Source organism: Planococcus citreus, assembly GCF_003664125.1.
Classification (GTDB): domain Bacteria; phylum Bacillota; class Bacilli; order Bacillales_A; family Planococcaceae; genus Planococcus; species Planococcus citreus.
This window is the reverse complement of sequence record NZ_RCCP01000001.1, coordinates 1377777-1435169: the sequence shown is the minus strand read 5'-3', so window position 1 is coordinate 1435169 and position 57393 is coordinate 1377777. Positions and strand designations below refer to the sequence as shown.

The window sequence follows — 57393 nt, the reverse complement described above, 5'->3', positions numbered from 1 at the left end:
GGTAGTGAAGCTCGAGCGGCCGGAGCAATTGGACGTGAAGGCAGGCAATCTTAAGTCTAAACCGAAACAGAAAACCAAAAATAAATAGTAAAAACCCCGAACGGGCTGCTGGTGAAAGCGGCTGCCGTTCGGGGTTCTTTTTGTATTCTTATTGTTCTTTTGTGGTCGTTTTTTTCCAGCTGTCGTCCATGACCATTTTGCCCGGCCATGTGTAAGCGGTGAGGCCGCCGTCGACAACGATGTCTTGGCCCGTCAGGTAAGAGCTGTCGCTCGAGACGAGGAACAATACCGTCGTAGCGATTTCCTTCGGTAAGCCAAGGCGTCCTAGAGGAGCGAGCCATCTATTGCTTTCTCTGAACTCACGTCCCGCTTCTTCCTCTTTAGAGCCAGCTAATTCATCGATCAGCGGTGTTTCAATCGTGCCAGGGGATACGGAATTTGCGCGGATGCCGGATCTTCCGTATTCGATGGCGATGGATTTCGTGAAGTTGATGATGCCGCCTTTTGCTGCGTTATAGCCGGAGCGGTCCAAATCGGCAAAGCTGCCGGACATGGAAGCGTTGTTGACGATCGCTCCGCCATTGTCCATCATGAGCGGGATGAAATATTTGCTCATCAAGAAAGTGCCGCGCAAGTCAGTAGCAGTGATGTCGTCGAACAAATCGACCGGATACTCATGCACTTTGCCGCCTTCCTGGTCGATGCCGGCGTTATTGAACAACGCATAAACCGTTCCGTATTGTTCTTTTACTTGATTGGCGAAAGATGTGACGTCCTCTTCCTTGGCGATATTCACCTGGAAGCTTTTCGCCGTGCCGCCGTTTTCGTTAATCTTGGCGACTGTTTCCTGCAATTCTTCTTCTTTAATATCCGCAAGCAGGACAATCGCGCCTTCTTGTGCAAACAGTTCTGCCGTCGCTTTCCCGATGCCTGTCGCTGCGCCTGTAACGACGGTTACTTTATCTTGTAATTTACCCATGTTCTGTTCCTCCTCTATATAGTCTGTTCTTGAAAATCCTATTATCTAACCGGCCATATCTTGTGCCGGGGCTTTCGTATTTAAATGACGATACTTTATCTTAACTACCACCTGAAATGGGCGCTAAACCGGCTTTTCCAATGTAACCGCTTAACCGGTGCGAACTTTTTTTGAGAAATTGTGATCTAATTTCAAACCCGCTCCGTTGAGCTTATAGGAAAACAAAACAGAGGAGTGGTTAGATGAAAATGAAAAAGCTTTTACTACCAGTAGTAGGCGCGTCGCTTTTGGTTCCGGGAATCGGTTCTACCGTGTTGGCAGCTGAAGAAGCACCGCCGACGGAAACAACAGGCGTCGAACTTCGCGCAACATTGGATTCGTTATTGTCCGAGCATTATGCGCTCGCAGTGGATTCCATGATGAAAATTTATGATGGCGACGAAGCAGCAGAAGAAGCCATGGCAGCACTCGATGAGAACGCAGCCGATATGGAACCGGTCATCGCTTCCGTTTACGGAGAAGATGGCGGAGCGGCTTTTGTTGAAATCTTCGATAAGCACAATATGGGAACAGATGATTACGCAGCGGCCGTGAAAGCGGATGACGAAGCGATGCAACAAGAAGCATTGGATCAAATCCAATCATTCGTCGATGAAATGGGCGAGTTCCTCGGTACGGCTACGGAAGGAAATCTTCCAGAAGACGGTGCGACAGCCGCACTTCGTGAACACGAAGATTACGTGCAAAATACGTTTGATCTTTATGTAGAAGGCGATTACGAAGCTGCTTACACGATGTACCTTGAAGGCTTCACGCAAATTTTCGGTGCAGGCAGCGCCATCAGCGGAGCGATTTCGGCGCAATTCCCAGATCAGTTCTCTGATCCGAACACACCAGCCGGCGACTTCCGTTCGACAGTGAACCGCATTGCAGCAGAGCATTTTGCTCTCGCGCAATTGAGCATGGCAAAAGGCTATAACGGTTCGGCTGACTTCGATTTCGTCAACTGGGCACAAGACCAAAACACTGAAGAGTTCCGTTCGGCTCTAGCTTCTGTTTACGGTGAAGAAGCGAGCAACCAGTTTGTGGAACTATGGAATAACGAACACATCGCTGTCCAAGGCGACTTGGCGAACGCGACAGCTTCAGAAGACGAGCAAGCGAAAGAGCAAGCCGTTTCGACTTTGACAAGCACATTTGCAACAGACCTTGGCACATTCTTGAACAAAGCAACAGAAGACCGCATGCCGTTGGATGAAACGATTGCAGGCGTGGAAGCGCATGAACAATCCGTTGTAGATACTTTCCAACAGTACGTGAACGGTGACTATGCCGCGTCATATGACACATACCGCACAGGTTATGCGATCATGTTCGATATCGGGAAAGGATTGAGCGGCGCAATCGTCGACCAATTCCCAGAGAACTTCGAGAACACAGCTCCTGACAAGATGCCTTCAACTGGATTCGGCGGCATGTCTGGCCAATCCAATACAATGATCTTGTGGGTAGCACTCAGCACATTGATCTTCATGGCAGCTGGAACACTGACGTATCGTCAAACTAAAAAACAGTAACTTACGATTGAAAAAGAAAGGGCCCAAGCCCTTTCTTTTTTTTGATTGGGGCTGTGTTCTCTCTTGTTGTATAAGTTCTAAAACGGTGTATATAGTGCTTAACGTCCAGGCTGGAAGGTATACGAAAGAATAACAGCAGAAAAGTACAGGGTAATGGTATAATTTAATAGAAAGAAAGCTGTTTTTCTCGATTCTCCAGTTTGTCGAGTGTTGAACTTCTTTTTTGGTTGAAATTACGTGGAGAAAGAAGGTAGATCGCTTGAGAACTAAAATGAATCAATTGCTTGAAAGCCAGCGCAGTGTTCATGTGCTATATGCTTTCGATGGAACTGAAAATTATGTGAGACAGCTATTGAATTACATAGACGAGGGAATTCACGCTGGTGATCATATTTTGATTGTTGAAAATGAGCGAGTGACGTTCAAAATCAAACAAGAGATGGGCAAACTATATAGTGAACAACAAATAAAGAACGTACATTTCGTCAATAGCCTTCATTTCTATTGGTCGAGTGGAAGTTACCATCCACCCGCCATCCATGAGTATTTCACCAAAACCGTGGCCCCTTATATTGAAAACAAATTGAGCTTCCGGTCATGGGCGCATGTGGAATGGGAAAGTGTGAAAGAACCATTATTCCTTATAGAAGATTTCGAAAAGATTGCGGATCGCGCAGTGAATGAATTTGACTTCCCGCTGGTTTGCGCTTACGAAAAAAAGAAAATGCCTGTTCATTTAACGGAAAGCTTGATGAAAACCCATCCATATGTCTTGATGGAAGACGAATTGATTGCTTCGCCTCAGTACCAATCTGTGTCGAACCAGGCCTAAGCCTGGTTTTTCATTTAGCCAAAACTCTGTACAGCACGGGTTCCGTTGAATTCATCGGTGCCAGAAAGCCTGCACATTGCAATCGAAGAAGCGCTTATAGTATCGTTAGGAAAAGTGCGCCAATTTTCGCTTTGGACACTCCCCATAGAGGAGGGATCACATGCACCACCAGACAATCAGCCCTTCCAGAAAATTTCAGAACTTCAATGATGCAGCTAATCAGATCTTGAACATGCTGAGCAAGCAAATGGATATCAACACGCTCTTCATTGCTGAAAATGACGGAAAAACCAATACCATCAAGAAAGCGTTCAATAGACACGAAGAACTGGTAGTGGAAGACAGCCAGTCGCCGCTTGACCAGACCTTTTGCAGCTTAGCGATCAATTATGGGCAGGAGCCGCTATTGATCGAAGACATCTCAAAAGACGACAATGCCGGCAAGCTTGAGATTTCGGCACAATTCGGCAACGGCGCGTTCATCGGCATCCCGATCTATTACGAAAGCGGGGAAGTGTACGGCACGATTTGCGGCTTGGACAAGCATCCGGTTTCGTTCACGGAAGAGCAGCAGGAGATGTTCGAGATGATGTCTTCTTTGCTGAGCTATATTTTGGAACTCGACAAAGCCCAAAAGGAAATCCAGACCTTGTCGTCGCCGCTCGTGCCCTTATCGGATGAGATTTCGATCTTGCCGATTATCGGCCACATTACCCTTGAACGCGCTTATCAATTAATCGAAGACGTGGTGATGAAAGCAAGCGAAGGCATCGATTTCCTGATTTTGGATTTCTCGGGCATTACGCAAATCGACCCGCGCATCGAAGAGCCTTTACTGGATTTGATCAAAGCCTTGAAAATCATGGGGATCACCCCAATCATCACCGGCATTTTGCCGACGATGGCAATGAACGTCCCCCATTTCGCCCATTCCCTGAAAGGCGAACGAATGGAAGCGACGCTGAAAATTGCCATTGAACAGCTTGGTTTTGAGTTAACGAAGAAAAATGAATTCGCTAACTCCCGTTGGAAATAAATTAACGGGAATTCTGGCCCCGTCTGGAGATGCTTTAAAAGCTTCTCTAGACGGGGCCGTTTTATTGCTTTTATTCAATTGGAAAAACGAAGCTATACAAACCAATTCGATGTGTTGGCCGCTGGCAGAAAGGGTAAAGTGTTAACACAAGAAAAATGGGTTCAAAGCTTAAAAGTGAAAGGAGGGTTTTCGAATGGTTCAATCCAAATGGGTAAAGCTAGGGTCGGCGGCATTTCTGTCAATTGGCATGCTGGCGGCTTGTGGAGATGCAGAAGATGAGCAGCCTGTAGATGAAGATGTGGATGTGACGCCGGAAGAGGGAGAAGAAGAACTAGTCCCTGAAGAACCGATCGCGGATGAAGAAGATGAAGAGTAAGGGCAAAACATAGGCCAAACGCACAGCGTATTGGCTTTTTGCCTTTTTATAACTTCTCCTATCGGAGGATGCCTTTATCATCAGCTAGGTATGGGACGGGGATAAGTACTAGTGGTTCTTTGAATCGAAACTGCACAATAAAGCCGGAGCTTAAGGAGGGATTAAGATTTCATTTGAGTGGTTCAGTGCTATAAGCAACCTTTTCATAATTGTAAATATTGTGCTGGCGTTTTTCATTTTATTTTTTGAGCGGAAAACGGCTTCTTCGGCATGGGCATGGATTTTAATCCTGTTCTTTATCCCGATCCTCGGCTTTGTGCTGTACTTATTGTTCGGAAAACCTTTGAGGCGCAGCCGGCTGAATCGGCCAGTTGCTTATGAGAACCGTGATTTCATGGATCTGAAGGATCGCCAGCTTGCGGAAATGAAATCAAGAAGCTTCCAGCCGCCATCTGCCCTAGAAGGAAAATGGATGGATATTGTCCAAATGAATGCTGCGCGGACCGATGCGCCTTTGTCGACAGCCGCTGATATTCAAATCTTCAATGATGGCAAACGGAAGTTCGATGCCTTGTTCGACGATATCCGCGCCGCCTCAAAACATATCCACCTCCAGTATTTCATCCTTAATGACGACGATCTGGGACGCTCACTCATGTCGCTTCTCACTGAGAAAGCAGAAGAAGGTGTCAAAGTGCTATTCCTATACGATGATTTGGGGTCGAGCAGCCTGCCGAAGCATTTCTTTGATGCGTTCCACGGGGCAGGGGGCAAATCGGCTGCGTTTTTGCCGGCCATGCTGACGAGCATCAACCCACGGCTCAATCACCGAAATCACCGGAAATTGGCGGTCATCGATGGACGTATCGGCTATACTGGCGGCTTTAATGTCGGCGGTGAATACATCGGCAAGAAAAAAGAGTTCGGCTATTGGCGCGATACGCATCTGCGCATTGAAGGGCACGCGGTGCATTCCCTGCAAAACCGGTTCTTCATCGACTGGAACCAAGCTGCTGAAAAATATCCGATGAAGTATGCGGAAACTTATTTTCCGGAAATGGATCATCCGTCCGGCGTTCCGATGCAAATGGTGGCAAGCGGGCCACTGGAAACGCATGAAGACATCAAGAACGGCTATTTGAAGATGATTCATCATGCCCGGGAGTCGATTTATTTGCAGACGCCTTATTTCATTCCGGATAAATCCATCATGGATGCACTAAGAACGGCGGCTCTCGGCGGAGTGGACGTGCAGTTGATGATTCCTCATTTGGCGGATCACCTCTTCGTCCATTCGGCGACGCTTTCCTTTGCTCGTGCATTGATCGAAGACGGCGTCAAAGTCTATAGCTACCAGAACGGGTTTCTGCATGCCAAAACACTCGTTGTTGATAGGGAGGCGTTCTCGGTCGGCTCGGCCAATATGGATGTCCGCAGCTTCGCGTTGAATTTCGAATTGAATGCCTTCGTCTATGATGGCGAATCGGCACAGGAAATGGCGGACTTGTTCCTGCAGGACCGCAAACTCGCTGTCGAATTAACAGAAGCGGACTTCAAGGAACAGCACTGGATTGAAAAAGCCAAACAGGACATTGCCAAACTGGTGTCGCCTATCTTATAACTTATAACGCCCGCTATCGTTTTTGCGGGAAAATCATTCAAGCTCGGGGCTTTCGTTGCCTCGAGCTTTTTTTGCTGTTTTGATGGAGGGTCTTTAAGGAAGTGACGCTTGAAAAAAAGATTCTATAAATACGCAAAATCATATACTATGACAAGAGAAGAAATTTTACAATGAAGGTTAAATTTTGAAAATTTTTTACTGTTATATAAAACCAATGAAGAACGGGGGGCGGGGCATCATGCATAAATCATCGGAAAAAGGCATCAGGCACAAATATCTTCGATTAACCTTATCTTCATTGCTTATTTGTTCATTATTGATTGCGGGCATTTATTTCTATATGAACAAACAGCAACAAGACAGGCAGGCGGAATACGATTTGCTCGCTGAAAAGCAGGAGACGCTGCAAGGGCTTTCCGAAGCCTTAAATCAGCTTTTTTTCCGCACAAGAGGGTATTATGCTTTTCAAAATCAGGAAGAGCTGAGACTAGCGTATGTAGAGCTGGAAATCTTGAAGAGCGCGATTGAAAGGCTGGAAAGTTTGTCGATTACGAATGAAGAACAACAGGAAATTTCGGATTTGTCTACATTTATAGCGACATTCGAGCAACAAGTATTTCCCAATGCGCTTGAAGCGGTACAAAACGATGATTATCAAGCGTTGAGGAACCTGTCCAATGATGGCACCAATGCTGCAGTAAATGAATTTGTCGCTTTTGCCGATGAATACAAAACCGCATCCGAAGCAGAATTGGAACAATTGAACGAAGACATGATCAGGCAGTCGGAGAATTTTTCATTCGCGTTGATTTTATTGTTCATCCTGCTATTCATTACCACGGCCTTGATCATCTATCGGGCCATGAATGATATCGTCAAGCCGTTGGAAGGCATGCGCGAATCCATCGAAGGGTTCGGCAATGGCGAGCAAATGTCTTACGCTCCTATTGAACGGAAAGATGAGATCGGCTTATTGTCGATGACTTTTTACCGGATGATGAATACCATCCGCGAAAATCAGGAAGACCTCACTGCCCAAAACCAGGCATTACTGGTGAACAAGGGCCAACTGCAGGAAAAGCAGGCAGAACTTCAAGAGGCACTGGAAGAAACCGGGAAGACGAAAGACCGCTTGATTCGCTTCAACGATTTGAACCATATCCTGTCGTTTACCTTGGATAAACAGAAATTGATCAATGCCACGCTCAAGTACTTTACCGATACCTACGAGATCGATACGGGCGTGCTCTGGCTGCCGGGTTCTGGCGAATACGCGCTCAAGGGCTTCACGGAGAACATGTTCGAGCAATTCCAGGAGCAGCAAATCCCTTATCTATCGGCCCGTTTGAAAGAAGATGAATCCTTTACGGTCACAAGGGAAGCGCTGGAGCAAAAAGGCTTTGTGGACGGGCCGGTCTATATTCATGATTTATACGCATCTGTAAAAAATGAGCAAAACGAAGGCATCGCGCTGATTGGTTTGTCGCGCGTCGGCAGAGCCTTTTCAAAAGAGGAAGAAGCCGATATCGACGGATTGTTGAAACGCATCCATTTGGCAATCGACCGGATCCAATTGTACGACGCGGCAATCCATGAACGGACATTGAACGAACGCATCGTCAATAATATCAATGAAGGCATCCAGTTCATTGCAAAAAATGGCAGCATGGTGCAGCGCAATGAAACGATGTGCACGATGCTGAGCTGCGGCAATGCGCCGCTGGACGCGGTCATCACACAAGACGTGTGGATTCACCGGATGGCCGAACAAACGACCGATCCACAAGCGATGGTCGATTTCCTCAGCGCCTGCATCCATGAAAAAGGAAGCGAAGCAAAGACCTTCCAATATACGGTCAAAGCCCCGTATGAACGGGTCATCGATGTTTATAGCACGCCAGTCATTGTCGACGGGGAGCGCACAGGGACGATCTTTGTTCACCGCGACATTACTAGAGAACACGAAGTCGACAAGATGAAATCCGAATTGGTCAGCACTGTCAGCCATGAACTGCGGACGCCGCTTTCGAGCGTACTTGGCTTTACGGAGCTGCTGCTCAATAAGGAATTGAAACCAGACAAGCAAGTGCGCTACTTGAAGACGATTTATAAAGAAGCGATGCGCTTGACCAACTTGATCAACGACTTTCTGGATTTGCAGCGGATGGAATCCGGGGATCAGGTATACCGGATGGATAAGCTGTCGATGAATGAACTGGTCATTGAAGCGGCCGAAAAATTCAGGACGCAATCGACGCATTCCATTGTCTTGGTTGATGATGCATCGGACGTTAAAGTGGAAGGCGACCGTGAGCGCTTGGCACAAGTATTGATGAATTTAATCGGCAATGCCATCAAGTTTTCCCCGGAAGGCGGCAATGTGACCATCTGCATGAAAAACCATGCCAATAGTTTGCGCGTGTCGATCCAGGACGAAGGAATCGGCATTCCGGCTGAAGACATTCCGAAGCTGTTCTCCAAATTCCAGCGCATCGACAATAGTTCGCGCCGAAAAATCGGCGGAACCGGTCTTGGACTCGCGATTTGCCAGGAAATCATCGTCAAGCACGACGGCAAGATTTGGATCGAATCACAGGAAGGGCAAGGCACGACCATCCACTTTGAATTGCCGCTTGTCTCCGGCATGCAGGAGTATGTCCCGCAAGATGGCGCAGAAGAAAACCCGCCTGTGATGATTGTGGAAGACGATATGAGCCTTGCATTGTTGTTATCGGAAGAGCTGAAACTTAACGGTTTTAAAGTGATTTACCACACCTCACCGAGGGAAGCCTTCAAAGAAGCGAAGCGCACGCCTTTGGTCGGCGCAGTCGTCGACATTATGCTCGGCGAGGAATTGAGCGGCTGGGACTTGGTCGATATGATGAAAGAAGATCCGGCAACGCAGAATATTCCGATCGTCATTTCTTCCGCACTCGATCCATCAACCGATGCCAATAAAATTAGCAAGATTAACCATTACCTGACCAAACCGTATGCGCCGGTGAATTTGTCGAAAGTGATGAAGAACCTGCAAAACGGGCAAGAGCAAAACGGCGTCATCTTCTATGCCACATACGGCCTGGACGACGAGCCGGAGAGCTAAAAAATAGTAGAGGGAATTGAAAACGACCAGCTCCTAAGATAGGGGCTGGTCGTTTTTTGTAGTGTTAAATATTTTTCTATTTCAGATAGATATAGTGTGCGGAAGCTCTTCTCATCTCAATGAAGCAGTGGGCTATCCAAGCTTCGGAAAACACAGTTTATCAGGACACCAATATATCTTCCACAAGCGCCAAGAGTTCCATCGGGCTGAACGGCTTGGACATAAAATAATCCGCCCCGTTCAAGATGGCTTTTTCGCGGTCCGCGTCTTGCGCTTTCGCGGTCAGCATCAACACTTTCGTGTCGTTTTGGTCTTTCCTGACCTCCTCGAGCACTTCCATGCCAGTGAGGTAAGGCATCATATAATCCAGCACGACCAAATCGTAGTCATTAGCCCGGATCTTCTCCAGGGCTTCTTTGCCGTCTTCAGCCTCTTCAATCAGGAAGTCATCTTCCAATGTATCCGCGATCAGGATGCGCAAAATATCTTCATCATCTGCGACTAATATTTTCTTCATAAGTATCCTCCTTGCAATTAAGTCGAAATTCCTTTGCGTTTCATATCGCCCCAATGCGCTTTCTTTTGGAAAGTGGCAATAATTCCTCTGACTCGCCACAATACCATAAGCGGGCGGTACCAAAAGGCTTCAGTCAATGCCCAGAAATACAGGCGCATCAAATGGGAAACCTTCGGATATTTGTGGAGTGTCAATTCTTCCAGCAACACGGCGAGTGCCGAAATGAGCGACCCGTAGAACACCGTCACCAAGAACATGACGCCGGCGACTTGCGGATCGACCAGCGAGAAGAAAAAGCCGCCGAAAATGATGAAATAACCGATAAATTCGAATACGGCGCCGAGCAATTCGACAAACAAGAAATAAGGCATCGAAAACAAACCGATCGAACCGTATTTCGGATTGAGCATCATTTTTCTGTGATTCCATAAAGTTTCAAGCAGCCCGCGCTGCCAGCGAATCCGCTGAGACCTGAGCACTTCCAGCGATTCAGGGGCTTCTGTCCAGCAGACGGGGTCTGGGATGTATTCAATGCGCTGCTTGGATTTTTCTTCCCGCAGCAAGCGGTGCAGCCGGACGACCAATTCCATATCCTCGCCGACGGTGTTCTTATTGTAGCCACCGGCTTGGATGACGCGTTCTTTGTTAAAGACGCCGAAAGCCCCGGAAACGATCAGCAAAATATTCAAATGGCTTAATGCTAGGCGGCCGATCAAGAAGGCGCGGAAATACTCGACGATCTGCATGAGGACGATCGGGCTTTTCGGCAAGCCGACAATTTCCACTTTGCTTCTGGAGATGGTCGAGCCGTTGGCGATTCGGACAGATCCGCCGGTGACGATGATTTGGCCGTCTGATTCGATAATCGGTTTCATGCATTTTAACAAGCCGTCGTTTTCCAAAATGGAATCTCCATCAATCGCACAGAAGTACGGGAAAGAAGAGAGATTGACCCCGGCGTTCAACGCATCTGCCTTGCCGCCGTTTGCTTTTTTGATGAGGCGGATATAAGGGAAGATCGAGGATTGGTAAATGGCCTCGACTTCCGCGGTCTCGATGTGTGTGCGGACGGCGAAAGGAATTTTTTTCATCTTGAATTCTTCAATCATGCGCAGCGATGTGCTGTCTTTCGAGCCATCATCAATGACGATGATTTCTTTTTCGGGGTATTCCAGTGCCAACAACGAACGCACCGTGCTGACAACGCCGACTTCTTCATTGTACGCAGGCACGAGGATCGACACCGGATAAGTCGATTGGTTTCTTAAAAAATCTTCTGTAGACTCTCGCTTATCGAGCTTATTTTCTTTTTTGACTTTCCCGTATGCAAGCGCAAAGAGCCCGAGATAGCTCAGGCTTGAAAAAAGCATATAGGCGATGACGATATAGGATAAAATCAGCGCTACTTCCTGCATTATTGTTCACTTCCTAAAAGGGAGGTTTTCCATTGATTCGCCATGTCGCGTGCATAGCGGTCGGGATGGCTTTCTGCGAGATGGGTAAGCACGATATCCCCTTCAGAAAACTGGGTCAAGGCTTCGGCTGATGAGTAGCGGACCCACCACACCGGGTCCCCGAGCAGCTCACTGAGCATTTCCTTATAGCGCGACAATTGCAGCTTTCCGGCAATCTGGGCAGCGAACATGCGCTCAGGCCAAGCGGTCGACTCGAAAAACGGCGCAAGGGCGCTTGGGGAATTCATGTATTGCAGGTGAAGGATCGCTTTCAGTGCCTGAATGCGCATCTCCATCTCGGGGTTCTGCAATTCTTCTTCAACGCGGGGAAGAAACAGCGTCATGCCGGCCATGCCGATATAGGAAACAGCAGAATGTTTCAACGTCTGGTTGTCGTTTTCTTCGTTTAAAGCAGCATCCAACTCATCCAGTTTCGTCAGTTCATCCAACCGTTTGAAAACATCGATATACAGGCGGGCGGGGGCATCGGGGTATTTCGCAAGCGCCTCAATGGCCACCGTCTCATTCAAAGAAGCGAGCGTGCGGATCAATTGCTGCGTCTCCTGGTCGAGCCGGGAACTTTTCGCTAATTTTTCCTTTAGCTGTGGAACGAGCGACTCCATCCGAAAGTCTTCGATGAAATATAAAGTATTCATTCGCATCGCCCAGTTTCCGCGCTTGAGGAGCTTCATATAGCGCTTGGAAAGGAATTCTTCCGACAGGCGTGAGACAGCAGGCGAATCAGCGCCACCCTTGGTGACGGATACGTAATGGTTCAATAAGCGTTCCAGCACGACCAAATGGTAAGGGGAAGCTTTCAATTCTTCGATGAACCGTTCGTCTGAAGGATCCATCATATAAGAGCTGAATGAATCAGTTAAGGCATCGTATTGGCCGTTGATTGCGGCTTCCCGTTTATTCGAACGCTGCTTGCGCCAAGCTAAGATCAATAAGAGAAGCAATTGGCCGAGGAATAGGGAGGCAATGAGGATCCAGAAATGGGATAAGTTCACTGGAACATCCTCTTCGTGAGCCGCTGTACGCGGGCTACGACTTCCTGTGCATAAAACGGTTTGACGATGTAATCATCGGCTCCGCTCTTCAAGGCCAAGACGATATCGGATTCGTTGTTGCGGGATGTGAGCATGGACACGACGATATTGTCATGCGGATATTGTGAGCGTACATGGCTCAGCACTTCCAGCCCGTCCATTTTCGGCATGACGCCGTCCAGCAGGATCATGTAATTCTCATCCGGACGGTACCAGTCGGAATCGACCAGCGCGAGACCGTCTGCGTATTCTTCAATCTGGATATCGAAATCCTCCGCTTTCCAATTGGAAAATTGCTTGGCGACCAGTTTGCGCACGAGTGAGTCGTCGTCGACAATGACGATATTCAATTTACGTTTTAAGTCATGTTCTTCGGATTCATAGACCATCGTCTGGTTGCGCCCGTTTCGTTTGGCTTGATACAAAGCTTTATCGGCTTTATTGACGATCGTTTCCTGTTTGAGCCGGTATTCGCTGACGCCGGCAGAGAACGTCAAGCGAATCGGCGCGTTGGCGTGAATAGCGAATTCCGTCTCAGATAGCGCCTTATGCAGGCGATCGATGAATGCAGCAGCTTCCTGCGGCTTGGTCTCGGGTAGAATCAAGGCGAATTCCTCTCCGCCATAGCGGAAGAACGAGTCCGATTCACGTTTCAAGTTCAACACAAACTGGCTGAAGGAACGCAAAACCTCATCTCCCACTGAATGCCCGTGGTCATCATTGATTTTCTTGAAATGGTCCAAATCGAGCAATGCCAATGTAAACGGTTTTCCGGTTCTTTCAGCGAGATTGGTCATTTGCAGCAGGACCTCATCAAAGGCTTGGCGGTTTCCGGCTCCGGTCAATTCATCAATTCGCGTGTCTTGCAAGATGATTTCCTGGCCACGCAGGCGATTGGCTAAATAGGGAAGGAAATACGCCATATTCAATGGCTTGGCCAAAAAATCAGTGGCGCCGACTTCCATTGCCCGGATGTGGTGATCGATCCTGTCATCTTCACTCATGATGGCGAGGGGGAGGTGGCGGCTTCTGCCGGCTTCGGCAATTCTTTCGGCCAGGCTGAACCCGTCAACATCCGGCAGCTTCACATCCAATAACACCATTTGCGGATGCAATGTGTAAAATAGTTCCGTGCCTTTTTGGCCATTCAAAGCGATGACGACAGGAATGCCTTTAGGCTCCAATGTCTCTTTGAGCTTCGCGGCGAATTCAGCATCGGAATCGATGACCAATACGAGGGCTTCTTCACTCGAGGTTTTGCTTTCCGGCGCCTCCAACTCGGTCTCTTGTTGGCTTGCAGGCTCGTCAGCTGCAAAATAATTTCGGAATGAAGACATGAATCCTGCCAGCGAATCGACAGCAAGCAATTCGGTGTTGTGTTCCGAGAAAGCATCCAGCTCGCGTGCGCAAAACTCGGACAGTTCCATCATGCCAATCGTTCCGGCAGTGCCTTTCATCGTATGCAAAAACCGGTAGACTTCGCGTTCTGGAATTGTGCCTTGAGCAGCCCATTTCGAGAAATCCCGTTCCATTCGTGTGGCAAGTAAAGCTTTATAATCTGTTTGGGCCAATTTCTTTCACCGTCCTTCAAAGAATGTCCCGAACTTGATGTGGGACGATATGCGGAGTATTGGGTTTGAAAATGATGTTCATTAATATGTCATTTGAATAGTTAAATAGATAATATTTTCCACTTATAGAATAACATCAATTAGCTTCCGCGTAAGCGATTTACTCCTTGAAACATGGCTATCCAATGACATTGCCCACTTACCTGATTCCTGCAGCAAAGCAAAGAAAAATAAAAAGACACTTCCAAAGATCAGGAGAAGTGTCCGGTCTTGTCATGGTTTAAGTGTCATCCAGCTGCCAACATGGTGAATAGCAATTCCTTCGTAGGCGGAGTATCCCGAGTAATGGGCGGCAACTTCATCCAACTGCACATTCATGAACGCTTCGCCTTCTTCGGCAAAAGTGATGATGCTGCCTTCGTCGGTGACGCCTGTTTCTACGCCCACTACCACATGTTTGCCGTATTTTTCGGCCATGGCGATTTCATTTTTAACGATATCGATGATCATCGGTGCAGAATCCCGGTAAGCCATCAATGTCACTCCGTCCGTATTGGCGATCACCCATTCGGCCAATAACCCGCTGCCGAACGTATTTTTATAAGAGATCTCATCGAACCAAAATGGCATGTCGGCTTCGAGCGGCAAGTTCAACTGTGCAGAGCTCACTGCGGCTCTTTGCAGAAGCGATTGATAGGATTTCACAGTAGCGGCGCGGTTTGAATTCCATCCGCTGTATAAATAAGGCTCCACATCCAAATGGATGCCATCAAAAACTGCCTGTTCTGTCGATCCGCTTTGATAATTGCCCAGCCAGTTCATCAACATGTTCTGGTTCGTATAGCCTTTTGGCGCAACCCAAGCCGGTGCTCCGTCTAATGCAAATACGGCTATGCCGCGTGCATGCGCTTGCGTGACAAAGCTGCGGTACGTATTTTTGGGAATGTCGCGGTCGATTTGGACATAGACTTTATTGACGTTCTTATTTTCGAGAAAAGCGAGCACTGCTGCTTCATCTTCCACGAACATCCATGGATTCCATAGCCAAGTGGCACGGGTAGCAGGCGCATCGCCACTTGCCTGTGCGTTTTCTGCATGGCTGAACGCCAGCATAAGAGACATTGCGAACATCAAAATCGCCGCTTTCTTCAACATATTCTGTTCCTCCATTCTGTCAGCCGAGGCCCACAGAATGGATGCCTGGCAACCTGACGACCGTGCACTGCTTAAGCAGTGGGTAGGCTCATGGCTTTGCGTCCTTCCTTTTCAGGTAAGTTTGCCTTTTTCAGTTTTTCCTTATTATAATTCCAGTATGTTGCATTAAAATAGTAACTATGTACCTATTAAAGCTTCTACGTAACGTTTATTCAGAAGTTTGAAACAAAAACAAAGCCGCAATCAGGAAAATGGCTATGAGGGGGAGCGTAATCATCAAAATGCCTTTTCGTGTTTGCTGCGGGTCGTTTCCGTGTTGCTCGTGAAAATGTCGAGCCCATTTGCTGACCAGAAGGTGGGTCATAACAATAAAACCAAAAAGCCCCAATGAAATAAAAAGCTGTGTCACGTCCTATCCTATCCTTTCGTGATTTCACGATGTTTAAAAAGAAGATTGCATGAGAAAGAGCGCGGACAAACCGAACAATGCCGCAAGGGACATAAAAAGGATGCCCCCAGCAATCCGCCTCTTCCTGGCATCGTCGGCATATTTTTCTTGAATATAGGCGGCCCATTTCCAAACTAGAATATGAGTTATCACGATAAAACCAAGAATGAGCAAGCTGATAAGAGATTGTGTCATAACAAGTCCTTTCCACTAAAAGTTATTTCCTGTTATTCTTCCTTACCCGTAAATGGGGGAATCACGCTGAACTTTTAGGAATGAAAAGTTCAGCGTTCACAAAGTCGGTGATCCAGCATCCACAGCCTTTCCATTTTCTCCCGTCCTTCAATTAATACTAGAGCCTTCACGGAAACTGCTATAGACTGGGAATATAGAGAAATTCCTTCCACATATCTGTTTGGTGAATACGCTTTTCAGGAATTTACTTTCAAATGAATTCGATTCAGACATATTACTTGAAGGAGGGTTCCGTATGATCAGTTCAAAATACTTGGATCTACTGGCAGAAAAATACGATAGCGAAGAAAAAGTGGCGACGGAGATCATCAACCTGGAAGCCATCTTGAATTTGCCGAAAGGGACGGAGCATTTCGTCAGCGACCTTCACGGCGAATACCAGGCGTTTCAGCATGTGTTGCGCAACGGCTCCGGAAATGTCAAAGTGAAAATTAGGGATCTTTTCAAGAACGAGATGGGAGAAGAAGAGCTTAACGAATTCGCGACGCTTGTCTACTACCCAGAAGAGAAATTGAGCTTGATCAAGAGCCACTTCAGCAGCAAGAAAGAGCTGAAGGAATGGTATATCGAAACGATCGAGCGGCTGCTCAAGCTGGTGTCTTACGCATCGTCTAAATACACGCGCTCCAAATTGCGTAAAGCATTGCCAAAGCAATTCGTCTATATTATTGAAGAACTTCTGTACAAGACGGATGAATTCACCAACAAAAAAGATTATTACGCAAAGATGCTCGAACAAATCATTTCCTTGGGGCAAGTAGACAAGCTGATCGTCGGACTTGCTTATACGATGCAGCGGCTGACCGTCGACCATCTGCACGTCGTCGGCGATATTTACGACCGGGGCCCGGATCCGCATAAGATTATGGACACGCTTATTGATTACCATTCCGTCGACATTCAATGGGGCAACCACGATGTCCTGTGGATTGGTGCCTATTCCGGCTCCAAAGTCTGCCTCGCGAATATTATCCGCATCTGTGCACGCTATAACAACCTGGACATCATCGAGGATGTCTATGGCATTAATTTGCGCCCGCTGTTGAATTTGGCGGAGAAATATTACGAAGACAATCCGGCATTCCATCCGAAGCGCATTTCAGATGAACAATTGACGGATCAGGAACAACTGCAGATCACGAAGATCCACCAGGCGATTTCGATCATTCAGTTCAAGCTCGAAAGCCCGATCATCAAACGGCGCACCTGCTTCGCCATGGAAGACCGCTTGCTCTTGGAGAAAGTCGATTATGACAAGAACGAAGCGACGATCCACGGCAAAACCTATCCACTGGAGAACACGTGCTTTGCCACAATCGACCCGGAACATCCTGACCGTTTGCTCGATGAAGAGCAGCAAGTCATCGATAAATTGCTGTTCTCCATCCAGCATTCCGAAAAACTGTCGCGGCATATGAACTTCCTTATGAAAAAAGGCAAGCTATATCTTCAATACAACGGCAATTTGCTGATTCATGGCTGCATCCCGCTCGAAGAGAACGGCGATATGAAGCAAATGAAAATTGAAGGCGAAAGCTATGCGGGACGGGAACTGCTCGATGTTTTCGAAGAATACACCCGCTACGCATTTGCGCATCCGGAAGAGACCGATGATTTCGCGACCGATATGGTGTGGTACCAATGGACAGGCGAAAATTCCTCGCTGTTCGGCAAACGCGAAATGACGACGTTCGAACGTTATTTCATCAAAGACAAAGAAACGCATAAAGAACGGAAAAACCCGTATTACCATTTGCGTGAAGACGAAGACATGTGCCGCAAAATGCTTACGGAATTCGATTTGAACCCCGATCATGGCCGCATCATCAACGGACATACGCCGGTCAAGGAACGGGACGGCGAAGACCCGATCAAAGCGAACGGCAAAATGATCGTCATCGATGGCGGGTTTTCGAAAGCCTATCAATCGACAACCGGAATCGCCGGCTATACGCTTCTATATAATTCTTACGGCATGCAGCTCGTCGCCCACCAGCGCTTTAATTCCAAAGAAGAGGTACTGCAAAACGGGACCGATGTCTTGTCGATCAAACGATTGGTCGACGAAGAACTCGAGCGCAAAAAGGTGCGGGAGACGAATATCGGGGAAGAGCTCCTGCAGGAAATCGCCAATTTGAACAGCTTAAGAAAGCATCGCTATATGAATTAACCTCATCAAGAGCAAGAACTGGCATCCAGTTCTTGCTCTTTTTTTAGTGAGGATAGATTCGGGAGAGCTCTTAACTGAAACAGTGAAACCCAGTTAATTGGAATTTGTGTTGTGGGAATTTTTGGTTATCTCTGTTAGTCTAATAAGGACAAGGTCTTAAAGAGCGTGAATAAAATAAAAAACTGAATGGGGGGAGTCCATGCCGATTTGTCAAAATTGCCATAAGCAATGGAGTTGGAAACAGACGGTCAAAAAGATGTTCACATTGGATACAGGAATGATTTGCCCGAATTGCGGGAAAAAGCAATTGCTTACTACCCAATCGAAAAAAAGAGCCGGCCTTTTAAACTTCCTAACGCCATTGGCTATGCTTTTCGGGGTTTTATTTAATCTTTCGGTCATTACGATATTCATACTGATCATCGCCAGTGGGGTCATCGTTATAGCTGCCTACCCATTTTTAGTCGAATTGACAGAGGAAGACGAACCGCTTTGGTAAAGTAAGCGGGAAGAAGGACGTGTTCATATCTTTTATCCATTCAGTTTTTACATAGCCATTCTAATAGCCATCCTGTACTGCATAGTTTTGTGGATGCTGCGAAACCTGGGGAAATTCAGGGTTCCGCTATTCATCTATGGTGTGGTGGTTCAGTTGTCGTTTCTCGCGTTCTTTTTTGGGATGAGCCGTTATTTCAGGACCAGCGACAGTGTGAACCGGGATTATTTCGATGTCTTTGGGAACGGCCTCGCGATCTTCTATCTATTGATGGTCGTCCCATTCGTCGTTGCGCTATGGGTGCAGGTCTATAAAGGCGTATGGCGGCTTGATATCGGTAAAATTTCCAAAATCATCATGGTGGTGTTATTTGTGTTGGTGACTTTGGTAGTCGCATTCTTCGGTTTTTATGCACATATCCTGTTCTACTACGGCTTTGCACCGTGATGGCAGGCCGCGGGCTTTCTTGAAAAAGGAGGAGACAAGATGTTCGGTAAATATTCAATGGGACTCATCGTTTTAGGGAGTCTATTGCTCATGTTCAACCGGCTGATGTCTGGGTATTCTGAGCCGCTTGCACTTATCGGTTTTCTATTGCTGTTTGCAGCGGCAGGCGCCGTGTTCATTGCTGTATTGAAAAGAGAGCCGGGGCAATTGAAGGTTTGGTCGCTCTCAGTTTTTTTCGTCATTCTTTTTGTCATCACATGGGCAGAACCCTTCGAGATTTTGCGCCTGATGACGTGGCTGAAAAATATTTAATGAAAAAACGTGGGGCACCGATTGATTCGATGCCCCACGTTTTTGGAATATAAACTTAAGCGGTCGTCATGCCGCCTGTGATGCTGTAGATTTGTCCCGTAACATAGCTCGATTCGATGGAAGCGAGGAATACGTATACGGAAGCAAGTTCTGCCGGTTGTCCTGCGCGGCCGATTGGCGTCTCTGGTGTGCCTTTGCCGAATTCAGGAATGTTTTCCTGCGGCTGTCCGCCGGAAATTTGAAGCGCTGTCCAGATTGGGCCTGGCGCGACCGAGTTGACACGGATGCCTTTGTCCGCCAATTGTTTGGACAAGGATTTCGTGAAGCCGATGATCGCGAATTTCGTTGCTGAATAGTCGAGCAGCATCGGGCTTGGGTCAAAGCCTTCAACCGAGCTCGTCGTGATGATCGACGCGCCTTCTGGAAGGTATGGAAGCGCCGCTTTCACTGTCCAGTACATGGAGTAGACATTGACTTGGAATGTTTTTTCGAGCTGTTCTGTCGGAAGGTCAGCAATGTCTTTGACGGCTTGCTGCTTGCCGGCAACGAGTGCCAAAATGTCCAATCCGCCAAGTTCGGTGTTCGCTTTTTCAACCATTTCCTTGTTGAACGCTTCGTTGCTCAAGTCGCCGGGAATCAAGACGGCTTTGCGGCCTTCTGCTTCGATTAATTGTTTCACTTCATCGGCATCGGATTGCTCTGCTGGCAAATAATTAATTGCCACGTCTGCCCCTTCTCTAGCGTATGCAATGGCTGCAGCACGGCCGATTCCGGAATCACCACCGGTTACTAGCGCTTTGCGTCCTTCAAGCTTGCCTGAACCTTTATACGTCTTCTCGCCGCAGTCCGGCACAGGAGTCATTTGGTTTTGCACGCCAGGGGCTTCCTGGTATTGTTTCGGAAAATCTTCCGTTGTATATTGCGTTCTAGGGTTTTGGATATTCGCCATTTCAATCTCTCCTCAGGTTGGTAATAGTTGGTTTCTACCTTTATCTACCACTTGAAACAAGAGTGAAACCTTTAGTGGAAATGTAAGCGTTCCAATTGGCAAAAAAGTGAAAGGGCTCTATAAACGGTTCAAATTCAAGGTGCAGGAATGAAATGATGCTCTCATATATGTTATAAAGAAACAGGTAAATACATAGAAGCGGCGCCGCTTAGAGTTTATTCAATGCAGCGCAAGAAAATGAAAGGAATGATTGTTTGTTTGATTTTATTGATATTGACTGGGGAAATTTATTAGTTGAGGCGGGAATCATTGCCGCTCAAGTCATCGGGATTTTAATCGCATTCGTGATTGTGCGGGCAATCGGGAAAAAGCTGATCAACCGCTCGTTTGACCGCTTGACGAAAAAAGGCGACGTGACCAATGGCCGCGCTTTGACGCTGCGCGCGTTGTCGGAAAACGTCTTCTCGTATGCTTTGATCTTTATTTTGGTCGCGACTTTGTTCAACATATTCGGATTGTCCGTCGCCAGCCTCATTGCCGGCGCAGGGATTGTCGGCCTGGCAATTGGTTTCGGGGCACAGGGCCTCGTCAGCGATGTGGTCACCGGCTTCTTCCTATTGCTGGAGAAGCAGATTGACGTCAACGATTATGTAACGGTCGGTGCCATTGACGGCGTGGTCGAATCAGTCGGGTTGCGGACGACCCAAATCCGCAGCTTTGACGGTACCTTGAATTTCATCCCGAACCGCGATATTACAACCGTCAGCAATCACTCGCGCGGGAATATGCGTGCACTCGTGGATATTGGCGTATCTTACGACGAAAATATCGACGAAGCAATGGCCGTGCTAAAAACGGTATGTGAAAAAGTTGGGAAAGACAATTCTGCCATCGTCGAAGGGCCGGATGTCATCGGCGTCCAGGCGTTCGGTGCATCTGATGTAACGCTGCGCATCATCGCTAAAGCGAAAAGTGGAGAGCAATGGGGAGTCGAGCGCGAGTTGCGCAAGTCCATTAAGGAAGCACTCGATGCCCATGATATCGAAATCCCTTTCCCACATCAGGTCACGATTCACAAAGGTTTGGGGAATCCTGTCCAGTCATAAGCGAACAATAGGAAGTGAAGGATCGGCATTGTCTAATCAGTGCCGATCCTTTTTATTATGAACGCCTAATTTATTATCCTAATATTATAATGAATATAGGGTTTTACTTCTCTTTTAATGGGTATTTTGAATAAGAAGAGAGAGGTGCTAAATGACTACGGATGGACAATTGTTGGAAAGACTGAAGTTTAGAGACAAAGCCGCCTTGGAATTGATATACGATGAATACTATTTATTGCTTTGGAAAGTCTGTTACAGGAAATTTAACGACCAAGCGGAATGCGAGCGCGTCCTAACAGAAGTTTTTCATCAGTTGTGGAAATGTCCGCAGCAGTTTAGTGGGAATAAAAGATTAATATTTTATTTAATTGAATGTACAAACAGCACAATAGCGAGTATGCAAAGAAAAGTACAATGCCAGTTGCATAACGAAAGAACATGCAGCTAAATGGCTATTGAAATTTAAATCTACAAGAAAAGGCAGCTTGATTATTTTGCCTGGACACTTTTAGAAGGATAATATATTGACTACGGTTAGAAGGCATCATTCCCAGTTTTTTGAATAGGGGATGGTGTTTTTTCTTGTATATCAGCTCCGCTTCTGAACGAAAAAACTTCCTATTGTTAATATTGACAATATTACTCAACAGATGTAGATTTTAGTCAATTGAACATAACGATTGAGAGGCTTCACAAAGAGCTGGAATCGATATTAAATATATTCATCGCCAGAGCAGCTTTGGCCCTAATTTTTTATGGAATATAGAAATGAGGAAATGACTTGAAGAAGCAATTTATCGTGATCGGCCTTGGCAGATTCGGCAGCAGCATCTGCAAAGAACTGTTCAATCTGGGACATGATGTCATGGCCATCGATTCATCGCCGGAGCGTGTCGACATGATGAGAAAATTCTCTTCCCATGCAGCCGTGGCGAATGCGACAGACGAAGCAAGCTTGAGGGAACTTGGGGTGCGGAATTTTGAACATGCGGTCGTGGCGATTGGGGAGAATATGCAGACGAGTGTTTTGTGCACACTGATGCTAAAGGAAATCGGCATCCCGCTTGTATGGGTTAAAGCGAAAGACTTGCAGCACCAGATGATCCTTGAAAAAGTGGGGGCGGACCGCGTCATCCAGCCGGAAAAAGAGATGGGCATCCGCATCGCGCATCATATGGATTCAGAAAAAGTTGTGGATTATATCGATCTATCGGAAGACTATAGCATCGTAGAGTTGGTCGCTTCGGAGAAACTAATGGATCAAAGCTTGCTGGAACTGAACATCCGGGCGCGATACCAATGTACAATTCTCGCGATCAAGCGAGGGGACGAAGTGAACGTCGCGCCGATGCCGGATGATCAAGTGGAGTTGGGGGATGTGCTGGTTGCCATGGGGCATCGCGATGATTTAAAACGATTTGAGGCAAAAGGAATTTAGATTAGTATTGGGCCCCTAAGAGAGGCACACTTCGATGGAAGTGTGCCTTTCTTTTTCGATTGATGGAAATCTAAGTATCTAGTATATAGAAGGAGAATGATGTGCGACGAGGAATTGATTAGCAAAGAGACTCGTTGAACTTTTAGGAAAGGATGTGTTCGATATGGCAAAAGTCTGTTTTGGAATGATCGTCTCGCTTGATGGATTCGTCAGCGACAGGCATGGAAAACTCGACAAACTTTACGAAAGCTTCAAACCCAACGATGAAATCAATGAGGTGATGGCGAAAACAGGCGCGGTCGTGATGGGCCGCCGAACTTACGGCATGACCGACGACCCGGACGCCTATGCCGACGATTATGAATTTCAAGTGCCCATTTTTGTCTTGACGCATCATCCGCCGGCCAAGCATCCAAAAGAAAACGACAACTTAAGCATTACGTTCGTGACCGATGGCATCGAGACAGCCGTCCGGAAAGCAAAAGCCGCCGCAGGGGAGCAGGATGTGGTCGTTCTCGGTGCCGATGTCGGCCAACAAGCATTGCGTGCGAATCTGGTGGACGAACTGCAAATTGCCTTCGCCCCGCTGCTGATCGGGACAGGAACCCGCATGTTCGAACACTTGGAAGACCTGGAGATTCAATTGGAAAAAGTCCGGACGATTGTAACCGATGAGCAAGTGGAGGTTTATTATAAAGTCATCGGACCGTTATCATAAGCAGTGGGATGACATCCGGCAAAAACTGTCCGAAGAACGAACAAAATGTCAGGAAACCAAGCCGTGACCCGCTTATGAGTCAAATAAGGAGTTGAAGCCATGGCTGTGCTGCAATTTTTGCAAGAGGAGATTGATTATAGGGAGGACCATCTGAGAAGTTAGGTTTCCATTAAAGCAATCGCAAAACAAGTAAATATTTTTTCGCTTTCAACACATGTTTTTGATCAGGGCTGATATAACTATCGGAGATTACGTACGCCATCGCATATCTCTATGGCTGCGAAGCACCGGACTCTAGATGATTATTCAATAGTTGCCGAAAGGATGGGAAGATGACTGGGAAAAAAATTAATGATTCTTTTAGTAACTTCTATCTTATTACTGTCTGGTTGTTCACTGTTTGAAACAAGTCAAAAGAATGAAGTTCTAGAAAACACTTCCTCACATGAACAATTACCAGATACCATCACTAATGGGGAAACCGTAGTTTCTGTGCAAAGCGATGAAGAAAATTACACTCTTCCTGTCGATGAGATAATATTAATCATTTCCAACTCAGGTTCAAGAGATATCGGATTCGGTGAATATCGGGTGCTGGAGAAATTTCAAGAAGGGATCTGGTATGAAGTTCCTTACATAGAACAGTTTGCTTTTACGGATATTGGTTTGGGTTTGGGGGCAGGAGAGAAACTTGAGCAGGAAATGCCGCTTGAGTTTTTGGATTACGAATTGACGGCTGGCACATATCGAATCGTCAAAACCTTTTATATAAATGAAGGAGCAGAGGAGATTGCTCTAGCAGCCGAGTTTGAAATAAAGAAATAGCTCGAAAGATGAAGATGTTCACGTCATTGAATATGAAATTGATTCTTATAGTAAAAGACAAGCGGGGTATATGTTTAAGCAGATTATTTCCCCGGAAATATTAAAGATCAATGAGCTTGAAAGCTTTTTAGCAGAGTGGGAGTGTAAACTGTGATCAAAATTCGAAAAGCTGAGAATCACCACGCAGAACAAATCGTGCAGGTCATCAAAAATGCTGAGGATTCAGGGTATATGATGTTCAACCCGGGAGAGCGGGTGATTACAACCGAGTCGTTTGCAAAGTTCATCGATGTGTTAAATGCCAATGAAAAGTCAGGCGTTTTTATTGCATGCGAAGAACATCAAGTTCTAGGGTACCTGATTGTCCAAAATGAAAACCCCCAGCGAGTTTCACATCGTGCTTATGTTGTTATGGGTGTCCATAGCGATAGCCGCGGAAAAGGCGTCGGAAAGGCTTTATTTTCCCATGTCATCTCTTGGGCAAAATCTGTCCGCCTACATCGCTTGGAACTGACAGTGATAGCAGAAAATGCATCAGCAGTCACTTTATATCAGAAGATGGGATTCGAAATTGAAGGTGTGAAACGAGATTCGCTGCTCGTCAACGATGGCTATGTGGATGAGTATTATATGGCGAAGCTACTTTAATAAACTGCACAAAAGGAGGCTTTCTCGATGCCAAAACCCAAAACTATTGCATTGGTCACCGGCGTCAGCAACCACACCGGCATCGGCGCAGCCGTCTGCCGGAAACTCGCACAGCAAAAAACGGATATCTTCTTCACTCATTGGCAAGCAGCGCCGGATTTTCCAGAGCGCTTCCGTTCAGAAATCACGGATCTTGGTGTACGCTGTAAGTTTTTGGAGGTCGATTTAGCGCAACGGGATGCCGAAGAAGCTATTCTGACGAATGTGAAAAGCGCCATCGAATTTCCGAATATTCTTATCAATAACGCGGCGCATTCGATCGATTCCAACTATATGGATTTGACCGGCAAGATCTTGGACGATCATTATATGGTGAATATAAGAGCAACGTTTTTATTGTCCACGGAATTCGCAAAAGAATTTCAACAAACCGGTCGAAAAGATGGGCGCATCATTAATTTAACCTCCGGACAAGATCAGGGGCCGATGCCAGGGAATTTGGCTTATGCAGCAACAAAAGGCGCGATTTCGGCATTCACTTCTTCTTTATCCGCAGAACTCGCGGAACTGGGAATCACCGTGAATGCCGTCAATCCAGGACCCACCGACACCAATTGGATGGATGACGAGATCAGGGATTATTTGCGGCCGAAATTCGGCTTGGGGCGCATCGGGAAACCGGAAGATGCGGCGAACTTGATCGCGTTTCTTGCCAGCGAGGAAGGCGGCTGGATTACCGGGCAAGTGATTCATTCGGAAGGCGGGTTTCTGAGAAGTTAACGCCAAAAAAGCTGCGCTCCCCAAATTCGGGGGTGCAGCTTTTTCATTTGAGTTAATCCAAGGTCAACCTGTAAAGATATCGCCTTTCGGATGGCGAATGGGTTCCCGATGCTGGCGCGCCAACGCGAATGCTAGTGTCACAGGGCCGACTCGGCCGATGAACATCAAAACCATAATGACGAATTTGCCGATGTCGGAAAGGTCTCCGGTCAAGCCCATCGACAGTCCGACTGTCCCGAAAGCTGAGAACGCTTCAAAAACGATCCATTCGAAAGGCGCACTTTCGGTATAGCTTAAAATCAAAATGCCGGTAAAGATTGCGGTCATGCTGATGAACACAATCGCAAGAGACCGTTCCAGCAAGTGCGAAGGAATCGCGCGGTTGAAAATGACAGCTTCTTTTTTTCCATTCAGATAGGATGCGGTCACTAAAATGATGACTAGGAAAGTGGTGAGCTTGATGCCGCTCCCCGTCGAGGCACTGCCGGCTCCGATAAACATTAAAAGCGAAATAAGCACAATCGAACCGGTCTCCATGCTGCCGATATCGATGGAATTAAATCCTGCAGTCCGTGGCGTGACCGCCTGGAAATAAGAAGCCCATATCTTATCACCGAGTGGCAGCGCCCCGATCGTCTCCATATTTCCATACTCCGACACGAATAGGAACAGCATGGCGAAGAGGTTGACGGCGAGTGTCCCGGTCAGCATGATTTTCGAATGCAGCGATAATTGCCGGAATTCCTTGGCGCTCCACATATCATATAGGACAGTAAATCCGATGCCGCCCGTGATGAACAGCATAGTGATGATGATATTGACGACAGGATCTCCGACGTAAGCACTCAAGGAATCATCCCACAACGAGAATCCTGCGTTATTAAATGCAGAGACAGAGTGAAAAGCACTGGTGAACAGCCCGAAGCCCCAGCCGTATTCGGGTACCCAGCGAACGGCCAAAAAGGCAGCAGCAATCGCTTCGATGCCGAAAGTGAAAAGAAGGATAATTCGCACAAGGCGAATCATGCCGCCGAGTGAATACTGGTTGAACGATTGTTGGACCAAGATCCGTCCCCTTAATCCGATCTTTTTTCCCAACAGCATGACGATTAACACGGCGAACGTCATTAAACCAAGCCCGCCGATTTGCATGAGCACCATGATGACAGTTTGGCCGAACAGCGTAAAATCATTGCCTGTGCTGAGAACGGCAAGGCCCGTCACTGTGGTTGCGGAAGTGGCGGTAAATAATGCATCCAAAAAAGAAATCGGAGCCGTAGTTGAGACAGGCAAGTACAGCAGGATGGCCCCCAAAAAGATGGCCACCAGAAAAGTGATGGACAGCACTTGCGGGGGTGACATATGGATTTTCTTCAATAGATAGGTTTTATTCATCTGTGTGGCCAGCTATTCTTCAGTATGTGGCATGATGTCCATCTCATTTCTCTTCCACTCTTTTCCCTTAAATTTGAGCACAAAAAAACCATTTCAAAGAAACGGCCTGAGATAAGACCTTTTCTCTCTTTTCTACGCTTACGAGGTTAGCTGTCGGATTAGGGATGGAGAGTACCCCTTCTTCAAAAATGAAGATTCACCCCGAGATCAAGTTGCGATCGAATTGGTTCCCCCGCACAGAAATTCATTCTGTCTCAGCGATAATAAAAGGTGGATTCTGTTGTGTAAGCTAAAATATACGCCTCTATTTGGAAAAGTCAACGCTATTTGCGAGTCTAAGTTAAATTTTTAATCCAATTAGTGGTGGTTATAAATTATTTTAAATAATAAATGGTCTAGTCGAAAAGAAATGATTATAGATTAACTATCGTATTTTCATTCGCATACGATAGTTTCTTAGGCAAGAGGGTATAGTAAGTTTATTGCTTTAGACGAGAAATAGGAGGACATCATTCATGAAAAACTTACAAGCTACTGTCACATTAAATAACGGAAGCGAAATGCCATGGCTCGGCCTGGGCGTATTCCGGGTAGAAGACGGGCCTGGGGCGACTGAAGCCGTCAAAACGGCGATCGTCAACGGCTATCGCAGCATCGATACCGCCGCCATTTACGGAAACGAGGAAAGCGTTGGGGAAGGTATACGCCAGGGAATCAAAGCGGCGGGGATCTCGAGGGAAGACTTGTTCATCACTTCAAAACTATGGAACGACGATTTCGGCTACACGTCTGGCATCCAAGCTTACGGGACAAGCCTGAAGAAATTAGGGCTGGAGTATCTGGACTTGTACTTGCTCCACTGGCCCGTTGAAGGCAAATACAAAGAGGCGTGGAAAGCGCTCGAGCATCTCTATATGGACGGGCAGGTCATCGCAATCGGCGTCAGCAATTTCCAGATCCACCATTTGAAAGACCTGATGGAAGATGCGGACATCAAGCCGGTCGTCAATCAAATCGAGTACCACCCGCGTTTGACGCAAGAGAAGTTGCTCGCGTTCTGCCGCGAACACGACATCCAGGCGGAATCCTGGTCGCCGCTCATGGCAGGCGAAGCGCTAGAACAGCCAGAGCTGAAAGAAATCGCAGCGAAGTACGATAAATCGGTCGCTCAAGTCATTTTGCGCTGGAATCTGCAAAACGGCGTCGTGACCATTCCGAAATCGACCCATAAAGGGCGCATTGTGGAAAACTTCCAAGTGTTCGATTTTGAACTGGCAGAGGAAGACATGAAACAGATTTCGGCATTGAACGAAGACCGCCGTGTCGGCCCGGACCCGGACAACTTCGACTTTTAAAGGGGACTTGACACTGACATTAGGTGAGTGTTTGTCTTTCCAGCCATAACAAAAGGAAGCGAAAAGCCCTTGAGCTTTTCGCTTCCTTTTATTTTTCCAGTTTGTAACCGATTTTATTCAACGCCGATTCAATGTCGGCGACATACTCGGTTTTCAACTGTGATAAGTGTTCGCTGACGCCAGGCATTTGAACGAGCCAAGGCGGGAGGCCGGTCATCATGACCTGGACACCCATGACGTTCAAGCCTGACACCAGATTCTTCAAGACGTCCGGGAACTGGTTTTCCAGCAGCATCAATTGCGACAAGTCGATGATAAAGGAATGGATGCCTTTGTCGGCCGCATAATGCAAGGTATCTTCCATGATTTTCTGAGAACGTGATTCATTGATATTCCCTTGCAATGACAGGATCGCTAAGCCTTTTTTGATCGGGATGATCGGCACGCTCAACAGCTCGATGTCTGCCAAGGTAGAATCCAAATGGATGACATATGACAGCACTTCCGCCATTTGCTTGAGGAAATGAACGTCTTGGTCGCTAAAATCTTTTTCTTCTTTGTCCATGACGCATAAGGTGCCGAACACTTCGCCGTAGAAATCACGCAGCGTCACACCGAGAAAGCCTTTTACTTCAAGCTGCGGCGTCACTTCCAAGTCTTTTGTTAACGTGAAAGAGCCGAGGTTCTTTGTGCGCATTGCTTCCTGGTCGCTTTGGATGATCAGGCGGCAATATGTGCCGTCGTAATCCACGGCATAACCTTCGGGAATAATATAATGGTCTTTATTGAATGAGCTGATTACTTTCATCGCCGTCGGTCCGCGCTGCGTCACATAAGCAGTGTTGACGTCCAGTTCATCACTGATCACTTGGAATAATTTATAGGAGACGGCTTTCAATGAATCGTGTGTAGACATTTTCTGTGTGTCGTTCATCTTTCATTCCTCCCCATGTCCTGGGGGGACCCTGCCAGTCATCTTTGATGTATAGAGTCATTTCCTTTACGTGCAACTTGATGTCGTTCAGGTTTTCATAAAAACTCCACTTTTATCGTCCAGTCAGTAGGGCAGCCCCTCGTGTTTCTGCCCTTAAGACTATAGAAATCAGTTTTAGCGGTCAAGAAAAACATTTCGCATTCCGAAAAAATGAATCATGCAGCAAGGGGAGTTGCCCCATAGCACTGTCTCACTTATTGCTCGAGGCCAGCCTTGGCGCGTGCTGTGGAAAAATCATCCGCCCGGTCCAAGCGGGTGCTGAGAAACGCGAGCCCTGATGCAAGCAAAGCACATAATGCGCCGACCCAGGACAGATGGATATAGCCGCCTTGTGCGACGACGTATCCGCCGAGTGTCGCACCTAGCGCGATGCCGATATTCACAGCGACAGGCGTCAGCGAGGAAGCGAAATCTTTAGCTGCAGGTGAATAGACCGTAGCCAAATTCATCAAATACATTTGGATGGTGGCATTCATCGCATAAATCATGATGGCCATCAGCATGAGGCTGACGAGCCCTGCGAAAGTCGTTCCCATTGTGAAATACAGGGAAGCCAATATGACTGCTTGTACGATAAACACATAGCGCAGCTTGCTGACGCCGTTGCGTCCGGCGATCTTGCCGGCCAATACATTGCTGAGAATGGAGAAGGCACCGTATGCGAGCAGGACGGCACTCACATAGCGTGTCGGGATGCCCATGCCGTCTTCTAAGATCGGCGTGATGTACGTGTAAATGGTGTAGGTGCCGGCGATTGAGAAAGTCGGGATAAAGAAAGCCAAAATTATCCGTGGATTGGCCAACAATGCAAGCTGGTCCTTAGCGGAGGCTTTAACGACTTTCAATTTGCGCGGCAGGATGAAGATGGCCATCACTAAGCTGATGACGCCGAGCAAAGTCGTGAACCAAAACGTCAGCTGCCAATTGCCGAGCTGGCCGATCAATGTGCCGAGAGGGACGCCGATGACATTGGAAATGGTGAAGCCGGCGAAAATAAGGGCGATGATCGGGCCTTTTTTGTTTTCCGGCATGATGTCGCTGGCAATGCTCATCGATAAAGCGACCAAGACGCCGCTGACGACGGCTGTAATGATGCGCGAGAAAATCAGCAATTCATACGATCCGGATAATGCGCTGAGGATGTTGCCGGCGGTGAAGATGGAGATCAAGGTCAGCATCAGCGGATATTTGGGAAAGCGGCTGACAAAAGCGGTCAAAAAGGGCGTTCCGATGGCATAAGCGATCGCAAACCCAGAAACGAGCGTCCCCGCAACTGCCAAGCTGATATTCAAGTCGGCCGATACTTCGGCGAGCAGGCCGACGATGACGAATTCACTCGTGCCCATGATGAACGTCAATAAGGTCAAAGTGAACGCCAATATTTTCTGTTTAGTGGTGAATAATTCTGGTGTTGAAGCTGTTTCCATAACAATCTACTCCTCTATGTAATTCATTGGGAAAATCAGTTTATTGTAATATAGAAATATCTAAGATTATCGATATATATAAAATCAAAAAAAGAGACGAGCTTGGTCTCAAATTTCTTCGTTGATGAATTTTGCGACCTTCGCTAATGTCTCTTCGTTGCGCCTGTAATACGTCCACTGCCCGTAGCGCACAGCCTCGAGCAATCCCGCTTTTTGCATAAGCGATAAATAATGCGAGACGGTGGATTGGGACAAATTCACCTTTTCTTGAATATCGCCGACACAGACGCCGCCTTCGATGCTGACCTCCTTAGGCAAATGCGCTTGCTGTGCAGGGAAATTCTTCTCCGGCTCCCGCAGCCATTTTAAAATGTTCAAACGGGTTTCATTCGACAACGCTTTAAATACATCAATAACATTTAAATTTTCCATGGGGCTATCTTATATCGATACTATTCGATATGTCAAAACAAAGCGTTTCAAAGCGACAATTTCTCAAATAAATCCAACTGCTAATATTATCTAGAGAATTTAATATGGTAAAATCAAGAAAAAACAGAATAGTGGGGCATTTAAGATGAAATTAAACGATTTCGAGAAAACGATCCAGCAATTGTTCGGCGAGGAATTGTTGAAAGAAGATGATGAATACGGCTTCACGAACACGTCGGATGGGGAAATCCACAAGATTGGCTATGCGACCAATTTATCCATTGAAACCGTAGAGATGGCCATCGCGCAAGGCATCGATTTGATGGTGACGCATCACGATGCTTGGGATTTCATCTACGGCTTGAGAGAAGCATGCGTCAATAAGCTGAAAGTGCACAATATCAGTCATTTCTGGATCCATGCACCGCTGGATTTCGTAGAATTTGGTACTTGCACTTCCTTAATGAAGGTGTTGGAAGTGGACGATATCAAGGCCTACTCCACCTATAGCGAAGCGGAAGGCGAAGTTCCAGGCATCGCGGAATTCGCTGCTCCTGTGGAATTTGAGCAGTTGGCTGAAAGAATGCGCGAAGCTTTGAACGAACCGGTGCGCGCTTGGAAAAATAACGCCCAGCCCGTCAAACGGATCGGCGTCTTGACCGGAGCGGGCCATTCCTCTGCATTGATCCGCGAGGCTGCTGAAAGAGGATGCGATACGTACGTCACCGGAGAAGCTACGCTTTACACGATTCAGTACGCGCAGTTTGCGGCCATCAATTTACTGGTCGGCAGCCACACCTTCACTGAGATTTTCGGCGTGGCCAGTTTAGCTGGAAAAATTGCTGAAATGAATCCGGATGTCGAGATTGAAGAGTTGAAAGAAGCACATTTTGAGTTGAATCATTGAGGACTGAACGGAAGGAATTTAAATGATTCAGTAATGATAGAAAAGAGTTAGCATATGACCTTGCTCAATGGCTTGAAAAAAGGGAGGAGTACGATGAAAACCATCGGATTGATTGGCGGGATGAGCTGGGAATCGTCGGCGGAATATTACCGGCTGCTTAATGAACAAGTGAAACAGCGTTTAGGTGGCCTGCATTCGGCTGAATGTCTAATGTATAGTGTCGACTTCGAGGAAATTGAACGCTTTCAGTCACAAGGGAAATGGGAAGAAGCAGGCAAGAGATTGGGGGATGTCGCACGTTCGCTTGAAAAAGGCGGTGCAGAGTTGATTGTATTGTGCACGAACACGATGCACAAAGTGATTTCTTCTATAGAAGAAGCCGTCTCGGTGCCTGTTTTGCATATCGCAGACGCAACCGCAAAAGAAATTCGCGCAAACCATCTCCATACGGTAGGGTTGCTCGGGACCAAGTATACGATGGAGCAGGATTTCTACAAAAAACGCATTGCCGACAGCGGCATCAAGGTTTTGATTCCGGAGGCGGCAGAACGCGACATGATCAACCAAGTCATTTTTGACGAATTATGCTTAGGAGAAATCAGCGAGTCGTCGAAAGTGAAATATCAACAAGCCATCCAAAACCTCATCGATCGCGGGGCACAGGGCATCATTCTTGGCTGCACAGAAATCGGTTTGTTAATTCACGACGAAGATGCAGAGGTGCCGCTATTCGATACGGCGAAGATCCATGCGCGAGCGGCGGTGGAGAGCGCTTTAGAATAAAGTGAAACTCAATAATGATTTTTTAAAAACAGTAAAATGTCTTCATTAATTTCTGCGAGGTGATCTGTAGAAGGGAAATGGCCCATTTCGTAAGTCTTAAAAGCTGTGAGATTGGGAATGGCTTCTTCCGCTGCTTTTTTTACTTTGCTTTCCGGGAAAAAGACGTCTTTAGTTCCGGCAATGACCAAGGTAGGGGAATGGTAATTTGATAATTCTTTTTTTGTTGTTAATTTAGGCATATCTTGTTCCAAGCGAACATAATTAAATACGTCGCCAATTATTCTTCTATCTTGATCTTTCATAAGACCATCAGACATTCTATCGGTAAGTGTGATGAGGTGCTTTTCGGATTTGGTGAACTGATACATGCCCAAAGGGAATAAGATGTCTTTGACCATCTTTAATTTAGAACCCAGACGGAGACCAGCCGGGGAGACAAGTACCGAACAGGCAATTCGCTCAGGAGAAAAAGTTGCGAGCCTCAAGATAATTCCTGCTCCATAAGACGGCCCGACGACTGCAGCGCGCTCGGTGGAAAAATGATCCATGAGTTCCGTCGACCACTTTGCAAAGCTATCATCTTTTGCTGAAATTCGTCTTTGTGCACTGTAGCCAGGGTGTCCGATTGTATCTGGCGCATAGATGCGATAAGTCTTAATGAGCGGCAAAAACCATGACAAGGTCATCGGGTTGATACAATTGCCGCCTTGAAAAATAATAACCGGTTTTCCTTCCGGCGGACCAGCGACAAGTACATGGGTATCGCCAAAATTCGTCTTCACCGTGGTTTGCTCGATATTGTATTCAAAGTTTGATAAATAGCTGTCGTAATGGTTGGCGATGATCGCTTTTCCGTCTTTTTTGTAAATCGTATCATGTTGCATACTGTGTCCTCCCTTTTCTGGAACTGAAGTTTCTTTACAAAAGTCTGTGCCTTTGAGATGGATGATTTTAATTGTTTTTAAATTCAGTATGGTGGATAGATATTGAAAATTAAAGAATTATTTTAACAGCAGAATTAAATCAAATGAGGGGAGGACAGGTGAGGTAAATGGCATTAGAAATTCCGCGAAAGCGATCATTGTGAAAGACGGCAAAGTATTGCTGACAACCAATGAAGATACAGAAGTGTCGCTATTTGATACGGCAAAAATCGATGTCAAAAAAGCGCTGGATAACTAAAAGTAAAAAGGGGGAGCCGAAATGGGATCGCGCATGATGCATTTGCTCATTGCTGAGCAGGTGGCGGAGAAAATCGACATTGCCGACCGGCCGCGGTTTCTGCTGGGTGGCATTGCACCGGATGCAGTTCACGGCAGAGAGCAAAAAACCAAATCTCATTATTACGAGGGCAGCGTAGACGATGGGACGAGACGTGTACATTATGAAGCCTTCATAGAGAAATACCAGAAAGAGATACAAGACGAATTCATTCTCGGGTATGTGGTGCATTTAGTGGGTGATGATGTATGGATGAAAGACATCTATTTCAAAAAAGATCTGAAAAACCGTATCGATGCCGACCCAGCTGTGCTCGAAAAATGGCATGCGGATTTCAGAAAGCTTAATAGCATGCTCGTTGACCAGTTTGGCTGCGGCGGGTTAGAACAACAACTGGCATCTGCCGAACTTCCTGAGACTCTTATAGAAGAAATTGAAATCAATAACTTACGGGAGTTCATCGTAGAAACGCTCGGCGACTTCCATTCATCGAAAGTGTTTTCCAGCAAGGATCTGGAGATATATACGGTTGAAGAAATTACTGGTTATATCAAGTCTGCGACAGAACAGGCAGTCCGCGTATGCCTGTCTCTTGGGCTGCAGGAACGCCAAAGGAGTGGACACCTTGGCCATTAGAAATTCCGCGAAAGCAATCATTGTGAAAGACGGCAAAGTGTTGCTGACGACCAATGAAGACGTAGAAGGCAGCTATTATCTATTTCCAGGCGGCGGCCAGGAGCTCGGCGAAACTTTGCCGGAAGCCGCCGTACGTGAATGCATCGAAGAAATCGGCTGCGCTGTCGAAGTGAAAAGCCTGATCCACATCCGCGAATACATAGGCGAGCGCCACGAATATGCCGAGACCGATAGCGGCGTTCACCAAATCGAATATTATTTTGAATGCCTTTTGCAGGGTGATTTGCAATCGGCTACACCGTCGAACCCCGACACCCAACAAACCGGCTTTGAGTGGGTAGAAATCGAGAACTTATTGGAGTATCGGATTTATCCGAAAGGCATCCGCCGCTTTATCCAGGAGTTCGAGAGCGGCCAAGGGAATTCGGTTTACTTGGGAGCGTTTAATTAGATGGAGTCTAAAGAAAGTATTGGATGAAACAGGGAAGGCCGATTTGTATATTAAAGCTTAGCTAGCGGGAGGTCAGTTTATGGAAATCACATTGCACTTGCTCCAGGAACAGGATGCAGCAGCATTGTTTCAGTTCGAATTGGAGAACCGGGAATTTTTCGAACGGCTGGTACCTGGCCGTGGAGATGATTTCTACGTCTTCGAAAATTTTCTTTCGAGGCATCAAGAGTTATTGAAAGAACAACAAGAAGGCTTTGCTAACTTCTACCTGATCAAGAACGATACAGGAGACATTCTGGGAAGAATCAACTTAGTGGATATAGACAGGAACCATCAAACGGCAGAAATCGGATTTCGGGTTGGGGCGAACTATGGGGGACAGGGCATCGGACACCGAGCCTTGAATCTGTTGCTCGATACTGACTTAGGGTTGAGACAAATACACGGAAAAACGACGACCGTTAATCACGCCTCCCAAAAAATATTGGCCAAGAACGGATTTGAAGAAGTGGGCGTTAGCGAAGAGGAGTTCGAAATGAATGGCCAGACTATGCGCTTCGTGCATTATTTGTGGGAAGCGGGGGAAAGATGATTTCACTCCTCGAACTTGAATGATAGTTCTGCTCCAAATATCGAAAAAGGCGTACACAAAGTGATTGTGTACGCCTTTTTTGATGGGTAGTTTAAACTGCAGACACCGTGTGATGATAGCTGCCTTTAGTATGGACATAGCCTTCCAAGATAAGGCGGGCGGTTCGGACGACCTTGATATTGCTGATGTGCCCGGCAATGAGGTCCACTTTCGTTTCGATGATTCCGGATGGGTGGCCAAGACGGACGATATTGGCATCGATTCGGATCAAGTCATTTAGGATCGTATCGGGTAAGAACGCGCCTGCTGTGGTGCAGATAGCGCCGGTTATGGCCAATGCCTGATGCGGTTTTTGCATGGACATCATCCGGATTCGGCAATCCATAGTATCGGCTTCCCGCCGGATGCCGTTGACGTCCGAATAAGCGGCAGGCGGAGCTACAAGTGTAAGCTTCGGCACTGCGGGGGATTTGATTGTCGCTTCATCTTTCAAACAGAATCCACATAATTCTGCCGCAGCTGAGCGGATTTCCTCCAGTTGCCCGAGCATATGTGGAGTGAAATCGGCAGGCAGTTCGGAGCCAGTCAATCCCACATCTTGCGCTTTGACGAACACTAAAGGATTCGCGACATCGATAATCGAAACGGCAATCGTGCCGAAAGCGGTCTTCACGTGATTGACTGGATGGCCGGTCGGGAAGAGTTTACCCGTGACGGCGCCTTGCGCATCGGTGAAAGATAAATAGATGGGCGAGCCGGTGCCAGGGACGCCGGGAATTTCACATTCACCTTCCGTTTTCACTTGCCCATGTTCGACTTCCACTTCGGCAATGATTACTTTTTGTGTATTGGTATTGAAGATTTTGACGCTCGTCATCCGCTCTACTGCCGGAACGAGCCCTTGCTCGATAGCATAAGGGCCGACTGCGGAAGAAATATTGCCGCAATTGCCGCGGAAATCGACCAATTGATTTTCGATGCTTACTTGCGCAAACGTATACTCCACATCAATGTCTGGAATCGCTGACTTTTTGATGATGGCGGCTTTGCTCGTCAATGAATTGCCGCCTCCCAAACCATCAATTTGCCGTTGATCCGGGCTTCCCATGATATCCAACAGGAAACCATCCCACAGAGTTCGGTCTACGGGCATATCCTCAAAATTAATAAAAATCCCTTTGCTGGTTCCTCCACGCATTACTGATATTGGTACTTTCATGCTGCAGCCACCTTTCGTAAGTTCGATTGCTTATGAAAAAAGCTTATGGTATTTTTAGTCATAAGTGAAATAGATATTATTAAGGTGTTGTTCTAAAAAAAACTTATAACATGATTGGAGTGGACAGAATGGACGAAAAAGATTGGGAAGCCATGCAGGTTTTATATGAAGAGAAAAACATCAGCCGCGCTTCGGAACGCTTGTATATTTCGCAGCCGGCTTTGACGTATCGCTTAAAGAATCTGGAGAAAGATATGGGGACAAAACTCTTCTTTAAAACCAAAAAAGGCATCGAGCTGACGTCAGAAGGTATATATCTCGCCCAATACGCGGATGAAATGATTACGAAATTGCAGAACGCCAAAGATTATATCCAGAATATGAACCAGGAAGTCCAAGGGATCCTGAGGCTCGGGGTATCGAGCAATTTCGCGCAGTATAAATTGCCTGCCTTATTGAAGGAATTCATCACGGCCCATCCGAAAGTGCAGTTCAGCGTGAACACGGGATGGAGTGCGGACGTTATGGGATTGCTCAATTCATCGGAAGTCCATTTGGGGATTTTGCGCGGCGACTATAACTGGACCGGGTCAAAATCGCTGTTGCATACGGAACAACTGTTTTTAATCTCAAAAAATGAAGTGAATATGGAAGAAGTGCCTGAATTGCCGTTTATCAATTACAAAACCGACAGCTCCTTGAAAGACATCATCAATAAATGGTGGCACGATCAATACAACGAGCCGCCGATCATTACGATGGAGACTGACCGGCAGGAGACGTGCAAGGAAATGGTCAAGAACGACTTAGGAATCGCCATCCTTCCCGAAATTTGCCTGCGCCCTTCCGATGAGATCCATAAATATCCGTTGTTCTATAAAGACGGGGAACCGGTTATGCGGGATACGTGGCTGATGTACAACCAGGAATTTTTGAAGCTGTCGACCGTCCAAAAGTTTGTAGATTTCTTGAAAAACCACCCGTCGCTTCTGTCCGAAGTTTAGGTTATAAGTTTTTTTGTGTCTTTATTATAAATTCTCTCTATTTTACTTATTTTAAGTAATAGAATATTCTTAAAACTAATTCGTATCGCTAATTTGCCAAGGGGTGGGAAATTTAATTGTTATGTAAGCGAATACATTTAGAGGGGGAATTTATATTCTTACACTATTAGGGGTTTCCATGGTAATTGTATTTACGTATTTGATCATGGCGAAAAAAATGTCGCCGGTCTCCGCGTTGGTGGTGGTGCCAATCGTCTTTGCCGTCATCGGCGGATTTTGGTCCGGTTTAGGGACAATGATGATGGACGGGCTTAAACAAGTCGCCCCGTCCGCAGCTTTGTTGCTGTTTGCGATCTTGTTCTTCGGCATTTTGATCGATGCCGGGCTGTTTGACCCATTGATCAATCGAGTCATGAAGTTGGTGAAAGGGGATCCGGTGAAAATTGCGATCGGGACAGCGGTCATCGCCATGATTGCGTCATTGGACGGCGATGGCACGACGACGCATATGATCACCATTTCAGCGATGCTTGCGCTGTACATCCGCCTCGGCATGAACCCGTTGGTGTTGGCAACCATTTCCATTATGTCCGTCAGTATCATCAGCGGCATGACGCCGTGGGGCGGTCCGGCGACAAGGGCTATCGCTGCGTTAGGCTTGGATGCCAATGAATTTTTCATTCCGATTCTTCCAACGATGTTTGCAGGAATCCTGAGCATTTTGGGAATTGCGTACATGATGGGGAAAAAAGAACGCGAACGGCTCGGCATCATTAAAGTGGAAAACATTCCTGCTAATTCCGAAAGCATGCTTCAAGTTGCCGCTACCCATGCCTTGGACGAAGATTTGAAAAAGCCGCAATTGATCTGGGTCAACCTCGTATTGGTACTGGCCGTCATGAGCGTCTTGGTAACGGGGATCTTGCCCGCTGCCGTCAGTTTCCTGATCGGCTTCGTGTTGGCAGCTGCCATTAACTATCCCGACCTGCAAATGCAAAAAGAACGCATTCTGGCGCATTCCGGCAATGCCATCACGGTCGTCGTACTGGTCTTTGCTGCCGGTATCTTCTCAGGAATTTTCTCTGGCACGCAAATGGTCGATGCCATTTCCAACTCGTTGATCTCGATTATTCCGGCGTCTGTCGGCTCTTATTACCCATTGATCGTTGCCATTACGAGCATGCCGTTTACGTTTGCTTTGTCGAATGATGCTTATTATTTCGGCGTGTTGCCAATCTTGGCGGAAGCGGGCGCAGCGTATGGCGTGAGTCCTCTTGAAATCGCACGTGCTTCCGTCTTAGGGCAGCCGATACACTTCTTGAGCCCATTAGTGGCTTCGACCTTATTGGTAGTGGGGATGATCAGGAAGGATTTTGGGGAAATGCAGAAATTCGCATTCAAATGGGCATTCCTTTGCTGCTTATCCATTATTGCGGTGGCTTTCATTACCGGGGCCATTTAACTTAAAAAAGATTCCGCCCGGCTGGGGCGGAATCTTTTTTATTGGCTTGCTTGTTGTTCGCTTTCTGTGATGACGTGAGCGATTAATCGGGACAGCTTCATGACCGTATGGAGGCGCGTGTCGTTCAAAAACTGTGAGGTTGGGAGGGGATCCAAATAGTTCACGATCCCTTGGAAATGATAGTCGCCGGTTTCCGGAAGCATTCTCTCCAGTGCTTTTCCTGGCATCAGCGGAGCGTCTACAAATAGCACATCGCCAACTTGTTCTTTCGCGCCGAGGCTCGCATCGACGCAGATGATCAGCGGATGGTGATAGGTTTTTTGGATGTCTTTTAAAGCAGGCTTTAAATTGAACGCATGGATAGGCTCTTCCAATGTCCCGTATACGCGCTCGATTTTGGCATTTTCCACAATCAAGCTTCCGGTGAGAGGCCCTAAGGAATCACCGATATACCGGTCAGATCCGATGCACAAATAAACGACTTCGCGCTGCTCGGAACGGGCGTCGCGGAGGATCGCCGACAAATTGTCGATGATTGCCTGCAATGCTTCGGGTGCAGTCTGCTCATTAAACTGAAGCGTATTTTTGGGTTTGGGTGCAACTTCATGGAGTTTATGTCTGCGGAAGGTATTCATCATGTTATACCACCTCTATACGTACTTTTATCAATTGCTTTCATTATAACTTTAATTAAACTAAGAGCATAAGATGAAGGTGTGCCTTGTAGAAAGTAAAGTAAAAAATCTCTTTTGGGCTCTATTCGTTAAAGCCACAAGTATCAAAAAAAGCGTATTCGAATTTACCGAATACGCTTTTGTTCATTTCAAATTTTTCATTATCATGAAAGCAACTAGAGTTACTACACCCACAAGTAAGAACCCCATTGTTTAGAGGTGTTTTTCGCGTAGCTAGGTAAGCAATGAATTCTCACTTCTCCTTTAGCAATGGTTCGGCAGGGCGCTTCAAAGTTTCAAGCATCTTGTGAATTTCCTCAACGACTGCTTGAGGGTTATCGATGTGAACGGCGTGTCCCGCGTCTTCAAGAACGACGTGCCGGCTATTCGAACTTAAAGCTACTAAATCTTTCTGGAAATCCATCCAATGGGCCCAAGATTCAGGGGTGTGGACAGGCTGGTTGCCGCCGGTAACGATAGTCAAGGGCATATCGCCGAGTGTTTTGTGTTTCCGTACTTGCTCCAAGCTTTCTTCGAAGTCTGCTAATGTGCCTTCTACCGCAAATTGCCTGTAATACTGTTTCTGGTTTGGGGGAGACAGCGCCGGGGCCATCAATTTGTTTTGATCTTCGTGGCAAGCGTCTAAGAGCAGCACACCTGCCACTTCTTCAGGATATAGACTGGCGTATAAACGGACGTTCAAGCCACCGAAGGAATGTCCGACTAGAATATAGGGTGGTTTCACGTTCGTTTTTTGAAGCAGCAGCCGTAAATTTTCAACGTTTTGCAGACTATGGCGCGGTCGGTCGTCGATGGTGCTTTTTCCGAGACCCGCCCGGTTGTACACGAGCATTCTGGAAAATGCAGAGACCTCCGCCTTAATCGGGTTCCAGCTTTTCGTTCTCCATCCATTGCCTGAATCAAAAACAATGACAGGACTCTCTTTGCTTTCACCAAGTTCTTCAAAGTAAAGCTGGATTCCTCCAATATCCATGCACTGGCCTATCCATTGCTTTGTCATGTTCTTCCTCCATTTCATTAGACAAGCTTCTAATTGCTGCTTAAAAATATTCTCTTAATTATACTACAATATTCTGTAAGTTGATTGGATGTGTATACAAAAATTGGATATAGTAGAAAGGAATGAAATTCATTTACGAAGTTTTAAAGTGGGCTTTCGATTATGAGTTTTAACAATACAGAAATCAAAAGTTTATAGCACTCACTTGTCGAAGATACTAGCCGCACTATTATGTAAGCGACGTTGAGAGATCAAATTTAGTGTTAAGTGGATTTAGAAAGGTAGATTATAAAAAATGGTTGATATTAAAGGAAGAAAAATTGAGTTAATCAAAAATACAGCAGAGAGCTTAGATGAACTATATTTCTGGCGGTTTGAAGAAAAACAGCAAGAAGCAAAAAAGTGGAATGGTCCGTATATTCCTGAAGAACATATGAGCAAAGAACAGCACAGGGAAAAATGGCTAAATGGTGAGGAGATTGCTGCGGATGTTCCGACTTCCCTAACGATTAGGGCAGGCGAAAAAGTGATTGGTTATGTAGGCGCTTATTGGGTGGACCAAAACACCAATTGGCTTGAAACAGGAATCGTCATCTACGATAAAAATTACTGGAACGGCGGTTATGGCAGAGAAGCCTATACCTTATGGATAGATTTCCTTTTCGAATCGACGGACCTGCACAGGCTTGGAATGTCGACCTGGTCAGGCAATGAAAGGATGATGAAAGTTGCGGAAAAGATCGGCATGAAAGAAGAGGCACGCATCCGAAAAGCACGGATGGTGGACGGGGAATATTTCGATGCCATCAAGATGGGGATACTGCGAGAAGAGTGGAAAAAGTAGGTGATGGATTTCTTCAAACAGCCGATGCAAGGAATTATTTTAAGAGGAGTGTTTCGTTGAATAAAAAAACTCATATATTTTTAGTCATTGTCCTAGCAGTCAACACGCTAAGATACGGCACTTATCTAATGGAAGGCGACACAAACATCTATTACATCATTATGTTTTTGGCCAATCTAATAGCTATGTTATTTGTCATTATGTCTAGAATGAACAAAAAAAGATCGGAAACTGATGGTTCCATAAGAGAGAGCCGGTGAACGAATTGAAAAAGCCCATTACCATTGCAATTACGGGTGTTTCAGGCGGTGGTAAAACCGCGCTCGTCACTCATTTGGCCAAGCATATCAATAATGCCGAAGCGCTGTTCTTTGATGATTATGACTTGCATGGACCGGAAGATGTATTGGAGTGGGTCGACCGCGGCGCCGATTCTCATGAGTGGAATCTCGAGCCGTTTGTTGCTGATTTCGTGGAATTGCTGAAGCAGCCAGTAGAGTACATATTTTTAGACTATCCTTTTGCGTATCAACACATGCGAATGAAAGAGTATATTGATTTAGCTGTCTTTATTGATACACCACTGGATCTTGCCTTAGCCCGGAGGATTAGCAGAGACTTTCACGATAGTTCCGAAGAAGAAATAGTGGCGCAAGTGAATTATTATGCAAGCCATGGAAGGCGTGCTTACATCCACATGCTCAATAAGATTCAGCCAGATTCGGATTTAATTGTAGATGGAACTTTAACTATAAAGGACCTTGGCGATCAATTGATGGAGAAAGTGGGAAAACAATGGAGCACAAGATGAAACTTTACGAAGAACCTTTCCAAGCGATCCAGTCTGGGAAGAAAATAGTCGAAATCAGGCTGAACGATCCAAAGCGGAGAAAGTTGGAGCAGGGAGATACGATAGAATTCACGAAACTGCCCGGCGAAGACGAAAAACTAATAGTGAAAATCACAAAGTTATGCACATATCCGACGTTTCGGGAAATGTTTGAAGACATTCCCGCTGAGAAATTCGGAATTGTGGATAACAATATTGAAAAGCGCGTTGAATCCATTCACACCTTCTATTCATCAGCGCGTGAACAGGAATGGGGCAGCTTGGCGATTGAAATTGAGCTGCTTTCATCTTAAAACGGTGGATAAGCTGTTGAAGGAGCTGTAAGAAATGACAAAAACCATGATTATGTTTTCCACAGGTTCAATAATGCTTATGGCAGGTATGTATATATCCACATACTTATCCACTTTTGCGGTGGCCGTCGGGACTGCGCTGGCTGTAGCAGGTGGTTGGTTTATGGGAAGCAGCGCCTTTTTCTTACCAAAACCTACGAAGAAATCAAATTAGGATGCTCGATTTAAATAGAGGTGACTTATGCACATAGTTAAAAATATTATTTTGAGCTTCCTCAGCTTGGTTTTGCTGACGGCTGGATTCGCAGTTTTACTGCTGTATTTGGATGTAGGGCAAAGCTTGATTGCCTGGCTTGGTGTAAGTGTCTTCGTAATCGCGGGCATTGTGTTGGCGATTGTCTGGATTGTAAAAGCGGGGGATAGTAAGAAAAAAATAACGAGTGCTGTCTTTCTGATAGCTTCTTCTATTTTGTTCTGGATTTTTACGCTCTTTTTATTCGGCACAAACTTTCTGCTCTATGATGTTGAATACGACATGACAGAAGCAACGGAGCTGACGCCTGAAGAGAAGTTAACTTATTACCGCCGACTAATCACAGGAGAGGACGGTTCCATTGATTTGGCCACATTGGATTCAAAAGAAATCAATGGAATCACATTTTATTTTGCACCGGGAAGCGAACCATTAGAAGAAATGGAACAGTTGGTGGACCTTGTAGAAACCAATCATCCGCAATTGGAGCGTGAGCTGGGAGGGGAAACCGACGCCCCAGTTTCTTTCGTTCTCTATGGAGAAAATCTTGACATGCCGATTCGGGAAACGATTCAGGCGGAGTATAGTGGATTTTACAAAGAACACGATCAGACGATTCATTTGCCTCTGCCGATCGACGAGGTTTCGGTCATCCATGAATACACGCATCATTTGTTTTACAGCATCGCGGAGGAGCGGGGGATGTATAGTTCTGAAATTCCTGTTTGGTTTGCGGAAGGCGTAGCAACTTATTTATCGGAAAAAGATCAGGCACTGCCATTTGATCCGGATTACCCGATTAAATATGCTGCCTTTGAAAAACTGGAGCATCCGGGTGGCTGGGAAAATCATTTGTCCGATCCCTATAGTCCTTATACTCAAAGCCGTGCTTTTGTAGAATTCTTGGTAAATGGGAAGGGAGAAGATATTCTTCTGAGAATTTTTGCGGAAATGGAACATTCTACGTTTGAATCAAGTTTTAAAAAAGTAACCGGGAAAATTCTAGAAAATTACGAGGCTGAGTTTTTTGCTAGTTTTGAGCAGTTGAGTGATTTGTGGAAAAGGGCAGATTTGTTAGAATACCAAAATGGAAAGCCGGAAGAAGCGTTGAAGATTTTTTTGGAAATTGCAGAAACCGCTCCTAATTTAGAAACGGCCAACCATCGGATTGCGAGCCTGTATAGGGAGATAGGAGACTACGACAATACGAACCTTTATCGACAGAATGAGCTGAGGCTCGTCAATCCAGAGAGCATGACAGGTTTATCAAATTCTTATAGTTACGTTACTCAGGATTTATTGTTTACAGACGTTTCCGAAGCAGTGAAATATGCAAAAATGGGTGTTGATTCAGCTGGAGAATGGGAGCGCGCTTGGAGTAAAAAGGTCTTTGCCGAAGTATCGGAGTTAGCAAACCAGGTTGAAATTGGCCAGCCACTCAAAGGCTACTACGGTGTGTTAGAAGGCGAGCATGCTGTGACTGGGGGATTCTCTCCAAGGGAAAAAGCGAACTTGATCGATGTCGTTTTAGCAAGATACCCTGAAGATCTCTCAGCAAACAGAACCGCATTGATCGAGTTGAAAGAACAGTTTGAAGCCGAGCTGACAGCTCAACAATAATAAATAAGAAACGGAGCTGATCGACAAGAGCAGCTCCGTTTCTTTTTAATTTTTTATTTTGAAACCAGCTGCGCGAGACCATCTTTGATTGGTGTCAGTGGGCGGCCGAGCACTTGTTCGAAATCGCTGTTTGCGACTGCGAGCGAACCGTTGCGGATGCTTTCCTGGATGCCGACGACGATCGGAATGGCGAAGTCGGGCACGCCGGCACCTTTCATCACTTCTGCGTATTCTGCGTCGCTTACTTGCTGCACGGAAACTGGTTTATCCAGTACGTCACCAAGTGCCGAAGCCAGTTGTTCCTGTGTTAACAAGGGACCAGAAAGTTCGTAAGTTTTGTTTTCGTGGCCGCTGCCAGTCAATACGGCGACAGCTGCGTCGGCATAATCCTGCTGTAAAGCCCAGCCGACTTTTCCTTCACCAGCCGAAGTGACCCAAGGCGCGCCTGCTTCTACAGCTTGAATGCTGCCCAGTTCATTTTCCAAATACCAATTATTGCGAAGGAAGGCATAAGGGATGCCCGTTTTGATGATAGCGGCTTCTGTCGCTACGTGCGGCGGAGCCATCAAGTTTTGGCTTTCTGTCGCATTGGCGAGGCTCGTATAGGCGATAAATTTAACGCCTGCGCGCTCAGCGGCGTGAACCGCATTCTTGTGTTGGCGGATTCTTGTTTCGTTGTCGCCGTCAGTTGATATGATCAATAAGCGGTCGATTTCTTGAAAAGCTTGATCCAATGTTTCCGAAGCATCGAAATCACCGTGGCGAACGTCTACGCCTTGAGCGCGCAGGTCTTCAGCTTTTTCGGGATTACGGACACTTACCGCAAGATCGCTAGCAGGTACTTGTTTCAATAAAGATGCCACTACTTTTGAGCCCAGTTTTCCTGTAGCTCCTGTCACCAAAATTTTCATCACTAATTCCTCCTGTTCAGTTGTTCTTGTAACTGAATTGATTACATGTTTAGTTTATTCACTTGTAACCATCTTGTCAACAGGTTGGATTTAATATATTTTCAGTTCGAAATTTGATACAATTACTTGTAACCGGAACAATTACATCATGTGAAATTCAACATAAATAAGCAATGGAGGGCTCAACATGTCAATAAGCAGCCGATTCGCCGTCGGAATCCACATACTGGCGTTAATTGATTTGAATAAAGAAACCGCCTCATCTTCCGAATTTATCGCGGGCAGCGTCAATACCAATGCAGCCGTCATCAGAAAGATCATGGGCATGCTGAAAAAAGCGGGATTGATCGAAGTGCAGCCAGGGGTGGCGGGCGCTAAACTTACGAGAGAGTTATCGGAAATCACGCTGTTCGATATTTACAAAGCAGTCAACGTGGTCGAAGAGAACGAATTATTCAGCATCCACGACAAGCCGCATCCCGATTGCGTAGTCGGCAAAAACATCCAAAGCACCATCGAACCAATTTTCATGGCCGCGCAGTCGGCAATGGAAAAAGTGTTTCAGAACCTGACGCTTGAAGACATCGTAAAAGATATTGAAGCGAAAGAACATATTAAGTGAAAAAGACATTCCACGTGGATGTCTTTTTTAGTTAAAAAGTGTATGAAAGTTTTAGGTATGAAAAATTTAGTTGTGTTGAAGGGTTTTTTCAAAGGTTATGATAATAATTAATAAAGAGACGATTTACTACAAAAACTGAAGGAGGATGAAAAATGCCGCATCTCTATACAGATAGGTTAGAATTGATGACTTTCACCCCAGAAATGATGCAAGCCGCGACTTCGACTAGGGACGAGCTGGAACGGGCAACAGGCTTTTCCATAGCTAGTGGGTATCCGAGTGAAACCTATAAAGAAATTCTTCCTTATAAAATTCAGCGGTACCGGCATTTCCCGGAGGAAAACGAATGGGAAGGGCTCATTATCCATAAGCAAGACCAGTGCGTCATCGGGGATATGGGCTTTCGGCGAAGCACCGACAATCCAAAAGAAATCGAATTGGGCTATAGCATCGTTCCCGCTTATGAAGGCTATGGCTATGCGACGGAAATGGCCGAAGCAATTATTGAGTGGGGGCTTAAGTTAGAGGGGGTAGAGCGCATTATCGCGAGCTGCGACCCCAACAACGCGGCTTCTGCAAGGGTTTTGGAAAAAGCGGGTTTCACTAGTTTGGGTGAGCGTGAAGGGAAAATTTACTGGTCGACATGAAGACCTTGGGAATGAAGAGGTGAAAAGCGGATGGACTATATTTTTCAGGCCATGACGCAGGAGCAAGCGGAGGATATTGCAGCAAGCTGGCGTTATCAAGGAGAGTATTCCTTTTATGACATGAACGCAGACCCGGAGGACTTAGAGGAGTTTTTGGATCCTGAAAAACGCGAGGGCGTATATTTTGTGGTTCTTTCCCAAAATGAAATCATCGGGTTTTACAGCTTTCAACGCCCCGATCAAGAGACGGTGGATATTGGGCTTGGAATGAAACCGGAGTTGACCGGAAAAGGCAACGGCGCGGCATTCTTGGCAGCGGGCTTGCAGTTTGCCGAAACAAGGTACCGCCCGAAGAACATTACTTTATCGGTAGCGGCGTTCAATCAACGGGCCATAACCTTATATGAAAAGCTTGGATTTAGAAAAGTGGCATCTTTCGTGCAGCCGACAAACGGGGGGCAGTACGATTTTGTGAAGATGAAACATAATGAATAGCGGATCATGGTTTTGCGAAACACTGATTTACGTTAAGTTATTCAAAATTTGAGAGGGGAATAATAATGGGGAGCGTAGTATTGGTGCCGCACGATGACGCCTATTGCGAGGAAATTTTCAGGCTTTCTTCTATGCCGGCTGTAAAAGATGCTTTAGGTTTGCCGGATGGAACTCTGGAAGATACTATTCGTTTCAGCCAGCTGGTAAGGGAAGAAGAAAAGTCAGGAACGAGAGTACCGCGAGTGATTTTGGGGAGCAAAACCAATTGGTCGGCTTAACCGACTTGATGTTTATCGATTACTCGAAGAATTCCTGCCATATCGGAACGTGGATTGGCCAGGAATATTGGGGACAAGGGTTTAACGAAGCGTCTAAAGTCGCCATATTAAAAATTGCTTTTGGGGAGTTGGGATTGTCGCGTGTCTTCGCAGGGGCAAGAACGGTCAATATCCGTTCTCAAAAAGCGCAGGAAAAATTGCCTTTTATTAGCCTGCATGTGGAAACTGAATTCCCGGAAGAACATAAGGCGCTTGAGGACAAGGAAAAGCAAGCATGCGTCCTGCATGTTTTTCGGAAAGAGGATTTTGATACATACCTCGCAGATAAAGAGAATCCGCACATGATATAGAGAAAGGATGAACACAAAAAAACCGGCGCTGCCGGTTTTTTTAGTGTGGCTCCACATGCACATGGACAGCTGAAATATCGTAGCGTTTCATGAGTTTGACTTCTACTTTGGTCGAGATGTCGTGTGCGACAGCAATGTCCAAATCGCCAGGCACCAAAACGGTTACATCGACTACGGCCCGGTTGCCGTAATTTCTAGCGCGGATTTCGCGGACTTCAGTGACGCCTTGTGTGGCGAGTGCAGTTTCTTTGAACGATTTGATGAGTTCTTCGTCAAAGCCGTCCGTCAGTTCGTGGGTTGCTTCCCAAAAGATGCCCCAGCCGGTTTTGACGATCAATACACCGACAAGAAGAGCCGCAAGCGGATCGAGCCACGGCAGATAAAACTGCGCGCCGACGATTCCGACGACGGCTGCGATGCTGACCCAAGCATCGGATAAATTGTCTTTGGCTGCTGCAGCCACAGCTTTGCTATTGATGCGTTCAGCTAGCTTTTTGTTATATCGATATACCAAATACATCACGATGGCAGAAAATCCTGCGGTCCAGGCCGAAAGCAGCCCAGGTGTTTCGCTGGTCCCTTGGAAAACCGACACGACGGCTGAGTAGGTAACTTGCAACCCGACTGCGACGATAATGAACGACGCCACCAAGGAAGCTACCGTTTCTGCCCGCCAATGCCCGTAAGGATGGTTGGCGTCTGCCGGCTTTTGGGATAATTTCAAGCCGATCAAAACTGCCGTTGATGCAACGATATCGGTGACGTTGTTCAAGCCGTCCGCTTTTAAAGCTTCTGATCCTGCTATATAGCCGATCCATAATTTAATAACTGATAAAATAATATAGGTAGCAATGCTGAGCATCGCGCCCCGCTCGCCTAATTTCAGATTGTCGAATCGTTCTTGTTCCACCTGTAATTCCCCCGTCCTGCAAGTACTTGAGTAGGATACCATCCGTAAATCGAGTGTGTCTACGGCAAAGTTTTTTTAGTATAGCAACTGAAAAGGAGCGAGGAAAGAAAGTTTCTGAAGGGAAAACGGAAGAATATTTGGTTAATGAAACTTTGGGTATAAAGGGAGTAGCGAACAATACCATAAACCAGAAAGCGGGGCGGACAGTGATGTGCACAGCGATCAGTTTCGAAACGAAAGACCATTATTTTGGCCGAAATCTCGATTTAGATGTTTCCTATAACGAAATGGTGACCATCACACCGCGGAATTTTCATTTTTACTTTCGTAAAGCCCAGGATATGATGAGTCATTACGCCTTGATCGGCATGGCAGCGGTCATCGACCATTATCCGTTATACTACGACGCCACCAATGAAAAAGGCTTGAGCATGGCGGGGTTGAATTTCCCGGGAAATGCTCATTTCCATCGAGAAGATCCGGACAAAGACAATATCGCGCCTTTTGAATTCATTCCGTGGATTTTAGGTCAATGTGAAACGGTCGAGGAAGCAAAAATGCTGTTGTCGAAGCTGAACTTGGCGGACATTCCTTTCAGTGAACAGCTCCCAATCGCACCGCTTCACTGGATGATTTCCGATCAGCAGCAGTCGATTGTCGTGGAGTCTGTAAAAGAAGGGCTGAAAGTTTACGATAATCCAGCCGGCGTGCTGGCGAATAATCCCGAATTCGGCTACCATTTGTTCAATTTGAACCAGTATTTATCGGTGACAGCTTCCGCCCCTGAAAATCGTTTCTCGAAACAATTAGACCTCAAGCCTTATAGCCTCGGTATGGGCGGCATCGGCTTGCCGGGCGATTTGTCCTCGACTTCACGTTTTGTTAGGGCCACATTCGCCAAATTCAACTCGGCATCCGGCAGCAGTGAAGCAGACAGTGTCGGGCAGTTCTTTCATATCTTGAATTCGGTTGCACAGCCGAAAGGGCTCAACGCGCTAGGGGGCGGGAATTTCGAATACACTTTGTATTCTTCCTGCTGCAATATGGACAAGGGGATTTACTATTACACAACGTACGACAATAGCCAGATTACGGCGGTCGATCTGCACGCCGAAGATTTGGACAGCGCACAACTCGTCTCTTATCCGCTCATTTCGAGCCAGCAGTTCCGTTTCGTCAATTGAAAACAGCGGAGCATGCCAGTGAGGAGCTGGACACTTGCCGGTTTTAGGTTGATTTTATACGGGGCTATCAGGAAAATGGCACTGGGGTCTATCGGAAATACATGGACATACCAGTAGGCTAACACCAAAGCTGACCTAAAAATGATAGGAGAATGAGGCAAACATGTTCAAATCATATGTGGCCGCAATCGAAAAGTACCGAGGCTTCATCATCGCCTTCAATTGTTTGATCGTGCTTATCAGTTCATGGGGAGATAATTGGGTGCTGACGTGGATCATGGTGGCAGGCCTTATTATTTGCCCATTGATCGGCATCTCCGATTTAAAGCAAGCTCGTGCACGGCAACGTGAGAAGTTAAACGATATGCAATAATGAAAAGTCCCGCTGCAAAAAAGCAGCGGGACTTTATATACATTCGATCGGACAATTTAAAATTGGCTTATTCAATCAACCTGTTTTTCCATCGCGTGTATCCCTAATAAAAGAACTACGATAAAGGTATTCGTGATTAATGCCCACAAAGTCAACGGTGCTGCTATTTCATTGTCAGCGTTCATGAATAAATAAACTCCTAATGAAATGCTGCATAGCGCTGCGATAGCCAGGGTGATTTTTAACAATATAATAACTTTCTTCATCAATAGCGCCTCGCAAGGAAAACCCATGAGGTAAACAAAGTGCTGATCATCAATGCGGTTAAAATGGTGATAGCGTCACTGGCGGTTAATTGGATGATGTTAAACTCAAGCAATGAATTAAGGGCGAAAGAATAGAATAAAAAAGCAAGAAATGAAAAGAACATGCCTTTTTGGCGAATCAACTGCATGCGTTCATCCTTTTGGACAAATTGTGGATATAGGTAACTTAAACAAAAAGCCATGATAGACATCGAGAGAATGATGTAAGTGTCTGGTAGGGGAGCACTATTGTTCATGATTGCTGCGATGAGTAAAAATCCTGCCATCAAGAAAAATAATGAGCCTAGAGCTGAAAATGCGATGCGGTAATTAATAAGAATTCCTCCTTACTGATTAAACAATTTAATCTGATTCGTCTTCCAAAAAGAAAATGTTCTCGATGTGGGTGCCAAAAATCTTGCCCATCTGCAAGGCGAGGGGAAGAGACGGATTATAGCGCCCTTTTTCGATTGAAATGATCGTCTGTCTCGAAACGTCCAGCTTTTTAGCGAGCTGGTCTTGTGAATAACCGTGTGTCTCCCGCAATTCCTTTAATTTATTATCCACTCTATCACGTCCTCGTAGTTATAATTCTATGTTACGTGTAAAGTCTGCTTTACGTCAAGCGAACTTTACACATCATTCCTCTAAGTTTACATGCGCAAAAAAAGACGAAGCCTATTCCAAGGCTTCGTCTTGTTCGTGTAATTCGATTTTGCGTGTGCTCATTCGAACTGTTTCCTGCAAGGCGGCGAGTTCCTGTTCGATTTCCGGGAATCCCGGGATTTCCGGAATCACGTGCTCCGCAAATGGCCAGCTGCCTTCCAACGCATTTGCCATCATTTCGAAAAACAAATGGAGCTGTCCGAGCTGAACAGGGGATAAGGCGAGCCGGTCTTTTTGCGCTGCATTCTCGAGCAGGAAGGCGAGCTGTTCGGAAGCGAAAAACACCTGCTGCAAGAGCTCGAGATTTTCCGGCCGCTGCGGCAATTCACCTTGCGCTGTGTCGAGTACCAACTTCAAATTGCTTAGGTTGGTGCGCATTTTCTTTTGTTCGATCGGTTGTGCCTCGATGTCTGGGCTATAGGGTGAAAACAGCAGGCTCATGAAGCGCTGCTGGCTTCGCAAAGTTTTGGACATGAGCGGAGGGAGCAATGTGGACGCGCGGCGCCTGCCAATCAATAAGACCCCGATCAGCCCAATCGCGGAACCAATCAGCACATCGACAATGCGCGCGGAAGCGAAATAGGAAAGGTCTCCGATCTGCGATGTGCTTTCCGCGATCATCAATGCGTTCGGCGTGATGAAGAATGCCGCAACGGCATAGTTCAGCACAATCGCAAGCTCCGTGAGCGCCGTCAATGCAAAAATCATCAGCGCAATGAACAGCCCATCCGGTTGGAAGGACAGAATGACAGCGGCAACTACAATGCCGACAATGGTGCCAGCCGACCGCTGAAGCGAGCGGTTGAATGTCGACAGGATGGTGGCGCCGGACATGACAGCGGCCGCCGACAATGGCACCCAATACGACGGGTCGATCGGCAAGAAGTGGGCAACGAATGCCGCAAACGCCAAGACGACACCGAAGCGGATGGCGGCGAAAAATACCATGGAATGTTTATTGAAAGCATTGGCAAAGACGGCCTTGAACGGTTCCGCTTTCAGTTCTGTATCACGCGTCCGTTTATCGCGCTGGCCTGTAAGAATGTCATAAGCTTTTCGAGTGCTTTCGGTTAAGGCATCTCCTGTTTCCGTCTGCAGGCGCGGTGCCGCGGCAAAGGATTTTTTGCCGGACGCTTCGACTGATGAAGCGATGAGCCGCAAATTCTCCACGGTTTCTTTCGATACGGCTGAATAGCGGTCGCCGCGTTTGATGATTTCGGCATAAACCGATGTTGCTTGCGCATGCAATAAGGTCAACTGGACGAGCCGGTTCGAGCGCGTCCATTTAGCGCTTGCATTGCTGAGAGCCGTTTCGGCAGATTTCAAGGTGGACCAGGCATGTTGGCGGACTTCATAGAATTCAGCGGACCCGGCCGATTCAGCCAAAGCGGTGAGTGCCATGTATCCCTGTTTCACGGCCTTTGCTTCTGGCGCATGGGGCTTGAAGGGGTAAGCCCACATCGCCATCAGCCAGGATAGCATGCCGCCCAGGAACACGAGAAAGCCGTGCAATAGGAATAGCGCCGGATTGTCTGTCACATTATTGTTGATCAAAAACACCAGAACGAAAAAAATCGCGGTCGGCCCAGTGAATTGATAGGCGCCGAAGATGAATACCGCCAATGCCCCGATGATGCCGACTGCCGCTGCGGCAAGCAAGGGCTGCTCGGACAGCAGGACGCCAACCCCTGCGGAAAACGCCAAGCCGAGCGCGGCGAAAAAGATTTTTTTCGAGCGCAGCGCGTACGGTTCATTGAACATATAAAGAAATGCTAAACCCCCTAGGCCTGCGATCAGCCCATATTGCAGCTGTCCCAATAAGACCCCGATCAGTACAGGAAGCCCGGAGCTGATACCGGCAGCCAATGCTTTGGCCCAAGGGAGCGGGCGTTGGTTGATGGCGAACGCCTGCTTTAGGAGCCTGCGGAATTCACCATTTTTTGCGATTCGGTTTCGTTTCATTCCAGCGCCTCCTAAGAAATAAATTCTCTTATGCCCATTATTCCACAGATCGATTTTGAAGGGCGAGTCCCAGCTGTTCGCTTGAAGAAAACTCTTTGTAACAGCTCTGTTCATCATCAGATTTATTATTCATTTTTTAACGTTTTTCTTATCTTTTTGAAGCTTTTACTTTTTTCCCAAACAATTTGAGAGCTGAGGTAATACCGAGAAAACAGTTACCACAAGATGCTGCAGTAGTCTTACGCTTCTTATTTCCTAGACAATACATGACTTATGAATCGGAAAGCTACTAAAAATATTATGCATTTGAAAGTATTTACCCATTCATCTAAATTATTGGTACCTAATACTAATGTTAGGTGCTAAAATGAGGTGAGTAAGCTAAAGGGGTGTATGAATGAGCAGATCAGCAGCACGAATCACAGCCATCGGATCGTATGTACCCGAAAAGAGGCTGACGAATTTGGACCTGGAACAATTGGTTGAAACAAATGACGAGTGGATCCTCCAGCGCACCGGCATCAGAGAGCGCCGCATTGCGGGAGAACACGAATTTACGAGTGATATAAGCACAAAAGCAGTACAAGATTTGGCAGAGCGCTACGGAAAATCGTTCGACGATGTCGATTTGATTATTGCCTGCACGATGACGCCTGACTTCAAAACACCGAGCGTGGCTGCAATGGTCCAGGCGAAACTGAACATTCCGAACGCAGGAACGATCGATTTGAACGCGGCTTGCGCAGGCTTCTCTTACGGCCTGCAGATGGCGAACGGCTTGATCACCTCCGGATTGCACAAGAAAATCCTGGTGATCGGCGCAGAAACGTTCTCGAAGATCCTCGATTACACCGATCGCTCGACGTGCATCCTGTTCGGCGACGGCGGCGGGGCAGTGCTGGTCGAACACGACGCAGACAACCCGAGCTTTATCGAATCGCATATGGGAACGAACGGCGCCTTGGCGAACAACCTGTATTGCACAGACTTGGCAGGGGAAATGTTCGGCGAAGACTTGGCTGCCCGCAACGTCGTCTGGCAAAATGGCCGCGAAGTATACAAATGGGCGGTCAATACCGTGCCAAAAGGGGTCAATGCCTTGATGGACAAAGCAGGCGTAGCGCCATCCGATGTCGACTGGTTTGTGCCACACAGCGCCAATCTGCGAATCATCGAATCGATTTGTACAAGGAGCGGGCTGTCGCTCGACAACACCATCTATTCACTCGAATATTATGGCAACACATCTGCCGGCTCGATTCCCTTGTCGCTTGCCGAAGGCGTGAAAGACGGCCGCATCAAAGCCGGTGATCAATTGCTGCTGTACGGATTCGGCGGCGGCTTGACCCATGCCGGCATGCTGGTGAAATGGTCGATTTAATAATTGAATTTTAAACTCCTGCCAGGATGCAGGAGTTTTTCTTATGGAAAAAAATAATAGTGGATTAATAGGAACGTTTGTTCTATAGTAAAATAAAAAGAGTGAATATTCCGCCAATGGGTTTATAATAAAAGCCATAATCATGTGAATGTATCCTGCAAAGAAAAAGGTGAGGAGCATGGAAACAAGAAATGTGGAGCGGCAGGCGAACGGATTGGCTGTAGAAGCGGCGGGACTGGTGAAAATATACGGGAAAGAACGAGCGGTAGACGGCGTGGATTTGGTTATTCCAAGAGGGACGGTATACGGATTTTTAGGGCCGAACGGGGCCGGGAAAACGACGACAATCCGCATGCTGGCGACATTGATCCAGCCAGACGGCGGCAGCGCGACCATTTTCGGGCATGATTTAAAGACGGAAAGTGCGGCCATCAAAAGCCGCATCAGTTTAACAGGCCAATATGCATCGATCGATGAAGACCTGACCGGGATTGAAAATCTCGTGCTGATCTCCAGGCTGATGGGTTACACGGTCAAGGAAGCGAAGTTGCGTGCGGCGGAATTGCTGTCGGCATTTGGCTTGGAGCAGGCAGCAAAACGGCAAGTGAAAAAGTATTCGGGCGGCATGAGGCGGCGCATCGATATCGCCGCAAGCATTGTTGTGACGCCGGATCTATTGTTTCTCGATGAGCCAACGACCGGCCTCGACCCGCGCAGCCGCAACCAAGTGTGGGAGATTGTGCGCGCGCTCGTTCAAACAGGAACGACCGTGCTGTTGACGACACAGAATTTGGAGGAAGCGGACCAGCTGGCAGACCGCATTGCAGTCATCAATCAAGGCAAAATCATCGCAGAAGGGACGAGCAGTGAATTGAAAGCGTCAGTCGGAACCGGCACATTGAATGTGCAATTGCTGGATTCAGCAGACCAACCGCAAGCAGCAGCCATTCTTGAACGCAAGCTCGGTGTTCCGGTTCACACCTCTACAGACGGTGTAACCTTAAGCGCGCAGGCGAAAGATTCCTCAATCGTCGCAGAAGCGCTCGGGGAATTGGGCAAAGAAAAAATAGCCATCAGCGATTTTTCGCTCGGCCGGCCGAGCTTGGATGAAGTATTTTTGACATTGACCGGACAATCCGCCAGCGACCAACCGACTGAGGAGGAGAACTCATGAGCGTTCAAATCGAACACGACAAAACGGCTTATGAAGAAGTGCACCCGCTGAACGCTGTTGCGGGCGGTAAGCGGCCGGATCCGCCGAGTGCAATGGCGTCCACAATGGCGTTTGCCCATCGTGCGCTATTGCGGATCAAGCATGTGCCGGAGCAGATGTTTGACGTAACGGTATTTCCGATCATCTTTCTATTGATGTTCACGTATTTGTTCGGCGGTGCGATCGCCGGGTCAACAGGCGAATATTTGCAGTTTCTTTTGCCCGGCATTTTGGTTATGACGGTATCGCAGATTACGATGTACACCGGCATCGACTTGAACAATGATATTCGAAAAGGCATATTCGACCGCTTCCGGACCTTGCCGATTTGGCTACCGTCCGCTTTGGTCGGCGCATTGCTCGTTGATGTCATCCGCTATTCGCTGGCGTCGGCCATTATGATCGGCCTCGGGCTAATTCTCGGATTTCGCCCGGAGGGCGGAGCGCTGGGAGTAGTGGGTGCGGTCTTGGTTATCCTGTTGTTTTCGTTCAGCTTCTCGTGGATTTGGACGGCCGCTGGCATTATCATGCGTTCCGAAAAATCCTTGATGATGGTCAGTTTTTTAGTGGTGTTCCCGCTCACCTTTGTCAGCAATGTGTTCGTTGATCCGTCGACTTTACCGTCCTGGCTGCAAGGATTCGTCAACATCAACCCGATTTCCATCCTCGCAACAGCGGTGCGCGGCTTGATGCACGGCAACGGGACTTGGGAGCAAATTGGCTGGGTGGTTGTCGTATCTGCGATTTTCGTGGTGATTTTTGCGCCGCTGACGATGTATCTGTACCGGAGAAAAGAAT

The 57393-nt window shown here is 46.8% G+C and carries 62 protein-coding genes and 2 riboswitches (2 of these 64 running past the window's edge); of the genes, 40 read left to right on the top strand and 22 right to left on the bottom strand.

Going from position 1 to position 57393, the window contains the following annotated elements; translation table 11 throughout:
* On the top strand, positions 1-88 hold the final stretch of the coding sequence (locus DFR62_RS07085) for an ion channel (RefSeq protein WP_121299082.1). 305 nt of this gene lie to the left of the window's left edge; the window shows 88 of its 393 coding nt (coding positions 306-393); its start codon lies beyond the left edge, outside the window; it ends in the stop codon at positions 86-88.
* A 60-nt stretch (positions 89-148) separates the two neighbouring features.
* Here the strand turns inward: DFR62_RS07085 and DFR62_RS07080 are convergent, their stop codons facing one another.
* On the bottom strand, positions 149-979 hold the full coding sequence (locus DFR62_RS07080; protein ID WP_058382479.1) for an SDR family oxidoreductase: 831 nt from the start codon (positions 977-979) through the stop codon (positions 149-151).
* Positions 980-1221: 242 nt separating this feature from the next.
* On the opposite strand from DFR62_RS07080, the gene DFR62_RS07075 reads away from it, so the two are divergent.
* The 6 genes from DFR62_RS07075 to DFR62_RS07050 all read left to right on the top strand — a co-directional run bounded on the left by DFR62_RS07075 (position 1222) and on the right by DFR62_RS07050 (position 9524).
* Positions 1222-2556 carry a hypothetical protein gene (locus DFR62_RS07075; RefSeq protein ID WP_121299080.1) on the top strand — a complete coding sequence of 445 codons (1335 nt, stop codon included), beginning with the start codon at positions 1222-1224 and terminating at the stop codon, positions 2554-2556.
* Positions 2557-2815: 259 nt separating this feature from the next.
* The gene (locus DFR62_RS07070) at positions 2816-3388 is read left to right on the top strand and encodes an MEDS domain-containing protein (RefSeq protein WP_121299078.1); all 573 of its coding nucleotides are present in this window, start codon (positions 2816-2818) and stop codon (positions 3386-3388) included.
* A gap of 160 nt (positions 3389-3548) precedes the next feature.
* A complete protein-coding gene (locus tag DFR62_RS07065; protein WP_121299076.1) occupies positions 3549-4424 on the top strand; it encodes a GAF domain-containing protein in 876 nt (291 codons plus the stop codon).
* 193 nt (positions 4425-4617) lie between these two features.
* Positions 4618-4800 (top strand): hypothetical protein, encoded by a 183-nt coding sequence (locus tag DFR62_RS07060; RefSeq protein ID WP_121299074.1) that lies wholly within the window; start codon positions 4618-4620, stop codon positions 4798-4800.
* 160 nt (positions 4801-4960) lie between these two features.
* A complete protein-coding gene (gene cls, locus DFR62_RS07055; protein WP_338324995.1) occupies positions 4961-6421 on the top strand; it encodes a cardiolipin synthase in 1461 nt (486 codons plus the stop codon).
* Between the two features lie 238 nt (positions 6422-6659).
* Positions 6660-9524, top strand: a complete 2865-nt coding sequence (locus tag DFR62_RS07050; RefSeq protein ID WP_121299070.1) for an ATP-binding protein — start codon at positions 6660-6662, stop codon at positions 9522-9524.
* Between the two features lie 160 nt (positions 9525-9684).
* On the opposite strand, the gene DFR62_RS07045 is transcribed toward DFR62_RS07050, so the two are convergent.
* The 6 genes from DFR62_RS07045 to DFR62_RS07020 form a co-directional block, all read right to left on the bottom strand.
* Entirely contained in the window at positions 9685-10041 is a 357-nt protein-coding gene (locus DFR62_RS07045) for a response regulator transcription factor (protein ID WP_112229757.1), read from the bottom strand.
* A gap of 17 nt (positions 10042-10058) precedes the next feature.
* Positions 10059-11456 (bottom strand): glycosyltransferase family 2 protein, encoded by a 1398-nt coding sequence (locus DFR62_RS07040; protein WP_112229759.1) that lies wholly within the window; start codon positions 11454-11456, stop codon positions 10059-10061.
* Complete coding sequence (locus DFR62_RS07035; RefSeq protein WP_121299068.1) at positions 11456-12508, bottom strand: HEAT repeat domain-containing protein; 1053 nt, start codon at positions 12506-12508, stop codon at positions 11456-11458. The genes DFR62_RS07040 and DFR62_RS07035 overlap by 1 nt, the downstream gene beginning before the upstream one ends.
* Positions 12505-14118 (bottom strand): diguanylate cyclase, encoded by a 1614-nt coding sequence (locus DFR62_RS07030; protein ID WP_121299066.1) that lies wholly within the window; start codon positions 14116-14118, stop codon positions 12505-12507. Before DFR62_RS07030 ends, DFR62_RS07035 begins: the two co-directional genes overlap by 4 nt.
* A gap of 273 nt (positions 14119-14391) precedes the next feature.
* Entirely contained in the window at positions 14392-15273 is an 882-nt protein-coding gene (locus DFR62_RS07025) for a glycoside hydrolase family protein (protein WP_241663139.1), read from the bottom strand.
* 44 nt (positions 15274-15317) lie between these two features.
* Positions 15318-15409, bottom strand: a riboswitch (cyclic di-GMP riboswitch).
* Between the two features lie 72 nt (positions 15410-15481).
* Complete coding sequence (locus DFR62_RS07020) at positions 15482-15682, bottom strand: hypothetical protein (RefSeq protein ID WP_121299064.1); 201 nt, start codon at positions 15680-15682, stop codon at positions 15482-15484.
* A 532-nt stretch (positions 15683-16214) separates the two neighbouring features.
* Between DFR62_RS07020 and DFR62_RS07010 the strand changes: the two genes are divergently transcribed.
* The 4 genes from DFR62_RS07010 to DFR62_RS06995 all read left to right on the top strand — a co-directional run bounded on the left by DFR62_RS07010 (position 16215) and on the right by DFR62_RS06995 (position 19401).
* Complete coding sequence (locus DFR62_RS07010) at positions 16215-18146, top strand: fructose-1,6-bisphosphatase (RefSeq protein WP_121299571.1); 1932 nt, start codon at positions 16215-16217, stop codon at positions 18144-18146.
* A 199-nt stretch (positions 18147-18345) separates the two neighbouring features.
* A complete protein-coding gene (locus tag DFR62_RS07005) occupies positions 18346-18645 on the top strand; it encodes a TIGR04104 family putative zinc finger protein (RefSeq protein ID WP_121299059.1) in 300 nt (99 codons plus the stop codon).
* Positions 18646-18855: 210 nt separating this feature from the next.
* Entirely contained in the window at positions 18856-19089 is a 234-nt protein-coding gene (locus DFR62_RS07000) for a hypothetical protein (protein WP_135449535.1), read from the top strand.
* 39 nt (positions 19090-19128) lie between these two features.
* Positions 19129-19401, top strand: coding sequence for a hypothetical protein (locus DFR62_RS06995; protein ID WP_121299055.1), 273 nt, complete (start codon positions 19129-19131; stop codon positions 19399-19401).
* A gap of 55 nt (positions 19402-19456) precedes the next feature.
* Here the strand turns inward: DFR62_RS06995 and DFR62_RS06990 are convergent, their stop codons facing one another.
* Positions 19457-20350 carry an SDR family oxidoreductase gene (locus DFR62_RS06990; protein ID WP_121299053.1) on the bottom strand — a complete coding sequence of 298 codons (894 nt, stop codon included), beginning with the start codon at positions 20348-20350 and terminating at the stop codon, positions 19457-19459.
* A gap of 254 nt (positions 20351-20604) precedes the next feature.
* Between DFR62_RS06990 and DFR62_RS06985 the strand changes: the two genes are divergently transcribed.
* The 6 genes from DFR62_RS06985 (at position 20605) to DFR62_RS06955 (ending at position 25865) form a co-directional block, all read left to right on the top strand.
* Positions 20605-21456: a mechanosensitive ion channel family protein gene (locus DFR62_RS06985; protein WP_121299051.1), complete on the top strand. Its 852-nt coding sequence runs from the start codon at positions 20605-20607 to the stop codon at positions 21454-21456.
* Between the two features lie 781 nt (positions 21457-22237).
* Positions 22238-22894, top strand: a complete 657-nt coding sequence (locus tag DFR62_RS06975) for a potassium channel family protein (protein ID WP_121299047.1) — start codon at positions 22238-22240, stop codon at positions 22892-22894.
* Positions 22895-23057: 163 nt separating this feature from the next.
* Positions 23058-23612, top strand: coding sequence for a dihydrofolate reductase family protein (locus DFR62_RS06970; protein ID WP_121299045.1), 555 nt, complete (start codon positions 23058-23060; stop codon positions 23610-23612).
* A 351-nt stretch (positions 23613-23963) separates the two neighbouring features.
* Positions 23964-24437 (top strand): immunoglobulin-like domain-containing protein, encoded by a 474-nt coding sequence (locus DFR62_RS06965; RefSeq protein ID WP_121299043.1) that lies wholly within the window; start codon positions 23964-23966, stop codon positions 24435-24437.
* Between the two features lie 150 nt (positions 24438-24587).
* Positions 24588-25085 (top strand): GNAT family N-acetyltransferase, encoded by a 498-nt coding sequence (locus tag DFR62_RS06960; RefSeq protein WP_241663130.1) that lies wholly within the window; start codon positions 24588-24590, stop codon positions 25083-25085.
* A gap of 27 nt (positions 25086-25112) precedes the next feature.
* Positions 25113-25865: an SDR family oxidoreductase gene (locus DFR62_RS06955; RefSeq protein WP_121299041.1), complete on the top strand. Its 753-nt coding sequence runs from the start codon at positions 25113-25115 to the stop codon at positions 25863-25865.
* A 63-nt stretch (positions 25866-25928) separates the two neighbouring features.
* Here the strand turns inward: DFR62_RS06955 and DFR62_RS06950 are convergent, their stop codons facing one another.
* Positions 25929-27260, bottom strand: a complete 1332-nt coding sequence (locus DFR62_RS06950; protein WP_121299039.1) for a TrkH family potassium uptake protein — start codon at positions 27258-27260, stop codon at positions 25929-25931.
* 120 nt (positions 27261-27380) lie between these two features.
* A riboswitch (cyclic di-AMP (ydaO/yuaA leader) is annotated at positions 27381-27530 on the bottom strand.
* A gap of 245 nt (positions 27531-27775) precedes the next feature.
* Between DFR62_RS06950 and DFR62_RS06945 the strand changes: the two genes are divergently transcribed.
* Positions 27776-28615: an aldo/keto reductase gene (locus DFR62_RS06945; protein ID WP_121299037.1), complete on the top strand. Its 840-nt coding sequence runs from the start codon at positions 27776-27778 to the stop codon at positions 28613-28615.
* Between the two features lie 88 nt (positions 28616-28703).
* Here DFR62_RS06945 and DFR62_RS06940 read toward each other — a convergent pair whose 3' ends face one another.
* From DFR62_RS06940 to DFR62_RS06930, 3 genes are all read right to left on the bottom strand, one after another.
* Complete coding sequence (locus tag DFR62_RS06940; RefSeq protein ID WP_121299035.1) at positions 28704-29549, bottom strand: GAF domain-containing protein; 846 nt, start codon at positions 29547-29549, stop codon at positions 28704-28706.
* Between the two features lie 254 nt (positions 29550-29803).
* Positions 29804-31036, bottom strand: a complete 1233-nt coding sequence (locus DFR62_RS06935; RefSeq protein ID WP_121299033.1) for an MFS transporter — start codon at positions 31034-31036, stop codon at positions 29804-29806.
* 108 nt (positions 31037-31144) lie between these two features.
* Positions 31145-31468: an ArsR/SmtB family transcription factor gene (locus DFR62_RS06930; RefSeq protein WP_121299031.1), complete on the bottom strand. Its 324-nt coding sequence runs from the start codon at positions 31466-31468 to the stop codon at positions 31145-31147.
* A 145-nt stretch (positions 31469-31613) separates the two neighbouring features.
* Between DFR62_RS06930 and DFR62_RS06925 the strand changes: the two genes are divergently transcribed.
* Positions 31614-32375 (top strand): Nif3-like dinuclear metal center hexameric protein, encoded by a 762-nt coding sequence (locus tag DFR62_RS06925; protein ID WP_121299028.1) that lies wholly within the window; start codon positions 31614-31616, stop codon positions 32373-32375.
* Between the two features lie 93 nt (positions 32376-32468).
* A complete protein-coding gene (locus tag DFR62_RS06920) occupies positions 32469-33158 on the top strand; it encodes an aspartate/glutamate racemase family protein (protein ID WP_121299568.1) in 690 nt (229 codons plus the stop codon).
* An 8-nt stretch (positions 33159-33166) separates the two neighbouring features.
* Here DFR62_RS06920 and DFR62_RS06915 read toward each other — a convergent pair whose 3' ends face one another.
* Positions 33167-34042, bottom strand: coding sequence for an alpha/beta fold hydrolase (locus tag DFR62_RS06915; protein ID WP_121299026.1), 876 nt, complete (start codon positions 34040-34042; stop codon positions 33167-33169).
* A gap of 319 nt (positions 34043-34361) precedes the next feature.
* On the opposite strand from DFR62_RS06915, the gene DFR62_RS06910 reads away from it, so the two are divergent.
* From DFR62_RS06910 to DFR62_RS06900, 3 genes are all read left to right on the top strand, one after another.
* Positions 34362-35015, top strand: coding sequence for a zinc dependent phospholipase C family protein (locus DFR62_RS06910; protein WP_121299024.1), 654 nt, complete (start codon positions 34362-34364; stop codon positions 35013-35015).
* Positions 35005-35466 carry an NUDIX domain-containing protein gene (locus tag DFR62_RS06905; RefSeq protein ID WP_121299021.1) on the top strand — a complete coding sequence of 154 codons (462 nt, stop codon included), beginning with the start codon at positions 35005-35007 and terminating at the stop codon, positions 35464-35466. Before DFR62_RS06910 ends, DFR62_RS06905 begins: the two co-directional genes overlap by 11 nt.
* A gap of 79 nt (positions 35467-35545) precedes the next feature.
* Complete coding sequence (locus DFR62_RS06900; protein ID WP_121299019.1) at positions 35546-36058, top strand: GNAT family N-acetyltransferase; 513 nt, start codon at positions 35546-35548, stop codon at positions 36056-36058.
* A gap of 91 nt (positions 36059-36149) precedes the next feature.
* Here DFR62_RS06900 and DFR62_RS06895 read toward each other — a convergent pair whose 3' ends face one another.
* Positions 36150-37277 (bottom strand): 2-methylaconitate cis-trans isomerase PrpF family protein, encoded by a 1128-nt coding sequence (locus tag DFR62_RS06895; RefSeq protein WP_121299017.1) that lies wholly within the window; start codon positions 37275-37277, stop codon positions 36150-36152.
* Positions 37278-37405: 128 nt separating this feature from the next.
* On the opposite strand from DFR62_RS06895, the gene DFR62_RS06890 reads away from it, so the two are divergent.
* Together DFR62_RS06890 and DFR62_RS06885 are read left to right on the top strand one after the other, a co-directional pair.
* Positions 37406-38281 carry a LysR family transcriptional regulator gene (locus DFR62_RS06890; RefSeq protein ID WP_121299015.1) on the top strand — a complete coding sequence of 292 codons (876 nt, stop codon included), beginning with the start codon at positions 37406-37408 and terminating at the stop codon, positions 38279-38281.
* A gap of 154 nt (positions 38282-38435) precedes the next feature.
* Positions 38436-39743 carry a CitMHS family transporter gene (locus DFR62_RS06885; RefSeq protein WP_058382540.1) on the top strand — a complete coding sequence of 436 codons (1308 nt, stop codon included), beginning with the start codon at positions 38436-38438 and terminating at the stop codon, positions 39741-39743.
* Positions 39744-39781: 38 nt separating this feature from the next.
* Here the strand turns inward: DFR62_RS06885 and yyaC are convergent, their stop codons facing one another.
* Together yyaC and DFR62_RS06870 are read right to left on the bottom strand one after the other, a co-directional pair.
* The gene (gene yyaC, locus DFR62_RS06880; RefSeq protein ID WP_241663131.1) at positions 39782-40381 is read right to left on the bottom strand and encodes a spore protease YyaC; all 600 of its coding nucleotides are present in this window, start codon (positions 40379-40381) and stop codon (positions 39782-39784) included.
* 289 nt (positions 40382-40670) lie between these two features.
* The gene (locus tag DFR62_RS06870; protein ID WP_121299011.1) at positions 40671-41438 is read right to left on the bottom strand and encodes an alpha/beta fold hydrolase; all 768 of its coding nucleotides are present in this window, start codon (positions 41436-41438) and stop codon (positions 40671-40673) included.
* Positions 41439-41733: 295 nt separating this feature from the next.
* On the opposite strand from DFR62_RS06870, the gene DFR62_RS06865 reads away from it, so the two are divergent.
* From DFR62_RS06865 to DFR62_RS06840, 5 genes are all read left to right on the top strand, one after another.
* Complete coding sequence (locus DFR62_RS06865) at positions 41734-42282, top strand: GNAT family N-acetyltransferase (RefSeq protein ID WP_121299009.1); 549 nt, start codon at positions 41734-41736, stop codon at positions 42280-42282.
* Positions 42283-42538: 256 nt separating this feature from the next.
* A complete protein-coding gene (locus tag DFR62_RS06855; RefSeq protein WP_121299005.1) occupies positions 42539-43093 on the top strand; it encodes a nucleoside/nucleotide kinase family protein in 555 nt (184 codons plus the stop codon).
* The gene (locus tag DFR62_RS06850) at positions 43078-43425 is read left to right on the top strand and encodes an ASCH domain-containing protein (protein ID WP_121299003.1); all 348 of its coding nucleotides are present in this window, start codon (positions 43078-43080) and stop codon (positions 43423-43425) included. Before DFR62_RS06855 ends, DFR62_RS06850 begins: the two co-directional genes overlap by 16 nt.
* A 34-nt stretch (positions 43426-43459) precedes the next feature.
* On the top strand, positions 43460-43639 hold the full coding sequence (locus DFR62_RS06845) for a hypothetical protein (protein WP_121299001.1): 180 nt from the start codon (positions 43460-43462) through the stop codon (positions 43637-43639).
* Between the two features lie 27 nt (positions 43640-43666).
* Positions 43667-45298 carry a hypothetical protein gene (locus DFR62_RS06840; RefSeq protein ID WP_121298999.1) on the top strand — a complete coding sequence of 544 codons (1632 nt, stop codon included), beginning with the start codon at positions 43667-43669 and terminating at the stop codon, positions 45296-45298.
* A 53-nt stretch (positions 45299-45351) separates the two neighbouring features.
* Here the strand turns inward: DFR62_RS06840 and DFR62_RS06835 are convergent, their stop codons facing one another.
* Positions 45352-46209 carry an SDR family oxidoreductase gene (locus DFR62_RS06835; protein WP_121298997.1) on the bottom strand — a complete coding sequence of 286 codons (858 nt, stop codon included), beginning with the start codon at positions 46207-46209 and terminating at the stop codon, positions 45352-45354.
* A gap of 187 nt (positions 46210-46396) precedes the next feature.
* On the opposite strand from DFR62_RS06835, the gene DFR62_RS06830 reads away from it, so the two are divergent.
* The 5 genes from DFR62_RS06830 to DFR62_RS17645 all read left to right on the top strand — a co-directional run bounded on the left by DFR62_RS06830 (position 46397) and on the right by DFR62_RS17645 (position 48601).
* The gene (locus DFR62_RS06830) at positions 46397-46831 is read left to right on the top strand and encodes an Rrf2 family transcriptional regulator (protein WP_121298995.1); all 435 of its coding nucleotides are present in this window, start codon (positions 46397-46399) and stop codon (positions 46829-46831) included.
* A 152-nt stretch (positions 46832-46983) separates the two neighbouring features.
* The gene (locus tag DFR62_RS06825; protein WP_121298993.1) at positions 46984-47478 is read left to right on the top strand and encodes a GNAT family N-acetyltransferase; all 495 of its coding nucleotides are present in this window, start codon (positions 46984-46986) and stop codon (positions 47476-47478) included.
* A gap of 30 nt (positions 47479-47508) precedes the next feature.
* Entirely contained in the window at positions 47509-47973 is a 465-nt protein-coding gene (locus tag DFR62_RS06820; RefSeq protein WP_121298991.1) for a GNAT family N-acetyltransferase, read from the top strand.
* 65 nt (positions 47974-48038) lie between these two features.
* Positions 48039-48251: a hypothetical protein gene (locus tag DFR62_RS17650; protein ID WP_421958190.1), complete on the top strand. Its 213-nt coding sequence runs from the start codon at positions 48039-48041 to the stop codon at positions 48249-48251.
* Complete coding sequence (locus DFR62_RS17645; protein WP_421958191.1) at positions 48239-48601, top strand: GNAT family N-acetyltransferase; 363 nt, start codon at positions 48239-48241, stop codon at positions 48599-48601. The genes DFR62_RS17650 and DFR62_RS17645 overlap by 13 nt, the downstream gene beginning before the upstream one ends.
* 40 nt (positions 48602-48641) lie before the next feature.
* Here the strand turns inward: DFR62_RS17645 and DFR62_RS06810 are convergent, their stop codons facing one another.
* Complete coding sequence (locus tag DFR62_RS06810) at positions 48642-49511, bottom strand: cation diffusion facilitator family transporter (RefSeq protein WP_112229811.1); 870 nt, start codon at positions 49509-49511, stop codon at positions 48642-48644.
* A gap of 209 nt (positions 49512-49720) precedes the next feature.
* Here DFR62_RS06810 and bsh point away from each other — a divergent pair, with 209 nt between their 5' ends.
* On the top strand, positions 49721-50695 hold the full coding sequence (gene bsh / locus DFR62_RS06805; protein ID WP_121298989.1) for a choloylglycine hydrolase: 975 nt from the start codon (positions 49721-49723) through the stop codon (positions 50693-50695).
* 163 nt (positions 50696-50858) lie between these two features.
* A complete protein-coding gene (locus tag DFR62_RS06800) occupies positions 50859-51068 on the top strand; it encodes a hypothetical protein (protein WP_121298987.1) in 210 nt (69 codons plus the stop codon).
* A gap of 71 nt (positions 51069-51139) precedes the next feature.
* On the opposite strand, the gene DFR62_RS17265 is transcribed toward DFR62_RS06800, so the two are convergent.
* From DFR62_RS17265 to DFR62_RS06785, 4 genes are all read right to left on the bottom strand, one after another.
* Positions 51140-51334, bottom strand: a complete 195-nt coding sequence (locus DFR62_RS17265; RefSeq protein ID WP_135449543.1) for a hypothetical protein — start codon at positions 51332-51334, stop codon at positions 51140-51142.
* Positions 51334-51522 (bottom strand): hypothetical protein, encoded by a 189-nt coding sequence (locus DFR62_RS17640; RefSeq protein ID WP_421958192.1) that lies wholly within the window; start codon positions 51520-51522, stop codon positions 51334-51336. The genes DFR62_RS17265 and DFR62_RS17640 overlap by 1 nt, the downstream gene beginning before the upstream one ends.
* Before the next feature lie 214 nt (positions 51523-51736).
* The gene (locus DFR62_RS06790) at positions 51737-51940 is read right to left on the bottom strand and encodes a helix-turn-helix transcriptional regulator (RefSeq protein WP_121298983.1); all 204 of its coding nucleotides are present in this window, start codon (positions 51938-51940) and stop codon (positions 51737-51739) included.
* A 111-nt stretch (positions 51941-52051) separates the two neighbouring features.
* Positions 52052-54001, bottom strand: a complete 1950-nt coding sequence (locus tag DFR62_RS06785; RefSeq protein ID WP_158290832.1) for an FUSC family protein — start codon at positions 53999-54001, stop codon at positions 52052-52054.
* A 397-nt stretch (positions 54002-54398) separates the two neighbouring features.
* Between DFR62_RS06785 and DFR62_RS06780 the strand changes: the two genes are divergently transcribed.
* From DFR62_RS06780 to DFR62_RS06770, 3 genes are all read left to right on the top strand, one after another.
* On the top strand, positions 54399-55382 hold the full coding sequence (locus tag DFR62_RS06780; protein WP_121298978.1) for a ketoacyl-ACP synthase III: 984 nt from the start codon (positions 54399-54401) through the stop codon (positions 55380-55382).
* 178 nt (positions 55383-55560) lie between these two features.
* Positions 55561-56556 (top strand): ATP-binding cassette domain-containing protein, encoded by a 996-nt coding sequence (locus DFR62_RS06775; protein WP_121298976.1) that lies wholly within the window; start codon positions 55561-55563, stop codon positions 56554-56556.
* Positions 56553-57393 carry the 5' portion of an ABC transporter permease gene (locus DFR62_RS06770; RefSeq protein WP_121298974.1) on the top strand. Its footprint extends 2 nt past the window's final position, so the window shows 841 of its 843 coding nt (coding positions 1-841); its start codon is at positions 56553-56555; the stop codon is cut by the window's right edge — 1 of its three bases falls inside, at position 57393. Before DFR62_RS06775 ends, DFR62_RS06770 begins: the two co-directional genes overlap by 4 nt.

Coding starts and splice junctions, on each gene's coding strand:
- DFR62_RS06780 (WP_121298978.1), top strand. CDS start 54,399: ATGAGCAGATCAGCAGCACGAATCACAGCCATCGGATCGTATGTACCC.
- DFR62_RS07060 (WP_121299074.1), top strand. CDS start 4,618: ATGGTTCAATCCAAATGGGTAAAGCTAGGGTCGGCGGCATTTCTGTCA.
- DFR62_RS17640 (WP_421958192.1), bottom strand. CDS start 51,522: ATGCAGTTGATTCGCCAAAAAGGCATGTTCTTTTCATTTCTTGCTTTT.
- DFR62_RS07025 (WP_241663139.1), bottom strand. CDS start 15,273: ATGTTGAAGAAAGCGGCGATTTTGATGTTCGCAATGTCTCTTATGCTG.
- DFR62_RS06800 (WP_121298987.1), top strand. CDS start 50,859: ATGTTCAAATCATATGTGGCCGCAATCGAAAAGTACCGAGGCTTCATC.
- DFR62_RS06775 (WP_121298976.1), top strand. CDS start 55,561: ATGGAAACAAGAAATGTGGAGCGGCAGGCGAACGGATTGGCTGTAGAA.
- DFR62_RS06945 (WP_121299037.1), top strand. CDS start 27,776: ATGAAAAACTTACAAGCTACTGTCACATTAAATAACGGAAGCGAAATG.
- DFR62_RS06865 (WP_121299009.1), top strand. CDS start 41,734: ATGGTTGATATTAAAGGAAGAAAAATTGAGTTAATCAAAAATACAGCA.
- DFR62_RS17650 (WP_421958190.1), top strand. CDS start 48,039: ATGGGGAGCGTAGTATTGGTGCCGCACGATGACGCCTATTGCGAGGAA.
- DFR62_RS06900 (WP_121299019.1), top strand. CDS start 35,546: ATGGAAATCACATTGCACTTGCTCCAGGAACAGGATGCAGCAGCATTG.
- DFR62_RS06990 (WP_121299053.1), bottom strand. CDS start 20,350: ATGGCGAATATCCAAAACCCTAGAACGCAATATACAACGGAAGATTTT.
- DFR62_RS06940 (WP_121299035.1), bottom strand. CDS start 29,549: ATGAACGACACACAGAAAATGTCTACACACGATTCATTGAAAGCCGTC.
- DFR62_RS07065 (WP_121299076.1), top strand. CDS start 3,549: ATGCACCACCAGACAATCAGCCCTTCCAGAAAATTTCAGAACTTCAAT.
- DFR62_RS06930 (WP_121299031.1), bottom strand. CDS start 31,468: ATGGAAAATTTAAATGTTATTGATGTATTTAAAGCGTTGTCGAATGAA.
- DFR62_RS06820 (WP_121298991.1), top strand. CDS start 47,509: ATGGACTATATTTTTCAGGCCATGACGCAGGAGCAAGCGGAGGATATT.
- DFR62_RS06890 (WP_121299015.1), top strand. CDS start 37,406: ATGGACGAAAAAGATTGGGAAGCCATGCAGGTTTTATATGAAGAGAAA.
- DFR62_RS06870 (WP_121299011.1), bottom strand. CDS start 41,438: ATGACAAAGCAATGGATAGGCCAGTGCATGGATATTGGAGGAATCCAG.
- DFR62_RS06825 (WP_121298993.1), top strand. CDS start 46,984: ATGCCGCATCTCTATACAGATAGGTTAGAATTGATGACTTTCACCCCA.
- DFR62_RS07045 (WP_112229757.1), bottom strand. CDS start 10,041: ATGAAGAAAATATTAGTCGCAGATGATGAAGATATTTTGCGCATCCTG.
- DFR62_RS06895 (WP_121299017.1), bottom strand. CDS start 37,277: ATGAAAGTACCAATATCAGTAATGCGTGGAGGAACCAGCAAAGGGATT.
- DFR62_RS06915 (WP_121299026.1), bottom strand. CDS start 34,042: ATGCAACATGATACGATTTACAAAAAAGACGGAAAAGCGATCATCGCC.
- DFR62_RS06830 (WP_121298995.1), top strand. CDS start 46,397: ATGTCAATAAGCAGCCGATTCGCCGTCGGAATCCACATACTGGCGTTA.
- DFR62_RS06840 (WP_121298999.1), top strand. CDS start 43,667: ATGCACATAGTTAAAAATATTATTTTGAGCTTCCTCAGCTTGGTTTTG.
- DFR62_RS17265 (WP_135449543.1), bottom strand. CDS start 51,334: ATGAAGAAAGTTATTATATTGTTAAAAATCACCCTGGCTATCGCAGCG.
- DFR62_RS06955 (WP_121299041.1), top strand. CDS start 25,113: ATGCCAAAACCCAAAACTATTGCATTGGTCACCGGCGTCAGCAACCAC.
- DFR62_RS06925 (WP_121299028.1), top strand. CDS start 31,614: ATGAAATTAAACGATTTCGAGAAAACGATCCAGCAATTGTTCGGCGAG.
- DFR62_RS07075 (WP_121299080.1), top strand. CDS start 1,222: ATGAAAATGAAAAAGCTTTTACTACCAGTAGTAGGCGCGTCGCTTTTG.
- DFR62_RS06970 (WP_121299045.1), top strand. CDS start 23,058: ATGGCAAAAGTCTGTTTTGGAATGATCGTCTCGCTTGATGGATTCGTC.
- bsh (WP_121298989.1), top strand. CDS start 49,721: ATGTGCACAGCGATCAGTTTCGAAACGAAAGACCATTATTTTGGCCGA.
- DFR62_RS07040 (WP_112229759.1), bottom strand. CDS start 11,456: ATGCAGGAAGTAGCGCTGATTTTATCCTATATCGTCATCGCCTATATG.
- DFR62_RS06920 (WP_121299568.1), top strand. CDS start 32,469: ATGAAAACCATCGGATTGATTGGCGGGATGAGCTGGGAATCGTCGGCG.
- yyaC (WP_241663131.1), bottom strand. CDS start 40,381: ATGATGAATACCTTCCGCAGACATAAACTCCATGAAGTTGCACCCAAA.
- DFR62_RS06785 (WP_158290832.1), bottom strand. CDS start 54,001: ATGAAACGAAACCGAATCGCAAAAAATGGTGAATTCCGCAGGCTCCTA.
- DFR62_RS07005 (WP_121299059.1), top strand. CDS start 18,346: ATGCCGATTTGTCAAAATTGCCATAAGCAATGGAGTTGGAAACAGACG.
- DFR62_RS06850 (WP_121299003.1), top strand. CDS start 43,078: ATGGAGCACAAGATGAAACTTTACGAAGAACCTTTCCAAGCGATCCAG.
- DFR62_RS06965 (WP_121299043.1), top strand. CDS start 23,964: ATGATTCTTTTAGTAACTTCTATCTTATTACTGTCTGGTTGTTCACTG.
- DFR62_RS06995 (WP_121299055.1), top strand. CDS start 19,129: ATGTTCGGTAAATATTCAATGGGACTCATCGTTTTAGGGAGTCTATTG.
- DFR62_RS06935 (WP_121299033.1), bottom strand. CDS start 31,036: ATGGAAACAGCTTCAACACCAGAATTATTCACCACTAAACAGAAAATA.
- DFR62_RS06835 (WP_121298997.1), bottom strand. CDS start 46,209: ATGAAAATTTTGGTGACAGGAGCTACAGGAAAACTGGGCTCAAAAGTA.
- DFR62_RS07080 (WP_058382479.1), bottom strand. CDS start 979: ATGGGTAAATTACAAGATAAAGTAACCGTCGTTACAGGCGCAGCGACA.
- DFR62_RS07050 (WP_121299070.1), top strand. CDS start 6,660: ATGCATAAATCATCGGAAAAAGGCATCAGGCACAAATATCTTCGATTA.
- DFR62_RS06910 (WP_121299024.1), top strand. CDS start 34,362: ATGGGATCGCGCATGATGCATTTGCTCATTGCTGAGCAGGTGGCGGAG.
- DFR62_RS06845 (WP_121299001.1), top strand. CDS start 43,460: ATGACAAAAACCATGATTATGTTTTCCACAGGTTCAATAATGCTTATG.
- DFR62_RS06950 (WP_121299039.1), bottom strand. CDS start 27,260: ATGAATAAAACCTATCTATTGAAGAAAATCCATATGTCACCCCCGCAA.